Source organism: Streptomyces sp. NPDC059092, from assembly GCF_042756365.1.
Classification (GTDB): domain Bacteria; phylum Actinomycetota; class Actinomycetes; order Streptomycetales; family Streptomycetaceae; genus Streptomyces.
The window spans coordinates 1-54,949 of record NZ_JBHZEJ010000058.1 but is presented as its reverse complement, the minus strand read 5'-3'; the positions used below and the strand labels follow the sequence as shown (position 1 = coordinate 54,949).

48 protein-coding genes and 1 pseudogene are annotated in these 54,949 nt (G+C 72.7%); 33 read left to right on the top strand and 16 right to left on the bottom strand.

The features are described from left to right. Positions 1-308: 308 nt before the first annotated feature. Both ACFXPL_RS27615 and ACFXPL_RS27610 read right to left on the bottom strand, forming a co-directional pair. Positions 309-566 carry a WhiB family transcriptional regulator gene (locus tag ACFXPL_RS27615; RefSeq protein ID WP_004937597.1) on the bottom strand — a complete coding sequence of 86 codons (258 nt, stop codon included), beginning with the start codon at positions 564-566 and terminating at the stop codon, positions 309-311. Between the two features lie 316 nt (positions 567-882). Then, positions 883-1,851 carry a diacylglycerol/lipid kinase family protein gene (locus ACFXPL_RS27610; RefSeq protein WP_384924592.1) on the bottom strand — a complete coding sequence of 323 codons (969 nt, stop codon included), beginning with the start codon at positions 1,849-1,851 and terminating at the stop codon, positions 883-885. 44 nt (positions 1,852-1,895) lie between these two features. On the opposite strand from ACFXPL_RS27610, the gene ACFXPL_RS27605 reads away from it, so the two are divergent. Then, on the top strand, positions 1,896-2,378 hold the full coding sequence (locus ACFXPL_RS27605; protein WP_384924590.1) for a hypothetical protein: 483 nt from the start codon (positions 1,896-1,898) through the stop codon (positions 2,376-2,378). 230 nt (positions 2,379-2,608) lie between these two features. On the opposite strand, the gene ACFXPL_RS27600 is transcribed toward ACFXPL_RS27605, so the two are convergent. From ACFXPL_RS27600 to ACFXPL_RS27590, 3 genes are all read right to left on the bottom strand, one after another. Further along, the gene (locus ACFXPL_RS27600; protein ID WP_384924588.1) at positions 2,609-3,790 is read right to left on the bottom strand and encodes a SigB/SigF/SigG family RNA polymerase sigma factor; all 1,182 of its coding nucleotides are present in this window, start codon (positions 3,788-3,790) and stop codon (positions 2,609-2,611) included. Next, positions 3,679-4,092 (bottom strand): anti-sigma regulatory factor, encoded by a 414-nt coding sequence (locus ACFXPL_RS27595; protein ID WP_329829332.1) that lies wholly within the window; start codon positions 4,090-4,092, stop codon positions 3,679-3,681. The genes ACFXPL_RS27600 and ACFXPL_RS27595 overlap by 112 nt, the downstream gene beginning before the upstream one ends. Before the next feature lie 241 nt (positions 4,093-4,333). Continuing rightward, positions 4,334-4,594, bottom strand: a complete 261-nt coding sequence (locus ACFXPL_RS27590; RefSeq protein WP_384924586.1) for a UBP-type zinc finger domain-containing protein — start codon at positions 4,592-4,594, stop codon at positions 4,334-4,336. 221 nt (positions 4,595-4,815) lie between these two features. Here ACFXPL_RS27590 and ACFXPL_RS27585 point away from each other — a divergent pair, with 221 nt between their 5' ends. Next, positions 4,816-6,417 carry a Na+/H+ antiporter gene (locus ACFXPL_RS27585; RefSeq protein ID WP_384924584.1) on the top strand — a complete coding sequence of 534 codons (1,602 nt, stop codon included), beginning with the start codon at positions 4,816-4,818 and terminating at the stop codon, positions 6,415-6,417. A gap of 13 nt (positions 6,418-6,430) precedes the next feature. Here ACFXPL_RS27585 and ACFXPL_RS27580 read toward each other — a convergent pair whose 3' ends face one another. After that, positions 6,431-7,342, bottom strand: a complete 912-nt coding sequence (locus ACFXPL_RS27580; protein ID WP_384924604.1) for a 1-aminocyclopropane-1-carboxylate deaminase/D-cysteine desulfhydrase — start codon at positions 7,340-7,342, stop codon at positions 6,431-6,433. Between the two features lie 306 nt (positions 7,343-7,648). Here ACFXPL_RS27580 and ACFXPL_RS27575 point away from each other — a divergent pair, with 306 nt between their 5' ends. The 5 genes from ACFXPL_RS27575 (at position 7,649) to ACFXPL_RS27555 (ending at position 11,874) form a co-directional block, all read left to right on the top strand. Further along, positions 7,649-9,061, top strand: coding sequence for a family 2B encapsulin nanocompartment shell protein (locus ACFXPL_RS27575; protein WP_384924582.1), 1,413 nt, complete (start codon positions 7,649-7,651; stop codon positions 9,059-9,061). Between the two features lie 205 nt (positions 9,062-9,266). Beyond that, on the top strand, positions 9,267-10,316 hold the full coding sequence (locus tag ACFXPL_RS27570; protein ID WP_384924602.1) for a family 2 encapsulin nanocompartment cargo protein polyprenyl transferase: 1,050 nt from the start codon (positions 9,267-9,269) through the stop codon (positions 10,314-10,316). A gap of 151 nt (positions 10,317-10,467) precedes the next feature. Continuing rightward, a complete protein-coding gene (locus ACFXPL_RS27565) occupies positions 10,468-11,112 on the top strand; it encodes a GNAT family N-acetyltransferase (protein ID WP_384924600.1) in 645 nt (214 codons plus the stop codon). A 26-nt stretch (positions 11,113-11,138) separates the two neighbouring features. Then, a complete protein-coding gene (locus tag ACFXPL_RS27560) occupies positions 11,139-11,387 on the top strand; it encodes a hypothetical protein (RefSeq protein WP_384924580.1) in 249 nt (82 codons plus the stop codon). A gap of 43 nt (positions 11,388-11,430) precedes the next feature. Continuing rightward, the gene (locus tag ACFXPL_RS27555) at positions 11,431-11,874 is read left to right on the top strand and encodes a DUF6304 family protein (protein WP_384924578.1); all 444 of its coding nucleotides are present in this window, start codon (positions 11,431-11,433) and stop codon (positions 11,872-11,874) included. A gap of 118 nt (positions 11,875-11,992) precedes the next feature. On the opposite strand, the gene snpA is transcribed toward ACFXPL_RS27555, so the two are convergent. After that, complete coding sequence (gene snpA, locus ACFXPL_RS27550) at positions 11,993-12,649, bottom strand: snapalysin (protein WP_384924576.1); 657 nt, start codon at positions 12,647-12,649, stop codon at positions 11,993-11,995. A 374-nt stretch (positions 12,650-13,023) separates the two neighbouring features. On the opposite strand from snpA, the gene ACFXPL_RS27545 reads away from it, so the two are divergent. The 5 genes and pseudogenes from ACFXPL_RS27545 to ACFXPL_RS27525 form a co-directional block, all read left to right on the top strand. Next, positions 13,024-14,022, top strand: coding sequence for a LysR family transcriptional regulator (locus ACFXPL_RS27545; protein WP_384924574.1), 999 nt, complete (start codon positions 13,024-13,026; stop codon positions 14,020-14,022). 137 nt (positions 14,023-14,159) lie between these two features. Beyond that, the gene (locus tag ACFXPL_RS27540; protein ID WP_384924572.1) at positions 14,160-14,558 is read left to right on the top strand and encodes a RidA family protein; all 399 of its coding nucleotides are present in this window, start codon (positions 14,160-14,162) and stop codon (positions 14,556-14,558) included. A gap of 146 nt (positions 14,559-14,704) precedes the next feature. Next, positions 14,705-16,066 (top strand): protein kinase, encoded by a 1,362-nt coding sequence (locus ACFXPL_RS27535; RefSeq protein ID WP_384924570.1) that lies wholly within the window; start codon positions 14,705-14,707, stop codon positions 16,064-16,066. Between the two features lie 32 nt (positions 16,067-16,098). After that, on the top strand, positions 16,099-16,230 hold the full coding sequence (locus ACFXPL_RS27530) for a hypothetical protein (RefSeq protein ID WP_384924568.1): 132 nt from the start codon (positions 16,099-16,101) through the stop codon (positions 16,228-16,230). A gap of 254 nt (positions 16,231-16,484) precedes the next feature. Next, positions 16,485-16,613, top strand: a pseudogene (locus ACFXPL_RS27525) (site-specific integrase); the annotation flags it as partial. 7 nt (positions 16,614-16,620) lie between these two features. Here ACFXPL_RS27525 and sodN read toward each other — a convergent pair. Continuing rightward, positions 16,621-17,016, bottom strand: coding sequence for a superoxide dismutase, Ni (gene sodN, locus ACFXPL_RS27520; RefSeq protein WP_384924566.1), 396 nt, complete (start codon positions 17,014-17,016; stop codon positions 16,621-16,623). Between the two features lie 149 nt (positions 17,017-17,165). On the opposite strand from sodN, the gene sodX reads away from it, so the two are divergent. Beyond that, a complete protein-coding gene (gene sodX / locus ACFXPL_RS27515; RefSeq protein ID WP_384924564.1) occupies positions 17,166-17,618 on the top strand; it encodes a nickel-type superoxide dismutase maturation protease in 453 nt (150 codons plus the stop codon). On the opposite strand, the gene ACFXPL_RS27510 is transcribed toward sodX, so the two are convergent. Next, a complete protein-coding gene (locus tag ACFXPL_RS27510; RefSeq protein WP_384924562.1) occupies positions 17,522-18,151 on the bottom strand; it encodes a CGNR zinc finger domain-containing protein in 630 nt (209 codons plus the stop codon). The genes sodX and ACFXPL_RS27510 overlap by 97 nt on opposite strands. A gap of 96 nt (positions 18,152-18,247) precedes the next feature. Between ACFXPL_RS27510 and ACFXPL_RS27505 the strand changes: the two genes are divergently transcribed. Then, positions 18,248-19,030: a class I SAM-dependent methyltransferase gene (locus ACFXPL_RS27505; protein ID WP_384924560.1), complete on the top strand. Its 783-nt coding sequence runs from the start codon at positions 18,248-18,250 to the stop codon at positions 19,028-19,030. Positions 19,031-19,191: 161 nt separating this feature from the next. Here the strand turns inward: ACFXPL_RS27505 and ACFXPL_RS27500 are convergent, their stop codons facing one another. Genes ACFXPL_RS27500 through ACFXPL_RS27490 form a run of 3 tightly spaced genes read right to left on the bottom strand, consistent with a single transcriptional unit; the run spans position 19,192 to position 21,899 of the window. Next, on the bottom strand, positions 19,192-19,944 hold the full coding sequence (locus ACFXPL_RS27500) for an amino acid ABC transporter ATP-binding protein (RefSeq protein WP_384924598.1): 753 nt from the start codon (positions 19,942-19,944) through the stop codon (positions 19,192-19,194). A 5-nt stretch (positions 19,945-19,949) separates the two neighbouring features. Further along, positions 19,950-20,903: an amino acid ABC transporter permease gene (locus ACFXPL_RS27495; RefSeq protein ID WP_384924558.1), complete on the bottom strand. Its 954-nt coding sequence runs from the start codon at positions 20,901-20,903 to the stop codon at positions 19,950-19,952. A 36-nt stretch (positions 20,904-20,939) separates the two neighbouring features. Next, positions 20,940-21,899 carry an ABC transporter substrate-binding protein gene (locus tag ACFXPL_RS27490; RefSeq protein ID WP_384924556.1) on the bottom strand — a complete coding sequence of 320 codons (960 nt, stop codon included), beginning with the start codon at positions 21,897-21,899 and terminating at the stop codon, positions 20,940-20,942. 517 nt (positions 21,900-22,416) lie between these two features. Here ACFXPL_RS27490 and ACFXPL_RS27485 point away from each other — a divergent pair. The 4 genes from ACFXPL_RS27485 to ACFXPL_RS27470 all read left to right on the top strand — a co-directional run bounded on the left by ACFXPL_RS27485 (position 22,417) and on the right by ACFXPL_RS27470 (position 27,077). Beyond that, positions 22,417-23,652, top strand: a complete 1,236-nt coding sequence (locus tag ACFXPL_RS27485; RefSeq protein WP_384924596.1) for an NADP-dependent malic enzyme — start codon at positions 22,417-22,419, stop codon at positions 23,650-23,652. A 204-nt stretch (positions 23,653-23,856) separates the two neighbouring features. Further along, a complete protein-coding gene (locus ACFXPL_RS27480; protein WP_384924554.1) occupies positions 23,857-24,435 on the top strand; it encodes a phosphoesterase in 579 nt (192 codons plus the stop codon). Then, positions 24,432-26,018 (top strand): alkaline phosphatase D family protein, encoded by a 1,587-nt coding sequence (locus ACFXPL_RS27475; RefSeq protein WP_384924552.1) that lies wholly within the window; start codon positions 24,432-24,434, stop codon positions 26,016-26,018. Before ACFXPL_RS27480 ends, ACFXPL_RS27475 begins: the two co-directional genes overlap by 4 nt. A gap of 105 nt (positions 26,019-26,123) precedes the next feature. After that, positions 26,124-27,077, top strand: a complete 954-nt coding sequence (locus tag ACFXPL_RS27470) for a zinc-binding dehydrogenase (RefSeq protein ID WP_384924550.1) — start codon at positions 26,124-26,126, stop codon at positions 27,075-27,077. A 46-nt stretch (positions 27,078-27,123) separates the two neighbouring features. Here the strand turns inward: ACFXPL_RS27470 and ACFXPL_RS27465 are convergent, their stop codons facing one another. After that, positions 27,124-28,128 (bottom strand): helix-turn-helix transcriptional regulator, encoded by a 1,005-nt coding sequence (locus tag ACFXPL_RS27465; RefSeq protein WP_384924548.1) that lies wholly within the window; start codon positions 28,126-28,128, stop codon positions 27,124-27,126. 1 nt (position 28,129) lies between these two features. Next, positions 28,130-29,035, bottom strand: coding sequence for a DUF4097 domain-containing protein (locus ACFXPL_RS27460; RefSeq protein ID WP_384924546.1), 906 nt, complete (start codon positions 29,033-29,035; stop codon positions 28,130-28,132). A gap of 149 nt (positions 29,036-29,184) precedes the next feature. Between ACFXPL_RS27460 and ACFXPL_RS27455 the strand changes: the two genes are divergently transcribed. Next, on the top strand, positions 29,185-29,991 hold the full coding sequence (locus ACFXPL_RS27455; RefSeq protein ID WP_384924544.1) for a hypothetical protein: 807 nt from the start codon (positions 29,185-29,187) through the stop codon (positions 29,989-29,991). Between the two features lie 143 nt (positions 29,992-30,134). Here ACFXPL_RS27455 and ACFXPL_RS27450 read toward each other — a convergent pair whose 3' ends face one another. Then, positions 30,135-30,317 carry a DUF6104 family protein gene (locus tag ACFXPL_RS27450; protein ID WP_003961784.1) on the bottom strand — a complete coding sequence of 61 codons (183 nt, stop codon included), beginning with the start codon at positions 30,315-30,317 and terminating at the stop codon, positions 30,135-30,137. Between the two features lie 153 nt (positions 30,318-30,470). Between ACFXPL_RS27450 and ACFXPL_RS27445 the strand changes: the two genes are divergently transcribed. From ACFXPL_RS27445 to fxsT (ACFXPL_RS27410), 8 genes are all read left to right on the top strand, one after another. Further along, a complete protein-coding gene (locus ACFXPL_RS27445) occupies positions 30,471-31,043 on the top strand; it encodes a CU044_2847 family protein (protein ID WP_384924542.1) in 573 nt (190 codons plus the stop codon). Next, positions 31,040-33,148: a trypsin-like peptidase domain-containing protein gene (locus ACFXPL_RS27440; protein WP_384924540.1), complete on the top strand. Its 2,109-nt coding sequence runs from the start codon at positions 31,040-31,042 to the stop codon at positions 33,146-33,148. Before ACFXPL_RS27445 ends, ACFXPL_RS27440 begins: the two co-directional genes overlap by 4 nt. Positions 33,149-33,321: 173 nt before the next feature. After that, positions 33,322-34,398: an AAA family ATPase gene (locus tag ACFXPL_RS27435; protein ID WP_384924538.1), complete on the top strand. Its 1,077-nt coding sequence runs from the start codon at positions 33,322-33,324 to the stop codon at positions 34,396-34,398. A 7-nt stretch (positions 34,399-34,405) separates the two neighbouring features. Further along, a complete protein-coding gene (locus ACFXPL_RS27430; RefSeq protein ID WP_384924536.1) occupies positions 34,406-37,933 on the top strand; it encodes an SAV_2336 N-terminal domain-related protein in 3,528 nt (1,175 codons plus the stop codon). Positions 37,934-37,968: 35 nt separating this feature from the next. After that, entirely contained in the window at positions 37,969-38,292 is a 324-nt protein-coding gene (gene fxsA / locus ACFXPL_RS27425) for an FxSxx-COOH cyclophane-containing RiPP peptide (protein ID WP_384924534.1), read from the top strand. A 157-nt stretch (positions 38,293-38,449) separates the two neighbouring features. Next, positions 38,450-39,769 carry an FxsB family cyclophane-forming radical SAM/SPASM peptide maturase gene (locus ACFXPL_RS27420; RefSeq protein ID WP_384924594.1) on the top strand — a complete coding sequence of 440 codons (1,320 nt, stop codon included), beginning with the start codon at positions 38,450-38,452 and terminating at the stop codon, positions 39,767-39,769. Then, positions 39,766-41,199: an aKG-HExxH-type peptide beta-hydroxylase gene (locus ACFXPL_RS27415; protein WP_384924532.1), complete on the top strand. Its 1,434-nt coding sequence runs from the start codon at positions 39,766-39,768 to the stop codon at positions 41,197-41,199. The genes ACFXPL_RS27420 and ACFXPL_RS27415 overlap by 4 nt, the downstream gene beginning before the upstream one ends. Before the next feature lie 78 nt (positions 41,200-41,277). Further along, on the top strand, positions 41,278-44,310 hold the full coding sequence (fxsT, locus tag ACFXPL_RS27410) for an FxSxx-COOH system tetratricopeptide repeat protein (protein ID WP_384924530.1): 3,033 nt from the start codon (positions 41,278-41,280) through the stop codon (positions 44,308-44,310). Positions 44,311-44,324: 14 nt separating this feature from the next. Here the strand turns inward: fxsT (ACFXPL_RS27410) and ACFXPL_RS27405 are convergent, their stop codons facing one another. After that, entirely contained in the window at positions 44,325-45,314 is a 990-nt protein-coding gene (locus ACFXPL_RS27405; RefSeq protein WP_384924528.1) for a helix-turn-helix transcriptional regulator, read from the bottom strand. Between the two features lie 93 nt (positions 45,315-45,407). Between ACFXPL_RS27405 and ACFXPL_RS27400 the strand changes: the two genes are divergently transcribed. The 6 genes from ACFXPL_RS27400 to fxsT (ACFXPL_RS27375) all read left to right on the top strand — a co-directional run bounded on the left by ACFXPL_RS27400 (position 45,408) and on the right by fxsT (ACFXPL_RS27375) (position 54,924). Further along, positions 45,408-45,806, top strand: a complete 399-nt coding sequence (locus tag ACFXPL_RS27400) for a VOC family protein (protein ID WP_384924526.1) — start codon at positions 45,408-45,410, stop codon at positions 45,804-45,806. Positions 45,807-46,620: 814 nt separating this feature from the next. Continuing rightward, a complete protein-coding gene (locus tag ACFXPL_RS27395; protein ID WP_384924524.1) occupies positions 46,621-47,037 on the top strand; it encodes a CU044_2847 family protein in 417 nt (138 codons plus the stop codon). 68 nt (positions 47,038-47,105) lie between these two features. Next, on the top strand, positions 47,106-48,032 hold the full coding sequence (locus ACFXPL_RS27390) for an AAA family ATPase (RefSeq protein WP_384924522.1): 927 nt from the start codon (positions 47,106-47,108) through the stop codon (positions 48,030-48,032). Between the two features lie 7 nt (positions 48,033-48,039). After that, positions 48,040-49,983: a hypothetical protein gene (locus ACFXPL_RS27385; protein ID WP_384924520.1), complete on the top strand. Its 1,944-nt coding sequence runs from the start codon at positions 48,040-48,042 to the stop codon at positions 49,981-49,983. Continuing rightward, a complete protein-coding gene (locus tag ACFXPL_RS27380) occupies positions 49,973-51,247 on the top strand; it encodes a CHAT domain-containing protein (RefSeq protein ID WP_384924518.1) in 1,275 nt (424 codons plus the stop codon). Before ACFXPL_RS27385 ends, ACFXPL_RS27380 begins: the two co-directional genes overlap by 11 nt. After that, on the top strand, positions 51,244-54,924 hold the full coding sequence (gene fxsT, locus ACFXPL_RS27375; protein ID WP_384924516.1) for an FxSxx-COOH system tetratricopeptide repeat protein: 3,681 nt from the start codon (positions 51,244-51,246) through the stop codon (positions 54,922-54,924). The genes ACFXPL_RS27380 and fxsT (ACFXPL_RS27375) overlap by 4 nt, the downstream gene beginning before the upstream one ends. Positions 54,925-54,949 lie beyond the last annotated feature (25 nt).

The following is a 54,949-nucleotide window of genomic DNA, read 5'->3' as shown; positions in this document are numbered from 1 at the left end:
GCCCGCGCGGGTGCGCGGCACGCCCGTCCTGGGGGAATTTCGGGTGGCGCCGCAGATGTCGCCGCGCGGGCGGCGGCGTACGCGGGGGGCCGCCGGCCGGTACTTACCGGCCTGCGCCCGGGTGCGTACCCGGGCGCGGCGCCCCTGCCCCCGGCACAGCATCGAGCCCCGGACCGTTCTACGGTCCGGGGCTCGGTTCGAAGCTCACTGTGCGATGCGCATCGGGGGGTACTGCGCGCTGCGGTTCGGGGGCGGGGCTATGCGTACACGCTGTACGCTCCGCCGGCTGAGGCTGTTACAGGGGTGGTTCAGGCGGTCGCGTTACGCGCCCGGTTACGAGCGGCGCGACGCTTCATCGCGCGGCGCTCGTCCTCGCTGAGTCCACCCCAGACGCCGGAGTCCTGGCCGGACTCCAGCGCCCACTGCAGGCACTGCTCCATGACGGGGCAGCGACGGCAGACGGCCTTGGCTTCCTCGATCTGCAGCAGCGCAGGACCGGTGTTGCCGATGGGGAAGAACAGCTCGGGGTCTTCCTCGCGGCAAACGGCGTTGTGACGCCAGTCCATGGCTGCTACCTCTCTTGGTATTACGTGCAGGTTGCTTGTGAATGTGAACGCTTTCACGAATCCCTCGACAAGGGAAGGGTCGACCGCCAGCGGAACTGCCGGTGTCCTTGCTTCGAGGAGGGGTTCTGGTGCTCAGGGAGGCCGGTGTTGCGGGCCGTCCCGAGCGCCATGTAGAGATTCGCAAACCTCGGCGGCGGATACAACCCCTTCTGGAAAGTTTTTTTTGATTCCTCGGTGTCGACTAGGTCACAGCCGTACTTCCATGGGGTGGATGCCAGCCTAAACGTTCGAGTGAAAGGAGTTTGGGCCCTTCCACTCACACAATCACACGCAGTGCACGGCGAACGCCTGTGAACGTCACGCTCGTACGCACTCCAAGATGGTCGCCGTCCATCTGGAAGGGCAGGGGCGCCTTGGAATGCAAGGTGAAGTCGGTCAGGTCGTGCAGGGACACCGCATGGCGCCCGTGGGGGCCCTTGTCCGGGGTCGAAGTGAGCAGTTGCGTCCCATATACGGCCGCCGCCGAGGTCGACATCCTGGTCAGTCCGAGGACGTCGAGCGCCAAGTCGAAGGACGCCGTGGGGGAGGAGTACAGCGGGCGATTCCCCAGGTAAGTGTAGGGAGCGGTGTTGCAGATTATCGACAGGACGAGATCTTCGACCGGATCCTCACCGGGTCGCTCCAAGGTGATCATTCCGTGGCGGCGGTGCGGCTCGTCCAGGAACTGACGTATCACCTGTCGCACATAGAGCGCGTGCGTCGAACGCTTTCCGCGTTCCCGGTGCTGTTCGACCCGGCCGACGACTCCCGCGTCGAATCCGAACCCCGCGTTGAAGGTGAACCAGCGCGGCGGTGCGGCCTCGTCCTCCGAGCCCGGCGTCCCGGCCGCCAGTCCCAGACCGACCGTACGTTCGCTCTTCTCCTCCAGCGCCTGAAGAATCGCGCCGGTCGCCTCCACCGCGTCATTGGGCAGCCCGAGCGCGCGGGCGAAGACATTGGTCGAGCCGCCGGGGACCACCGCGAGCCGTGGCAGCCGCTCCGGGTCCGGGCCGTTGTGCAGCAGACCGTTCACGACCTCGTTGACGGTGCCGTCCCCGCCCAGGGCCACGACCAGCTCGATGTCGTCGGAGTCGGCGGCCCGCCGGCCCAGGTCGCGGGCATGCCCGCGGTACTCCGTCGTCACCGCCTCCAGCTTCATCTCGCTGGCCAGCGCGTGGATGAGTACGTCACGGGTGCGGGCACTGGTGGTGGTTGCTGCCGGGTTGACCACGAGGAGTGCGCGCATGCCCAGCAGATTACCGGCCGAGGCGCGACGGGTCGTCCTCGGGCATGACGGGGCGGGGGGCCCGGCCCGGATCCGGCGGCCGATACCCTGCGAGGGTGAGCACAGCGACGCAGCCCGACCCCGAGCCGATCCCGCGCCCCACCCGGCTGACCGCCGCCGCCGCGGTCAGCGGACTGGAGGCCCTGGCACTGATCGCCGGCGGGGTGTACCTGCTGGTCATGGGGTTGCTCGGCCGCCCTGACTCTCCGCAACAGGCCGAGATGGGCGGAGTGACCCTGATCGCGCTCGGGGCCATCCCGCTGCTGGCCGCCCGGGGGCTGCTGCTGCGCCGCGGCTGGAGCCGGGGGCCCGCGCTGATCACGCAGATCCTCGCGCTGCCGGTCGCCTACACCCTGCTCACCTCGGACGGCGCCGGCATCCCCGCCGGGATCGTACTGGCGGCGGTGGCCGTGACAGGGCTCGTCCTGCTCGTCAACCCGACGACCACCGAGGCCCTCGGGATCCGGGGCCCGGCCAACGACGCGTAACGGCGTCGCCGTGCGGAGGCGTGGACGCGTAGGCACGTAGGGCGGGTGGACGCGTAGGCGCGTGGACGGGTGGGCGTGCAGGCGTAGGCGCGTGGACGGGCAGGCGCTCAGGGGTGTGAATCCGCCGCCCAGGTCCCGCGTCCGTACGACTGCGGGACCTCTCCGTACGGACGGCGTCGACCCTGTCCGTACCGCTACCCCCCGTCCTGGACTCCGCTCCTCGCTCCTCGCTACTCCTCGACGAGCAGCCGCTCGCGCAACTGCGCCAGCGTGCGCGCCAGCAGCCGCGAAACGTGCATCTGTGAGATGCCGACCTCCTGCGCGATCTGCGACTGCGTCATGTTGCCGAAGAACCGGAGCAACAGAATCCGCTTCTCCCGGGGCGGCAGATCCTCCAGCAGCGGCTTGAGCGACTCCCGGTACTCGACGCCCTCCAGTGCCTCGTCCTCCGCGCCCAGCGTGTCCGCCACCGCCGGGGACTCGTCGTCCGTGTCCGGTACGTCCAGGGACAGCGTGGAGTACGCGTTGGCGGACTCCAGGCCCTCCAGGACCTCCTCCTCCGAGATGCCGAGCCGCTCCGCCAGCTCGTGCACCGTCGGCGATCTGCCGTGCTGCTGCGACAGCTCCGCCGTCGCCGTCGTCAGGGCCAGCCGCAGCTCCTGGAGACGGCGCGGCACCCGTACCGCCCAGCCCTTGTCCCGGAAGTGCCGCTTGATCTCCCCGACGACCGTCGGGGTCGCGTACGTCGAGAACTCGACGCCGCGGTCCGGGTCGAAGCGGTCCACCGACTTGATCAGCCCGATGGTCGCGACCTGCGTGAGGTCGTCCAGCGGCTCGCCGCGGTTACGGAACCGCCGCGCGAGATGCTCGACCAGGGGCAGGTGCATCCGGACGAGTTGATTGCGGAGGGCCGCCTTCTGGGGCGAGCCGTCCGGCAGGTCGCGCAGCTCGATGAACATCGCCCGCGCGCCGCTGCGGTCATGTGGGTCGTGGCGCTGCCGCTCACCGCGCGGTTCGCTGCGTGGCTCACTCTGCCGCTCGCTCCGCGGTTCACCCCGCGTCGCGCTCTCCTGCTCGCTGTGCTGCTCGCTCATAAAGGCCGCCCGCTCTGCCTGCGCCCGCTCTGTCCGCGCCTGTTCCGCCGCGGCCGTCTGGCCCTCGGGCCCGTCCTCCGGATGGGGACGCGCCTGCTGCTCGGGGATCCCCGCGGGGGCGAGCACCGGCTCCGCCGGAGCCTCGTGCCCTCCCCGCGGCTCTGGTGGGATGCGCCCCTCGTCACGCACCGGACCGTCCCCGCTCCTCACGCGGGCCCGGGTCCCGCGCCGCGCTGTTTGTAGAGGCTGATGGTGACCGTACGGTCCTCGGCGACCGTCGACTCGACCTTGCCGGCCAGTGCGGAGAGCACGGTCCACGCGAACGTGTCGCGCTCGGGGGCGCGTCCGTCGGTCGTGGGGGCCGAGACGGTCACTTCGAGCGAGTCCTCGACAAGGCGGAAGACACAACTGAGAACGGAGCCCGGTACGGCCTGCTGGAGCAGGATCGCGCAGGCTTCGTCCACCGCGATGCGGAGGTCCTCGATCTCGTCGAGGGTGAAGTCCAAGCGCGCCGCGAGGCCGGCCGTGGCCGTACGCAGCACGGACAGGTAGGCACCCGCAGCGGGCAGCCGGACTTCCACGAAGTCCTGGGTCCCGGGCTCGCCTGCGATCTGGGACACCCTCACCTCCAAGGTGGCACAAGCTCTTCAGGGCTCCGGACAGGACATGTCGCGGAGCCTTGCTGGTACGTGTCATTACGTAGCCGGTCTGGGTGGCGACGCTATCGCGATCCATAGTGCCGTGTCGCCGGGACCCCTATCCGATACCGTCACTCATGGTAAGCATATGACCACGGAAAGTGGCTAGGGGTCTGCGGCATCCAATTCAGAACAACCGGCGGAGGGTTGACGTACCCAGTCGTCACACGATCGAACCGTCCACGAAGCACCAGCGCCAGCTCTCCCCCGGCTCGAAACTTCGCATCACGGCGTGCCCCGTCCGCTGGAAGTGGAGTGTGGCGTGCTGGTGCGGCGACGAATCACAGCACCCGACGTTCCCGCACTCCAGACAGAGCCGCAGTTGTACGGGGTGGCTGCCGACGGCCAGACACTCGGCGCAGGTGTCACCCCTCGGCGCGGGCTCGGGGCGGGGAAGTTCCGTGATGTGGCTGCACTGGCTCATGATGGCGAGATTACGACGTGCGCGCGCACACGGACGAACGCACGCACACAGCACGCACACGGACGTACGCACACACACGTCCCTACGCACACGGACTTACCGACACACGGACTTACCGACACGCGGACTTACCGACACACGCAGACTCACGGACACATACAGACTCACGGACGCGGACGTACCGACACGGACGTACGCGCACGACGGAAAGACGGAGCCGGATGGATGTTCTGCCGCTGATCGCGCTGGTGGCGGCCAGCGCGGCGATCGCCGGGGCCGCCCGCAGGACGCCGGTCGCCGCGCCCCTGCTGCTGGTGGCGGCCGGGCTGGTCGCCGCGTACGTGCCCGGCGTCCCGGACTACACACTGGATCCGCACATCGTGCTCCCGCTGATCCTGCCGCCCCTGCTCTACACCGCCGCGGTGGACAGCTCGTACCTCGACCTGCGGGCCAACATCAGGCCGGTGGCGCTGCTCTCGGTCGGCTACGTCCTCTTCGCGACCCTCGCGGTGGGCTGGCTCACCTACCTCCTCGTCCCCGACCTGCCGCTGACCACGGCGCTGGTCCTGGGCGCGGTCGTCGCGCCGCCCGACGCGGTGGCGGCCACCGCCATCGCCCGCAAACTGGGGCTGCCGAGCCGTATCACCACCATCCTTCAGGGTGAGTCGCTGCTCAACGACGCGACCGCCATCACCGCCTTCAAGGTGGCGCTGGCCGCGGCGGTCGGCGCCGGCGCGAGCTGGGCGGGCGGGGCGGGGGAGTTCGCGCTCGCGTCGCTCGGCGGTGTCGGTGTCGGACTCGTCCTGATGGTCCCACTGCACTGGCTGCGCACCCACCTCACCGAGGCGCTGCTCCAGAACACACTCTCGCTGCTCATCCCCTTCGTCGCCTACGCGGCTGCCGAACAGGTCGGCGCGTCCGGTGTGCTGGCCGTCGTGGTGGTGGCGCTCTACCTCGGCCACCGCTCCTGGCAGGTGGACTTCGCCACGCGGCTCCAGGAGGCCGCGGTGTGGAAGATGGTCGCGTTCGTGCTGGAGTCGGCGGTCTTCGCGCTCATCGGACTCCAGTTGCCCTTCGTCCTCCGGGGACTCGGGGAGTACGGGGTCGGCGAGGCGGTGCTCTACGCCCTGTGGGTCTTCGTGGCCGTGGTCCTCGTCCGGTTCGTCTGGGTCTATCCGGCGACCTTCGTGCCGCGGCTGCTCTTCCCCCGGATCAGGGAGCGCGAGCCCGACACGACCTGGACCGCGCCGCTGATCGTCGGCTGGGCGGGGATGCGCGGGGTGGTGTCGCTGGCCATCGCCTTCTCGATCCCGCTGACGGCCCACGGCGGCGCGCCCTTCCCGGGCCGCAACCTCGTACTGTTCCTGACCTTCACGACGGTCATCGGCACCCTCGTCGTACAGGGGCTCACCCTGCCGCCGCTCATCCGGCTGCTGAAGGTGCAGGGCCGCGACCGGCAGACCGAGACGCTCGCGGAGGCGCAGGCGCAGAGCGAGGCGTCGACGGCGGCGGAACAGCGGCTGGACGAGCTGCTGGCCGACGAGCGCAACGCCCTGCCCGAGCCGCTCGCCGACCGGCTCCGTACGGTGCTTGAGCGCCGCCGCAACGCGGTGTGGGAGCGGCTCGGGGCCGTCAACGAGATCACCGGGGAGTCGGCGGACGACACCTACCGGCGGCTGTCCACGGAGATGATCGAGGCGGAGCGCACCGTCTTCGTGGAACTGCGCGACCGGCGGCGGATCGACGACGAGATGCTGCGGACGCTGCTGCGCCGGCTGGACCTGGAGGAGGCGGCGACGTACCGGGAGGACGGCTCGGACTGAGCGGGGCGGGCCTTCAGCGGGTCTGCCGGGGAGCGGACGGTTCGGGGCCGCCGGTGATGACGGCCGCCACCGCCGTGCCCGGCGGGAAGGCGCCCTCCGCCGCCAGCGTGGTGACCCCGTACAGCATTTTGGCGACATAGAGACGTTCCACGGCGAATCCGTGCCGGTCCTCGAAGTCCCGGGCGAAGGCCTCCAGCTCGGGAGGGACACGGGCGAAGCCGCCGAAGTGGAAACGGTCGTCGAGGCGCCAGTCACCGGCCGGCCCCGTGAACGCGGCGTGCTGGAGCCCCCGTATCTCCCCGTCCAGGAAGCCGCCTCTGAGCACCGGGAAGCCGAGCGCCCGCTGTCCAGGGCCCAGCCCGGCCGCGAGCCCCGCGAGCGTGCCGCCGGTGCCGCAGGCGACCGCGGTGGTGGAGGCCGCGCCACGCAGCTCCCGGCCCAGCTCGGCGCAGCCGCGCGCGGCGAGCGCGTTGCTGCCGCCCTCCGGTACGACGTACACGCGGCCGGGGTCGAGTCCCGCCCGCGCCACCAGCGCGGCGACGACGCCGGGCTCCGCCTTCCCGCGGTACTCGGCGCGTTCGACGAAGAGCAGCCGCATCCCGTCGGCGGCGCACCGGGCGAGCGACGGGTTGAGGGGCCGGTCCGCCAGCTCCTCGCCGCGTACGACACCGACGGTGGCGAAGCCGAGGAGCCGGCCGGCGGCGGCGGTCGCGCGCAGGTGGTTGGAGTACGCGCCGCCGAAGGTCAGCAGCGTGCGCCGGCCCGAGGCGGCGGCGGCCCGCAGATTGGGCGCCAGTTTTCGCCACTTGTTGCCCGGCAGCTCGGGGTGGATCAGATCGTCGCGCTTGAGGAGCAGCCGTACGCCCCGGCGCGTGAAGCGCTCGTCCTCGGCTGGATGGAGCGGCGAGGGGAGGCGCGGGCGCAGGGCGGCGAGGTCGGGCGGTCCGGGAGGTGCGTGTGGTCCGGCCGGTACGTGGGGTCCGGGAGGCCCGGGAGGTGCGTGTGGGGTCACGTTCCCATTGTCGGCCGCGGGCCGTTTCCGGGACGCCGCGCGGCCCGGGGGCGTCGGTGCGTGCGTCGTCGGGTGCGCCGTCGGGATGAACTTCCGCGTGTTGTGCCCCGTATCGCGCGGTTCAGTCCCACTCGTTTGTGTAATGGCGCACGCACGCCACGTGATGGAACCATTCTTCTCGCAGGTCGTACATGATCGAAAGTTTGAGAGGAAGACTTCATGTCGGTTTCGGTTGGTGACGAGGCCCGCGCGGTGCAACCGCCGCCCCAGCAGAGTCTGGGGACGGATGCCGCCCGGAACCTGGCGACCACCACCAAGTCGGCACCGCAGATGCAGGAGATCACCTCGCGGTGGCTGCTGCGGATGCTGCCGTGGGTCCAGGTGCAGGGCGGCACCTACCGGGTGAACCGCCGGCTCAGCTACGCGGTCGGCGACGGGCGGGTGACGTTCGTGCAGACGGGCGACCGCGTCGCGGTCATCCCGGCCGAGCTGGGCGAGCTGCCCGCGCTGCGCGAGTACGGCGACGAGGGGGTGCTGGCCGAGCTGGCACGCCGCTGCGAGCAGCGGCAGTTCGACGCCGGACAGGTGCTGGCGTCCTCCGGTGAGGCGGCGGACGAGGTCTTTCTGCTGGCGCACGGCCGCGTGGAGAAGACGGGCACGGGGCCCTACGGGGACGAGACGGTGCTCGAAGTGCTCGCCGACGGCGCGTACTTCGGTGAGCAGGCCCTGGTGGACGGGGAGGCCACCTGGGCATTCACCGCGCGCGCCGCGACGGCGTGTACGGTGCTGGTGCTGACCAGGCGGGACGTACGGAACCTCGCGGAGCGCGAGACCTCCCTGCGGCAGCACCTGGAGGCGCTGCACTCCGTACCGGAACAGCGGACCAACAAGTACGGCGAGGCCGCCATCGAGCTGTCCGCCGGGCATGTCGGGGAAGCGGTCGTCCCGCACACGTTCGTGGACTACGAGGGGGCGCCGCGCGAGTACGAGCTGAGCGTCGCGCAGACCGTGCTGAAGGTCCACAGCCGGGTCGCCGACCTCTACAACCAGCCGATGAACCAGACCGAGCAGCAGTTGCGGCTCACGGTCGAGGCGCTCAGGGAGCGCCAGGAGCACGAGCTGATCAACAACCGCGAGTTCGGCCTGCTCAACAACTGCGACTACGGGCAGCGGCTCCAGCCGCACGACGGCGGGCCCAGCCCGGACGACATGGACGAGCTGCTGTCGCGCCGTCGCGGGTCGAAGCTGTTCCTGGCGCACCCGCGGGCCATCGCGGCCTTCGGCCGTGAGTGCAACAAGCGCGGGCTCTACCCGGACAGTGTGGAGGTCGCGGGCCACCATGTGCCCGCCTGGCGCGGGGTACCGATCTTCCCGTGCGACAAGATCCCCGTCTCGGATGCCAGGACGACCTCGATCATCTGCATGCGTACGGGCGAGACCGAGCAGGGGGTCGTCGGCCTCCAGCAGAGCGGTATCCCGGACGAGATCGAGCCGAGCATGTCGGTCCGCTTCATGGGCATCGACGAGCAGGCGATCATCTCCTACCTGGTCACGGCGTACTACTCGGCGGCCATCCTCGTGCCGGACGCCCTCGGCGTGCTGGAGAACGTGGAAGTGGGCCGCTGGCGGTGACGCGGCGTGACGTGACGTGACGTGAGATCGCGTGACGTGCGACGCGTGACGCGAGGTTCGGGGCCCGGGCGGGCCGACCGTCGCCCCGCCCGGGTCCTGGGCCCCGTACCGCCGCAGGCACATGACCGGAGCGAGCGCCACTGACGCCGTGAGGCCGCGGTGCCGCGGAACCGTAAAGCCGTTCAGAGGAAGTTGACGCGTGACCATGACCAGCACCGGTGCCGCCACCGAGGGCCACGAGGCCGTGGCCCTCCTGGAGCGCACCCGCACCGCGGTCGATCCCGCACTGCGCTCGGCCGTCGAGTCGTTGCCCGCCTCCATACGCGGGGTCGCGCTCTACCACTTCGGCTGGGCGGGCGCCGACGGGACCCCGGTGCCCATGGGTACGGGGCAGACCGGCAAGGCGATCAGACCCGCGCTCGTCCTCGCCGCCGCCCGCTCGCTCGGCGGGGACCCGCGCCATGCCGTACGGGCGGCCGTCGCCGTCGAGCTGGCCCACAACTTCACGCTCCTCCACGACGACGTGATCGACGAGGACCCCGTACGGCGCCATCGGGCCACCGCCTGGACGGTCTTCGGTACGGCGGACGCCATCGTCACGGGCGACGCCATGCACGCCCTCGCGTTACGGCTCCTCGCGGAGGATCCGCACCCGGCGTCGGCCGCCGCCTCGGCGCGGCTCGCGGCCTGTGTGATCGAGCTGTGCGCGGGCCAGCAGGCGGACTGCGCCTTCGAGTCCCGCGACCCGCACGAGGTCTCCCTCGACGAGTGTGTCGACATGGCGACCGCCAAGACCGGCGTTCTCCTGGGCGCGTCGTGCGCCCTGGGCGCCCTCTACGCGGGCGCTGGGCCGGAACAGGCCGAGGCAGTGGACGCCTTCGGCCGGGAGGCGGGGCTCGCCTTCCAGCTCATCGACGACCTGATCGGCATCTGGGGCGACCCCGGCCGTACGGGCAAGCCGGTCGGCGCCGATCTGGCCGCCCACAAGAAGTCGCTGCCGGTCGTCGCGGCGCTGGCCTCCGGCACGCCGGCCGCCGAGGAGCTGGCGGAGCTGTACCGGCGCCCGCTGGACGCCGAGGGCGTACGGCGCGCCGCCGACGCCGTCGAACGGGCCGGCGGCCGGGACTGGGCGCAGCAGGAGGCGGCCGAGCGGATGTCCCGCGCCGTCCAGCAGCTCTCCCGGGCGGTGCCCGACCTGGCGGCGGCGGGCGATCTGCTCTCGCTCGCGGAGTTCGTCACCCGCCGAAACCGCTGAGTCCGGTGCTGCCGCTGACCACCGACATTGCTGAAAGTACCCGGTCTCTTACGCGATGCGTGCAGCCCAACTCTAGTATCGGGGCGGCAAGTTGACGTCTCTTCTGGAGGACCGGAACGTGAGCGTGGACAACGTGGGCGGCATGGGCGGCATGGGCACGACGGAGGACGCGGGCAGCGCGGAAGGCGCGGGCAGTGGCAGAGCCGGCGGGATCAGACGGGCCACGGAGGCGGACCGGCCGACGCTGATCCGGCTGCTGGAGGACGCCTTCGAGGCCGACCCGGTCACGCGCTGGGTGTTCCCCGAGGCGGACGACCGGGGGAAGCTGAGCGGCCTCTTCTTCGGCGTGTTCGCCGATGTCGCACTGGCCGAGGGCTGGGTGGACCTTCTGGAGGACGGGTCGGGCATGGCGCTCTGGCTCCACGTGGAGGCGGGGCCGCCCGAGGAGGAGGACGAGACGCCGGCGCTGATGCGGGAGGTGTCCGACCCGGACAACGAGCGGACCGAGCTGGTCGGCCGGCTGACGGGCGCCGTCCACCCGCACGACCGCGCGCACGCGTACCTGCTGATGATCGCCGTGTCCCCGGACCGCCAGGGCCGCGGGCTGGGCCGCGAGCTGATCGGATCCGTGCTGGAACGGTGCGACCGGGACGGTGTGCCCGCGTATCTGGAGGCGAGCAGCGCACGCAGCAAGCGCCTCTACGAACGGCTCGGATTCGACTTCACGGGCACCACCGTCGACCTGCCGGACGGGCCGCACATGTGGCCGATGTGGCGCGAGCCCCGGACCCGCTGAGCCTCCCGCGGCCGTACGCCGAAGATGTGGCCGGAAAGACGCGGCGGCTCGCGGGGGAGAGCGGCGGCTCCGGCACCCGTCCCACCGGCGGCCTCAACGTCGCGCCCCAACGTCCCCTTGGAATGCGCAAGTTGACGATCCCCACGTATGCGCTGGTCGTGGGCCCGGGGATGGAGATGTCCGGGAAGAATTCCGCCATCGCCGAGTTCACGCGCGCGTCCGCGCGGACCATCGAAAACGGAGTACTCGTCAGGAACTACGCAAGCAAGCGGTGACCCGTGCTGCGGCGGAAGATCCGCTACCGCTACAGTCCGCGCCATGACAGCGGAGTCGACGGATTCATGGGCGGGTTGGTACCGGGACCGCCAGGGGGCGGAAGCGATCACCCTGACCGCGGGTGGACAGCAAGTGCGTACGCAGATCAGGGGAGTTGAGTACGAAGGGGTGGATTTCGCCGTACTGGAAGCGGTGGGAGCGGGCGGGGCGCTGTCCTCCTGTGTCATGGAGTGGGACATCCCCCTGCCCGTCAGCTCGGACGGCACGGTCGAACAGGCCACCCTGAGCTGTCTGCTCGCGCTCGGTGAGCGGGACGAGGAGGGGCCGGGCGGCCGGGCGGAGCTGAGCCTGACCCTGCACTGCGGCGGCGCGGCGTACGCGTCGGGGATAGCCGGCAGCGGCTTCGAGGAGGCGCTCGGCCGGATCAGGCGCCAGCTCCCGACGAACACGGAGCTGTCGGACCGCCCGCTGGTGGGGGCGTCCTGAACCGCTGAGTTCCCGGGCCGAAAACGGAAGTGGCCGCACGGGAGGCGGGAACACGGAAGGGGCGTCCCGTGGGGGGTGGATGCGGGGACGCCCCTTCGCGCGCGGTGCGGGGGAGAGGTCAGGAGATCTTGGCCAGCGCGGCGGCGAGGCCGTTCGCCCAGAGGGTGTTGACCCGGGAGCGCTCCGCCGCGTTCGGCTGGGCGTTCTGGCAGGAGGTGCCGGGGCCGCCGCCCGACATCAGCTCGGTGCACGGGCCCGTGTAGTGGTCGGGGAGGCCGAGGACGTGCCCGGTCTCGTGGGCGGTGACCCGCGTCGAGTTGTACTGCTGGTTCTGCGCGTAGTCCAGGAAGATGTAGCCGGACCCGTGACCGTTGGTGCTCGCGTACGAGCCGCGCGAGTCGTTGCCCTCACGGTAGGTGAAGTCGACGCCGCTGGTGCCCGCCTGGAGCTTCACGTTGGAGACGGCGCTGTTCCAGATCGACGTGCTCGCGGCTATCTGGCTGGCGAAGCGCGGCGCGGCCGAGGCGTTGTAGACGACGGTGACGGCCTGGATGCCGGGGTTCGCGGCGCGCTTCTCGGCGACGGACTTCACGACGGCGTCGAAGAACGCCTTGTTGTTCGCCGCCTCCTCCTTCGAGCCCTCGTACGCGGCGTACGAGGCGGTCGGCGCGGCCTCGGTGTCCGCGGCGGACGCGGCGGGGGTGAGGGCGAAGGCGGTCGCGAAGGCGATACCGACGGTGAGAGCTGCGGAAAGTGCGGGCTTGGGGTGTCGCATGTGGGGGGCTCCTGCTTCCTGCTCGTCCGGTGAACGGATTCGGGTACCGCAGAGTCTCGATGAGTTCGCCCCGGCGCGGATGATGTCAGCCGCCGATAGCACCAACGCATCACCCGGCCCGTCACCCGGCCCGTCACCCGGCCCGTCACCGGCGCATCACCCGGAGCGTCCGCACCGCCGTACCTGCCGCCGTCCGTACCGGGTCCGTACCGCGTCCGTACCGCAGTCCCTACCGTGTCGGCGCCGCAGTCAGCACCGCGTCCCGCGACGGATCACCCCGCGTAGAATTCCGGCGGTATTTCTTCGAATCAGGCGCCAATTACTGCGTTTTGACCATCTGGTGCGGCTCATGCGGCCGCTCTACTCTCTGGGGCATGGAGCTGGAGGTGAGACACCTGCGCGCCTTGTGCGCCATCGCCGACACCGGCAGCCTGCACAAAGCGGCCCGCCAGTTGGGGATGAGCCAGCCGTCCCTCACCACACAACTGCGGCGGATAGAGAACGCGTTGGGAGCCGAGCTGTTCTCCCGCGAACGCACCGGCTGCCGGCCGACCCCGCTCGGCCATTCCGTCCTGAGCCGCGCCCGGCCGCTCGTCTCCGGCATGGCCACCCTCGTCGCCGAGGCACGCGCTGCGGCCGACCGCAGTACCGGACCCCGGCTGCGCGTCGGCTCCACGGCCAGCCGCGCCCTCGCGGGCTGGCTGCGCCGGCTCCGGCACCGGCTGCCCGGCACGGACATCTCCCTCCACATGGACGTCTCGCCGAGCGCGCTGCTGCGGATGGTCGCGGCCGGCCAGCTCGACGTGGCCTTCGTGCACGAGGTGGAAGGCTGCCCGCTGGCCGTCCCCGACGGGCTCGCCCACCGCGTACTCGTCGAACGCGAGCCGCAGTTCGTCTCCATGGCCAGGGACCACCCGGCGGCGGCACGCCAGGTCGTGGAGCTGGCCGATCTCGCCGGGGACCGCTGGATGGTCGATCCGACGGTGGACGGCGAATGGGACGGACTGCGCCGGGTGTTGGGCGCCGCCGGTCTCAACCCCCTGGTCCTGCAGGGCGATTACCTCACCGCCGCCTCACTGATCGCGGTCGGCGAGGCGGTCGCCCCCTGCCAGCCGACCTCGGGCCCGCGCGACGACATGGTGATCCGCCCCCTGCGGGACGACCCGCTGGCGGTACGGCTGCTGCTCTTCACGCGGTTCCCACCCGCGGACGGCACCCTCGGCGGCACCGGCGCCCTCGGCGAACGCGCCCTCGAAGCGGCGGTGTTCGCGGACCTGGAGGCGGCCTACCGGGAGGCGGCGCTACGGGCGGTGGACTACCGGCGCTGGCTCACCCGCCACAAGAGCCCCCTGCTCCACGCCCCGGCGGCCTGACCTCCGTACCGGCGCCGGCCGTCGAGGGAGCGGAAACCGTTCGACGGTACGAATACGGCCGATCAGCTGAGCAGGCCGGGCCGTTCAGCCGTATCCCCAGGTGGACACCCCAGGGGCGACTTGAGGAGCGAATTGAGATGGCCCACCGCATGACCGTGCCCGGCCTCTTCCCGCCGCCGGACTACGCCCACGCGGCGGTCGTGGAGACGGACCGCCGCCTGGCCTTCCTGGCCGGCGCCGTCCCGCTCGACAGCGACGGCAAACTGGTCGGCCCCGACGACTTCGTCGCCCAGACGGAACAGGTCCTCGCCAACCTGGAGAGCGCCCTGGCGGCCCTCGGCTGCGGCCTCCGCGACGTCGTGTCCACCACGGTCTCCGTGGCGACCTCGGACCCGGCGGACCTCAGCCGCGTCTGGGAGGTGGTCCGCGCGGGCGGCCTGACCTTGGGCCCGCACGCGTCGACACTGCTCGGAGTGGCGTGCCTGGGGTACACGGGCCAGCTCGTGGAGATCACGGCGGTGGCGGAGATCCCCTGAGCGCGGCCACGGGCCGGGGCCGGGTCCCGCTCCTCGGCACGACCCTCCGTACCGGCGTGATCAAGGGTCGTATACTCACTGGCCCACCTGGCCGCTCGTCACCTTCCGACGGCTTCGCTACGGGTGGGACGGGGAGGGGACACGGCATGGCGGGCGTGACCGGGCCGATCCGGACGGGCGTGACGCTCGCGGGCGGGCGTTACCGCATCGAGGAGCAGGTGGGGCAGGGCGGTATGGCCGCCGTGCACAAGGCGTACGACACGGTGCTCAACCGCACCGTCGCCGTCAAGAGCATGCTCGCCGCGCTCGCGCACGACGAGCAGTGCCGCGCACGGTTCCGGCGCGAGGCCCAGGCGGTGGCCGGGCTCAGCCACCCGTGCGTGGTCGCGGTGCACGACACGGGGGAGGAGCGGTTCGAGGACGGGCGGACGGCCCCGTACCTCGTCATGGAATTCGTCCGCGGGGAGACCTTGAGCGCGCTGCTCGCCCGGTCCTCGGCGGCCGGTGGGGGCCTGCCCCTGGACCGTGCCCTGGAACTGGCGGCCGAGGTGCTGTCCGCGCTGACAGCCAGTCACACGGCCGGCATCGTGCACCGTGACATCAAGCCCTCCAACGTGATCGTGACCGAAGCCGGCGCGGTCAAGGTGATGGACTTCGGCATCGCCCGCGCCCTCGACGTCTCCGGTCCGGAGAGGACGGCGCTGACCGCCACGGGTATGGTGCCCGGGACGCCTCACTACATGTCCCCCGAGCAGTTCGAGGGCCGACGGCCGGTCGACGGCAGATCCGATCTGTACGCGGTTGGGGTCGTCCTGTTCCAACTGATCAGCGGTGAGCGGCCCTTCGACGGGGACTCGTTCATCTCCCTCGGCTATCTGCACGTCACCATGGCGGCGCCGACCCTTGCGTCCGTCGGGGTCCCGGTACCGGCCGGGGTCGAGGCACTGGTGGCCCGCGCGCTGGAGAAGAACCCGGACGACCGCTTCCAGGACGCGCACGAGATGCGCGCGCGGATCGAGTACCTGCGGGAACACGTCCATGGCGCGGTGACGATCACGGACGCCGCACGGTCCGCGCCCCGCCCGCCCGCCGCGATGGCCTTCCAGCGCCCGATTCCGGCTCCCCCACCCCCGCCACTGCCGCCGCCCGCCACGGCGCACGCTCACGTGCCGGGTCCTGGCCGGCCCCCGGGCCATGACGTCCGGGCAGTTCCCGACCCGGCGCGGGCGCACGCGGACAACCAGGTACGCGCGGGCAGACTGCGCCGGGCGTACGCCTTGCTCGTACCCGCATTGATGCTTCAGGCGTTCCCCGGGTCCCTCTCCGTGATTCCGCTGATCTGCTGCGGGCTCGGCGTCTGGCTGTCCGCCAGGGGCGGCTCGTCTCCGGTGGGGCAGCGGAGAAGCGTGTCGCTCGCCGTCTTCCAGGCGACGGCGTTCATCCCGCTGCTGGGACACGTACTGCTCGGCCTGGTGTCCGCCGTCCAGTTGTTCAAGGTGGTGCCGTGAGGCATGCGCGTCGGTCCGACGGGAAAACCATCGTGACCAGTGACACGCAGGAGCCGGCAGCGCCGACGCCCCAGGCCCGCAACACGCCCGCCCGGGTGGGTTTCTGGCCGGCCGCCCTGGGCGCCGGCCTGATCGTGGCGGTCCTCCTGACGCCGATGTTCTGACTGCTGTACGGCAGTTACTACACCTTCGCCCTGCTCGTGTTCGGGGCGGTCGCCGTCCCGGCCGGACACCTGGGCCGCCGCCGCGGCGAACACCTGGGCGGCCGTGACCGCCTGGCCCCGCTCGGCATCGTGACCGGCCGGCTGCCGGCGGGGTTGTGGCCCGCGGTCCCGGAGCGAGCCGGAGTCGTGGTGAGGGGCGGCCGGGCGGGATCCGCGACGACGCGGTCGGCGTGGTCGGCGTGGTCGGAGAAGGCTACGCGCACCTGTGGCCGGGGAAAGAAGACCGCACCCGGACCGTCATGGACGCCGTTCTCGGCGGCCTGCGGACCGGGTGCGGACCTGGAGACACTGCAACCAAGGAAATCGCAGGTCAAACGGCATGATCGAAGATCAAGCCTTCTTCGTCTCCCAGAAGATCTTGTCGATCTGGGCGATGTAGTCCAGGGCCTTCTGGCCCGTCGCCGGGTCGGTGGACCCCTTGGCGGTCGAGAGGGCCTTGAGGGTGTCGTTGACGAGCTGGTGCAGCTCCGGGTACTTCTCGAAGTGCGGGGGCTTGAAGTAGTCGCTCCACAGCACCGAGACATGGTGCTTGGCGAGCTCGGCGCGCTGTTCCTTGATGACGGTGGCGCGAGCCTGGAAGTGGGCGTCGTCGTTGCCGGCCATCTTTTCCTGGACGGCCTTGACGGACTCGGCCTCGATGCGGGCCTGGGCGGGGTCGTACACGCCGCAGGGGAGGTCGCAGTGGGCGCTGACCGTCACCTTGGGGGCAAACAGGCGGGAAAGCATGGTGCTGTCCTTCCTCGTGATCGTCTTCTCAGGTGGGACATTACTCCGTGAGAAGAGGTATTTCGCGAGTGCCCCCTAGGGCTTAGGACAAAAGTCCGGGTCGGTACGGGACCGGCGGCGGAACGTACGGTGGGACCGGGAGGTGCCGTATGACGGAACTGGGGCAGGAACCGGGGCTGGGGCCCGAGCCGGTGCCGGGGCGGGAGCCCCGGGTGCCGTGGGGGATCGCGGAGGTGACCGGGCCTTCCATGTATCCGACGCTCAGACACGGGGATCAGCTTCTGGTCCAGTACGGCGCCCCGGTCAGGGCCGGGGACGTGGCCGTGCTGAAACATCCGCTCCAGCAGGATCTGCTCATCGTGAAGCGGCTGGCCGAGCGGCGCGACGGCGGATGGTGGGTGCTCGGGGACAATCCGGGCGCCGAGGGGGACAGCCGGGTGTTCGGGTCGGTGCCCGAGGAGCTGCTGCTGGGGCGGGTGCGGGCGCGGTACCGGCCGCTGGGCGGTCAGCGTTCGGCGCGTGCGGTGGTGTCCTGGCTGGTCCGCGGGGTGCGTCCGGTGCTCGCCGAGCGCTCGTTCTCCAGGCGTTTGCGGGCCCGGTAGGCGGCGACGTTGGCGCGGGTCGCGCAGCGGTCCGAGCAGTAGCGGCGCGAGCGGTTGGTGGAGGTGTCGAGGTACGCGTTGCGGCACGGCGCCGCCTGGCAGAGGCCGAGCCGGTCGACGCCGTGCTCCGTGAGGTGGAAGGCGAGGCCCATGGCGGCGGTCGCCGCGTACCCCGCCGTCGCGTTCGACGGGTGCTCGGCGAGGTGCATGTGCCAGCGGGGTCTGCCCTCGTCGTCCAGGACGTCGTGCCCGGAGATCTGCGGGCTCACCGGGAACTCCAGCAGCAGCGAGTTGAGCAGGTCGACCGCCTGGGTGGCCTCGCCGGAGTCGGCCGCGGTGAACACGGCCCGCAGCCGCGCCCGTACGGAACGGAAGCGCGTCACGTCGGCGTCGGCGGCGCGACGCGCGGCCTGCGAGTTGGGTCCGAAGAGGGAGCGCACGGCCTCGACCGAGGTGAGGGTGTCCGTGCCGCGGGCCGGTTCCTCGGTGTTCACCAGGCGTACGGCATAGTCCGAGTAAGAGGCCAGTTCCACTTGTAGTCCTTACGGAAGCGGTCTAGGGTCTGAATGAGCGAAGGGTGTAATGGCTCGTACTGCTTCTAGGGTATTACCGACTGTGGGGAGGGTGTCATGACGGAGACGGAGACCAGTGGGGGTGGAAGGGCCGCCGCGACCGACTGGCGGGCCTGGCAGGAGAGCTGGGACCGCCAGCAGGAGTGGTACCTCCCGGACCGGGAGGAGCGCTTCCGGGTCATGCTGGACATGGTCGAGGCCACGGTGGGCCCCGAACCGCGGGTGCTGGACCTCGCCTGCGGTACGGGAAGTATCACGGACAGACTGCTGAATCGGTTCCCCCGAGCTGTCAGTACCGGGGTCGATCTCGATCCCGCCCTGCTCACCATCGCCCGCGGCTCCTTCGCCGGGGACGACCGGGTCACCTTCGTGACCGCCGACCTCAAGGACCCCGCCTGGACGGGGCTGCTGCCGTACCGCGCGTACGACGCCGTCCTGACCGCCACCGCCCTGCACTGGCTCGACCAGGCGCCGCTGGCCGGGCTGTACGGGCAGCTCGCCGGGGTTGTGAGGGAGGGCGGCGTCTTCATGAACGCCGACCATATGCGGGACGCGTCCACGCCCCGGATCAACGAGGCCGAGCGCGCCCACCGGCACCTCGCCATGGACCGGGCCAAGGCCGCGGGCGCCGTCGACTGGCCGGGCTGGTGGGAGCTGGCGGGCCGGGACCCCGCCCTCGCGGAGCCGACCGCCGAGCGCTTCCGGATCTTCGGCGAGCACGGGGAGGGAGACGTCCCGTCGGTGGAGTGGCACGCGCGCACCCTGCGCGAGGCCGGCTTCGGGGAGGCCCGCGCCGTCTGGTCCTCGCCGTCCGACTCGCTCGTCCTCGCGCTGAAATAGCGGGAATCGCCGGCCGTCCTGGTTGATCTCGATGGTGAACAGAGTGAACAGGGACAGAGTGAACAGGGACAGGGGGAAGAGGGACAGGGGGAAGAGGATGGGCGGAGGGTGCACCGGGTTCTGCTCCGGCGCACCCTCTCCGTGTCAGAGGACCTTCTCCATCAGAGGACCTTCGACAGGAACGACTTCGTCCGCTCGTGCTGCGGACTGGTCAGTACGTCGCGCGGGTGGCCCGCCTCGACCACCACGCCGTCGTCCATGAAGACCAGCGCGTCCCCGACCTCACGGGCGAAGCCCATCTCGTGCGTCACCACGATCATCGTCATGCCGTCCGCCGCGAGATCGCGCATGACGTCCAGGACGTCACCCACCAGCTCCGGGTCGAGCGCCGAGGTCGGCTCGTCGAAGAGCATCAGCTTCGGCTCCATCGCCAGCGCGCGGGCGATCGCCACCCGCTGCTGCTGACCGCCGGAGAGCTGCGAGGGGTAGCTGGCCGCCTTGTCGGCGAGACCGACCCGGTCCAGCAGCCGCTCGGCGCGGGCGCGGGCGACGGCCTTCGCCTCGCCCCGTACCTGGACCGGCGCCTCCATGACGTTCTCGATCGCCGTCATGTGCGGGAAGAGGTTGAAGCGCTGGAAGACCATGCCGATGTCCCGGCGCTTCCTGGAGACCTCGTTGTCCTTCAGCTCGTACAGCTTGTCGCCCTTCTGGCGGTAGCCGACCAGCTCACCGTCGACGTACAGCCGGCCGGCGTTGATCTTCTCCAGGTGGTTGATGCACCGCAGGAAGGTCGACTTCCCCGAGCCCGACGGGCCGATCAGGCAGAACACCTCGCGCGGCGCCACCTCCAGGTCGATGCCCTTGAGGATGTGCGCGGCGCCGAAGGACTTGTGTACGGCCTGGGCCTGCACCATGGCGTTCATGAGACCGCCTTAGGGGTTCGACGGAAGGTGGACAGGGCGGAGAGGTTCTTGACGACCTTCTGCCACGGCGTGAGCGGCAGCGAGCGGCTGGAGCCGCGCGCGTAGTACCGCTCCAGGTAGAACTGGCCGATGCTGAAGACCGTGGTCAGGATCAGGTACCAGGAGGCCGCGAGGAACAGCATCTCCGCCGCGGCGCCCGAGGTCTGCCCGATGTCCAGCGCCGCTCTCAGCAGATCGGGATACTGCACCGCCGAGACCAGCGACGTGGTCTTCAGCATGTTGATGACCTCGTTGCCCGTCGGCGGCACGATGACCCGCATCGCCTGCGGGATCACGACCCGCCGCAGCGTCTTGCCCTGGCTCATGCCCAGCGCGTGCGACGCCTCGCTCTGGCCCTCGTCGACGGAGAGCAGGCCGGCCCGGCAGATCTCCGCCATGTACGCGGCCTCGTTCAGGCCGAGCCCCAGCAGCGCCGTCAGGAACGGCGTCATGAACGAGGACCAGTAGTCCTTGTAGATCGGGCCGAGGTTGATGTACTGGAAGACCAGGCCCAGGTTGAACCAGACCAGCAGCTGTACGTAGACCGGCGTGCCCCGGAAGAACCAGATGTAGAACCACGCGACGGAGGACGTCACCGGGTTCTTCGACAGGCGCATCACCGAGAGGATCACGCCCAGCACCACACCCATCGCCATCGCGAGGACGGTGAGCAGCAGGGTGTGCCAGACGCCGGAGATGATCCGGCCGTCGAAGAAGAAGTCGGGGATCGCCCCCCAGTTCACCTTGCCCTGCGAGAAGGCGTAGACGAGGCTCGCGAGCAGGGCGACGGCGACCGTGCCGGCCACGTACCGCCCGTAGTGCCGGACCGGGATGGCCTTGATGGCCTCGGGGGCGGCGGACGGCGGGCCCGAGGGGCCGGTGGGACCCGCCTTTTCGATGTCGATAGTCACAGATGTATGCCTCTCAGCGCCCAGCCCGCCGCCCGGTCACGAGCCGCCGTTGAGCTTGGCCTCGGTGACGGCGCCGGACTCCGCGCCCCACTTCGAGAGGGCCTTCGCGTAGTCACCGTTCTTGATGATCGCGTTCATGGCCGCCTGGAGGGCGCTGGAGAGCTGCTTGTTGTCCTTGGAGACCGCGATGCCGTACGGAGCGGCCTCGACCGGCTCGCCGACCAGCTGGAAGTCGTTGCCGCCGCCCGAGGTCTTCACCGCGTACGCGGCGATCGGGGAGTCGGAGGAGCCGGCGTCGGCGCCGCCGCCGCGCAGCCGGGTCTGGGCCTGCTGGTCGTTGTCGAACGCCTCAAGGGTCAGCTTCTTGCCGGCCGGGCAGTTCCCCGCCTGCTGCTTGGCGAGGTCCTCGGAGACGGTGCCGCGCTGCACGACGACCTTCTTGCCGCAGAGGTCGTCCCAGGTCTTGATCCCCTGGTCCTTGCCCTTCGGCGTGTAGATGGACACCCCGGCGGTGAAGTAGTCGACGAAGTCGACGCCCTCGCCGACCTTCTTGCCGTCCTCGACACCGTCCTGCCGGTCCTTGGTGTCGGTCATCGCGGACATGGCGATGTCGTACCGCTTGGCGCGCAGGCCGGTGACCAGGGTGTCGAAGGTGGCGTTCTCGAATTCGAACTTCACGCCGAGCTGCTTGCCGAGCGCGGCGGCGATGTCCGGGTCGATACCGGCGATCGCGCCGTTCGTGTCCTTGAATTCCACCGGCGCGTACGCGATGTCGGAGCCGACCTTGACGACGCCCTTGCTCTGGATCTCCTTCGGCAGCTTGTCGAAGAGGGGGCCCTTGGTGGCAGCGGAGGAAGAGGAGCCGCCCGTGTCGGAACCGCTCTTCGTCTGGTCGCCGCAGGCGGTCAGCAGCAGGGTGCCCGCGACCGCGATCGCGCCAACCGCGGCCATCCGGGACTTCGCGGTGGTCGTACGACAGATGGTGCTTGCGGTCATGATCAGGGTCCTCCGGCGGATGAGGGAGCTGCCAATGGCCGAGCACGCGTCTTCGAGTGTCGCGACCTAGTGTGATGAGTGGCATCTTGCCATTCGGACGGTCCCCTCAAGAGCGCCGGGCATGTCAAAATCGGGTAACGGGAGATCCCCGGTACATCGACAAGGCAGCCCACCACAGCCGGACCTTCTGTCGGTACACCTTCTTGCGGCCGTAGAATCTCCGGTCCGTATCCCTTACCGAGCGTGATTCATGCTGCTTTCCGGAAGTGTCGGCATTATGCGGCATTGGTCGGCATAAAAGGCTATGAGTCATCTCACCGTGGGGGACCGCGCGCGGGACACCGCTGCGGCGCGCGTGTGCGACGCGCCCGCTCCGTACGTACACAGGCAGGTACGTCAGCAGATACGTACGTACCTACCTGCCTGTGCACGCAGGTACGGATGCGGTGCCCACCCCACTCCTCCTCATCCGGGGAGTGGACACCCTCAACCGATGAAGACACAAGGGGTCACCTACATGGCAGCGGAGATCGTCAATCATCGAGACGGCGGCGTCAGCGGCGTCGGAAGCGCGGACGGCGCGGAGGGTTCCCCGGAGGAGCCCTTCGATCCGGCCTTCGCGCTGCACCGCGGCGGCAAGATGGCCATCCAGGCCACGGTGCCGGTGCGCGACAGGGACGACCTGTCCCTCGCCTATACACCGGGCGTGGCGAAGGTCTGCAGCGCGATCGCCGAGCGGCCCGAGCTGGTGCACGACTACACCTGGAAATCGCAGGTCGTCGCGGTCGTCACGGACGGCACCGCGGTGCTCGGACTCGGCGACATCGGACCGGAGGCCTCGCTCCCCGTGATGGAGGGCAAGGCGATCCTGTTCAAGCAGTTCGGCGGGGTGGACGCGGTGCCGCTGGCGCTCGGCACCACCGACACCGACGAGATCATCGAGACCGTCGTCCGGCTCGCGCCCTCCTTCGGCGGGATCAACCTGGAGGACATCTCGGCGCCGCGCTGCTTCGAGATCGAGCGCCGGCTCCAGGAACGGCTCGACATCCCCGTCTTCCACGACGACCAGCACGGCACCGCCGTCGTCACCCTCGCCGCCCTGCGCAACGCGGCGAAGCTGACCGGCCGCACCCTCGGCGACCTGCGCGCCGTCATCTCCGGCGCGGGCGCGGCGGGCGTCGCCATCGCCAAGTTCCTGCTGGAGGCGGGCATCGGTGACGTCGCCGTGGCCGACCGCAAGGGCGTTGTCAGCGCCGACCGCGCCGACCTGACGGACGTCAAGCGCGAACTGGCCGCCCTGACCAACCGCGCCGGGCTCTCCGGCTCGCTGGAGGCCGCGCTCGCCGGCGCCGACGTCTTCATCGGCGTCTCCGGCGGTACGGTCCCCGAGCCGGCGATCGCCTCGATGGCGCCCGGCGCGTTCGTCTTCGCGATGGCCAACCCGAACCCCGAGGTGCACCCGGACATCGCGCACCGGTACGCGGCGGTCGTGGCGACGGGACGCAGCGACTACCCGAACCAGATCAACAACGTGCTCGCCTTCCCCGGGATCTTCGCGGGCGCGCTCCAGGTGCGGGCCTCCCGGATCACCGAGGCGATGAAGATCGCGGCGGCGGACGCGCTGGCGGACGTCGTCGGCGACGAGCTGGCCGCCGACTACGTCATCCCGTCGCCGTTCGACGAGCGGGTGGCACCGGCGGTGACGGCGGCGGTGGCCGCGGCGGCCCGCGCGGAGGGCGTCGCGCGCCGCTGACCCCGCGCCTCCATGAAGAGGTGAGCGCCGGACGGGCCGACCGCGGTCCGTCCGGCGTTCGTGCTTCGGGCCCCGTCCGGCGTTCGTGCGCCCGGAAGTTCGGCAGGCGGCCTTTACCGGTTCATGTAGGGCTGCTGGGATGCCTGGCGTCAACGGGACGAGTGAGACCGCTCGTCCACGCCACGACGACACCAGGAGGCGCGTGTGAACCTGCTTGCGAACGGGGACGCCGAGAGCGGGCCGGGAGGGAACGCCGAACCGGTGGAGTCGGTCGACGGCTGGTCCGTCACCCAGGGGGCGCCCGCACTCGTCGCGTACGCCTACGGGAACGGCTACCCGACCCCGGGCGATCCCGGCCCCGCCCGCCGCGGCAGCCGGTTCTTCTCCGGCGGGAACAGCCCGCGCACCGCGCTCGTCCAGGACGTGCCGCTGCCCGCGCGGGGCGCCACAGGACGGGCCGCCGTGGACGCGGGGCGGGTGCGGTACGCCCTGTCCGGCTGGCTCGGCGGATACGCGGCGCAGGAGGACGGGGCCAGGCTCTCGGTGGAGTTCCGCGACGGCCGGGGCACCCCGGTCGCGCTCTCCGTGCTCGGCCCGGTCACCGCCGCCGAACGGGGCGGCCGTACCGCCCTCGTGGAGCGGACCGCCGGGGCCGCCGTACCGCCCGGCGCCCGCTCCGCGCGGGTGCTGCTGGTCCTCACCAGGACCGGTTCCGGAAACTCCAACGACGGTTACGCCGACGCGATCTCACTGACCCTCCACGCCGAAGGGGTGCGGCCGTGAACACCACGACAGGACTGAACCGGCGCGATCTGCTCAAGGCCGCCGGCGCCGCCGGAGCGCTCGGCACCGTCTGGCCGCTGAGCGCGGGACTCTCCCCCGCACAGGCCCGCGAGGCCGCGGCGGCGCTCGGCTCCACGTACGACGCCGCGCCGTTCACCCTCGGTGTCGCCTCCGGCGACCCGCGGCCGACGAGCGTCGTGCTGTGGACCCGGCTGGCCCCCGAGCCCTTCGCCGAGCCGGGCGAGCAGCCGCTGCCCGAGGTCGCCGAGGTGCGGTGGGTCGTCGCCGAGGACCGCGCGCTGCGCCGGGTCGTCGCCCGGGGCACGGTCCCGGCTTCCGCGACGCTCGCGCACAGCGTGCACGTACCGGTGACCGGGCTGCGCCCCGGCCGTACGTACTGGTACGCGTTCAGCGCGCTGGGCCGTACCAGCCGCACCGGCAGGACCAGGACCGCGCCGGCCGGACGCGTCGGCTCCGTACGCTTCGCCACCGCCAACTGCCAGAACTACCCGCAGGGTTACTACGCCGCCCTGCGCGGGATCGCCCGCGAGCGGCTCGACTTCGTCATCCACCTCGGCGACTACATCTACGAGTACGGGCCCGAGGGCGGCGACTCCGTACGCGACAACAACGGCCCGATGATCCAGACGCTCGCCGACTACCGCAAACGCCACGCCCTCTACAAGGGCGACCCCTCGCTGCGCGCCGCGCACGCCGCCCACCCCTGGTTCCTGACCTGGGACGACCACGAGGTCGCCAACGACTACAGCGGTACGGGCGGCGGCGCGCCGTTCCTCCAGCGCCGGGCCGCCGCCTACCAGGCGTGGTACGAGCATCTGCCGCACCGGGACGCGGGCGACGGCGACGGCGCCTCGTCCGCCCTGCCGGACCCGGAGATCCACCGGGTGCGCCGCTGGGGCGATCTGCTGGAGCTGGCTGTGCTGGACCTGCGCCAGTACCGCTCCGCGCAGAACCTCGCCGACGGCACGATCCTCGGCGCGGAGCAGAAGGCGTGGCTCAAGCGGACGGTCGACCGGGCGCCGGACTCCTGGCACATCTGGGCCAACTCGATCATGCTCAGCCAGCTGCGCGGCTCGCCCGGCGGCCGGTACATGTTCACCGACCAGTGGGACGGCTTCCTCGCCGAGCGTAAGGAGGTCCTGGAGCATGTCCGTACGAGCGGTCTTGAGGACCTGGTCGTGCTCACCGGGGACTGGCACTCGGCCTTCGTCGACGACATCCGGCCGGACTACGACAACCCCGAATCACCCGTCATCGGCACGGAGTTCACGGCGCACTCGGTGACCTCCAGCGCGTACGACGCGCAGTGGAACGCCGCCAACGGCCCGCTCATGGGCCGGGCCAACCCGCATCTCCAGTACTTCGAGGGGAACCGTTACGGGTACGACGTGTACGAGGTGACCCCGGAGCGCTTCAGCACGCACATGCGGGTGATCGAGGACCGCCGCGACCCCGCCTCGCCCGTCTCCACGCTGACCACCTTCCACGTCGACCGGGGCACGGTGGGCGCGTACGAGGACCCGGCGACGAAGGACTCTCCCGCGCAGTACCGCAGGGACTGAGCGGGAGGGGGCGGGGCGCGGGCGGTGCGGGGGGTGGGCGTGTGTCGTGCGTGTCACCGGTACGCCGGGTCCCGTCCGCCGCCCCGTCGCCCTATCGTCGGGGCCATGTTTGCCGCCTACGCAGCCCACACGGACTTCGCCCACCCCCTCGACGGCCTGGAGCTGGGCGAACGCCCGGCCCCCGGGCCACGCCCCGGCTGGACCACCGTCACGGTGAAGGCCGCCTCCCTCAACCACCACGACCTGTGGTCGCTGCGGGGGGTGGGCCTCTCCCAGGACAAGCTGCCGATGATCCTCGGCTGCGACGCCGCGGGACTGGACGAGGACGGCAACGAGGTCGTCGTCCACTCCGTCATCGGCGGGGGCGACCACGGCACCGAGCCGCGCTCGATCCTCACCGAGCACCACCAGGGCACGTTCGCCGAGCGCGTCACCGTACCGGTCTCCAACGTCCTGCCCAAGCCCCCCGAGCTGTCCTTCGAGGAGGCCGCCTGTCTGCCCACGGCCTGGCTGACCGCGTACCGCATGCTCTTCACCAACGCCGGTGTACGGCCCGGGGATTCGGTCCTGGTCCAGGGCGCGGGCGGCGGGGTCGCCACGGCGGCGATCGTCCTGGGGGGCGCGGCGGGGCTCCGGGTGTACGCGACGAGCCGTGACGCGGCGAAGCGGGCGCGTGCGGTGGAGCTGGGCGCGGTGGCGGCCTACGAGCCGGGCGCGCGGCTGCCGCACCGCGTGGACGCCGTCATCGAGACGGTCGGCGCGGCCACCTGGTCGCACTCCGTCAAGTGCCTGCGGCGCGGCGGCACCCTGGTGATCTCGGGCGCGACCAGCGGCGACCGCCCCGACCACGCCGAGCTGACCCGGATCTTCTTCCTGGAACTGCGGGTCGTGGGCTCGACGATGGGCTCGCGGGCCGAGCTGGAGGACCTGCTCTCGTTCTGCGCGCTGAAGGGGGTGCGGCCGGTCATCGACGAGGTGCTGCCGCTGGACCGGGCGCGCGAGGGCTTCGAGAAGATGGCGGCGGGGGGCCTGTTCGGGAAGGTGGTCCTGACGGTCTGAGCCTCCCGCCGCGTCCGCGTCCGTCATGAGCGCCCCGCCCGGCCCGTCACTCCTCCGGAGCGCGCAGCAGCGTGCCGATGCGGTCCATCGCCGTCGACAGGTGGCGGCGGGTCTCGTCGAGTTGGGTGGCCGTGACGCCGTGGTCGCGGGCCGCGTCGCGGATCTCGTCGCGGAAGCGGTCCAGCAGCCGGTCCAGGTCCCGGGCCGGGTCGCCGGACTCCGGGGTGTCCTTCGCCCACTCCTGGGCGTCCTGCGTCCGGGTGTCCCGCGTCTGGGTGTCCCGCGTCCCTGTCTCGTCCGGCTTGGTGTACGGGGGCCACGCGGACCCGGTCAGGCCGCCGAGCTGGCCGGCCAGTTCGGACAGGCCCTCCCGCAGGCCCGTCGGCCAGTCGCCCCGCACGAAGTGGTGCTGCACCTGGTCCTGGACCTGCTTCGCCACGCGCCGCATCTCCTCCCGCGCGTTCTCCTGGGCCTCCTTGGCCTGGCGGCGGGCCTGCTGGGCGTCCTCGCGGGCCCGGCGGGACTCGTCCTTCGCGCGGCGGGCCTGCTCCTTCCACTCCTGCTTCGCGCGCTTCAGCTCCTCCTTCGCCACGCGCCAGGACTCGCTGTCCCCGAAGGAGGCGTCCCCGTCGCTCTTCGGGTGGGACCGGGCGCCGGCGGACGTACGGGCCTGGGAGGCCGCCGCCCGCATCTCGCTGCGGAGCTGGCCCGCCGCGCCCCGTACGTCCTCGCGGATCTCCGCGGCCAGTTCGGAGACCGACTCGCGGATCTCCAGCTCCAGATCGGCCAGTTCGCCGCCGCGCCCGGCCAGTTCGGCGCGGCCCGCCTCGGTGATCGAGTAGACCTTGCGGCCACCCTCGGTGGCGTGCGTGACCAGACCCTCGGCCTCCAGTTTGGCCAGCCGCGGGTAGACCGTGCCGGCGGAGGGCGCGTACAGGCCCTGGAAGCGCTCCTCCAGCAGCCGGATCACCTCGTATCCGTGGCGCGGCGCCTCGTCCAGCAGCTTGAGCAGGTAGAGGCGGAGTCGGCCGTGGGCGAAGACCGGGGGCATGTCAGAGCTCCTTCGTCAGGGAGGGCGCCGCGTCGGCCGGGGCGGGGCCGTGCGGTCCTTCGTGGGGGCCGTCCTCCGACGGTGGTTTTCTGAGCAGCGCGATCGAGCCGGACACCGTGTTCGCCTTGAGGGTCCCCGCGCCCGCGCCCAGGGTGCCGGTGATCCGGTGGGCGCCCCACTGGCCGCTGATCCGAAGATCGTCGAACGCGTTGGTCACGGAACCGCTCGCCGTGTGCGCCTCGACCTGCGCGTCCGAGGGGTGCGGCAGCCGGATCGCGACCTCGCCCGAGACGGTGTTGAGGCCGATGTCGGTGGGCTCGCCCGCCGGGTCGAGGTCGATGACCATGTCGCCGCTGACCGAGTCGGCCCGTACGCGCGACCCGGAGCCCTCGACGACCGTCAGGCTGCCCGACACGGAGTGGTAGTGGAGGCTGCCCGTGACCGCCTGGGCCTCCAGGTCGCCCGAGACCGTCTCGGCGCGTACCTCGCCGGACAGTCCGACGAGCGTGGTGTCCCCGCTGACCCCGCGGACCGCCGTACGCCCCCGGACCCCGGTGATCACGGTCTCGGCGCCGACGACGCCCACCTCCACCGCCGTCCCGGTGGGGACGGCGAGCGAGACGACGGCGCTGCGCCGCCTGCCCTTGGGGTCGAGCCAGTTCAGGAGGTTCTTCCAGGAGAGGTCCTCGTAGGCGACCGTCAGGGTCGAGCCGTCCAGGGTCACGGTCAGCGGCGGGCCCTCCACGCGGGAGATCTCCAGCCGGGTGCCGCCCCGCCGGTGCGGCAGGGCCTCGTCCGTGCCGACCACGTTCACCGTGCCGTTGACGAGACGCACGTCCAGCGTGGTCACCGGGTCGTCGAAGGTGAGCTGTTCGGACTCGGTGACCTGCCACGTCGACTCTGCCATGGTGCTGACCTCCCGAGGCGCCGCTTGACGCAACATATCGCGTCTCTTGAAGAACACGATATATCGCGGTTACGGGAAGTCAAGGCCGGACGGCGGAACGGGCCGGGCCCAGCGCCCGTATCGGCACAAAGTGCCCTAGCGTAAGGGCCATGAACGCGACATCCGCAGGTGCGCTGCTGCTCTGCCGGGCCGAACCGGCGGCGGTACGGCCCGCCGCCCATCTGCTCCGCGAGAAGCTGCTGCTGGCCCCCGCCGGCCGGGGCTGGAGCCTGCTCGTCCCGGAGGGAAAGCCCTGGCTGGACGGTATGGAACCGGTCGACCGGGTGGTCGCGGGGTGGGCCACCGCGCTCGCCGTCGGCGCGAACTGGCCGGTGCTCGCGCTCTGGTGGGACCCGGAGCGGGCGGGCTACATCCTGGCCGCGGGCTTCCGCCGTACGGTCGGCTACACCTGGCTCGCGGACGGCACCGCGGCCGGCGAGGACGAGGCGATGCGGACCTTCGCGGCCCGGCTCGGCCTCGACCCCGTACTGGACCTCCAGGCGCTGGAGCCGCTGACCCTGGGCGACCCGGACGCCGACTCCCGGTCCCGGCTGCTCGCGCTCTCCGCGTTCCTCACCCGCACCGGCCTCACCCTCCCGGCGGGGCTCACCCCGGGCGAACCGGCCGACCGGCTCCGCGAGGTGGCCCGTATCCAGCCGGGGGTCGAACAGATCGAATGGGCGGGCTGGCGCGACGCGGTACGGGCCGAGCTGGACGAGGTCGAGGACGGGCCGCTCGGGCCCTGGCTGCACGGGCCGCGGGCGCGGCTGCTCGGCGCCGCACAGCTCGCGGCGGGCGCCCCGCTGGCGGTGTGGGCGGTACGCCGGCGCAGCGCGGGCTGGGCCTTCGCGGGGGCGCTGCTGATCGCACAGGGAGTGCTGGGACTGGCGTACGACCGGCTCCGTACCGGCGAGTGATCCGGCGGGCGGGGCGAGTGGTCCGGCGGGCGGGGCGAGTGGTCCGGCCGGGGGAGTGATCCGGCGGGCGGCCGGTCATCGGTCACCGGCCGGACGAGTGGACCTCCGCCGGCCGGACGTCCATCCGCCCGTCCGTTGCCCGACTATTCGTCCTCGTCCTCGTCGTCCAGCCGGGCCAGCCAGGTCGCCAGCCGCTCGACCGGCACCTCGAAGTCGGGGTTGAGGTCGACGAAGGTGCGCAACTGCTCGGCCAGCCACTCGAAAGTGACCTCCTCCTCGCCGCGCCGCTTCTCCAGTTCCTCGATCCCGCGGTCCGTGAAGTACATGCCCATCAGCCTAATGCCTGGTGGTCCTGGCAGGTCATCGGCGGGGAGGGGGCGGAGAACCGTTCGGGTGCGAACAGCCGTCCTCACCCGTGTGCCTCGCGTCAGCGGCGTACTGCCGCTAATCTGCGGGGAATTGGGGGAAATGGGGATGTCATGGGTGACGGAGAGGCCAGTGTCGCGCGCATCGAGATGCCGGACGGCACACCCGTATGGGCCCGGATCTCCGGTGCCGAGGAGCTGAGCCGCCCTCCCGGGGGGCTGACGTACTCGGACACCGGGTTCGCCGACCAGGTGCAGGCCCGGGTCGAGAGCCTGCAAGCCGTCGTGACCAGCGTCGCGCGTTCGCTCGCCGAGCCGCTGCGCGCGGTCAGGCCCGACGAGGTCAGTATCGAGTTCGGGATCGAACTCACCGCGAAGGCGGGGAAGGTGGTCGGGCTGCTCGCCGACGGGGAGGCCAAGGGAGGGATCAAGGTCACGCTCACGTGGAGCGGCGGCGGACCGCCCGCCGACCTGTCCGCGCCGCCGCTGGTGCCGCCGCAGGCCCAGCGGCCCCCCGTACCACCACCGCCTCCGGAGCCTCCGGCGGTCCCGCCCGTCGCGCCGCCGCGGACGCCACCGCCGCGGACGCCGCCGCAGGCTCCACCGTGGACGCCGCCCAGGGGCGCGTCACCCGGCGCACCGGCGCACCCCGACGGGTTCACGCCCCCGGCCGGGAGCGGCGCATGATCGACGGGCTCGGCAGGGTCGAGCCGGGCGGGCCGGCCGATGGAGGGACCACTCGCAGTGCGCTGCGCGACCTCGTCATGGCGGCGACCGTGCGCATCCATGGCCCGGACCACGGGTATGTCCCTGAGGGGCCGGGCGGAAGCTTTCTGGGGAGCGGCTTCTTCATCGCCCCGAGCTGGGTTCTCACATGCGCTCACGTGGCGTTGCAGGGGGAGGGGCGGGACGTGACAGTGATCTTCGAAACCGGCCCCCGCAGCGGCGAGACCTCCGTGCCCGGCACGGTGGTCGCCGCGCTGCCCGAGCCGGCGCCCGGCGAGTCCGGTCCGCCGGGAGCGCGCGGTGGCGGCTGGCCCGCCCCCGATCTCGCGCTCGTCCAGCTCCGCCGGCCCGTCGAGCACGCCTGCGTGTACGTCACGGAGCGCCCCGCGGCGTTCTTCGGCGGCGGCTCGGTGCTCTACTCCGGCTGGACGGAGGTCGGCGGCCGGCTCAAGCGGCTCAGCGGGCAGTTGTCGGTCCAGGGGACGGTCGGCGGCTGGTCGGACCCGGAGGACGAGCAGGTGCGGCTCGGCGGGGACGTGCTGCCGCCGGGGGTGTCCGGCGGGCCCGCGGTGGACCTGGCGCGCGGCGAGGTGGTCGGCGTACTGAAGTCCCAGCTCGTCGGCGGCATGGGCGGTACGTCCATCGGCATCGAGAGGCTGCGCTCGCTGCCCGTGCCCGCCGCGATGGCCGGGGCCGAGGCCGACGACGACTACCAGGCGGTCTTCCACGCCCACGACCGGTACCACGCGGACCGGCAGTTGACCCGGGCGGGCACCGGCTGGACCTGGGCCGACGTGCAGAACTCGCTGGGCGCGGGGACCGACCGCGCGCTCAGCCCGCAGCAGCGGATCCTGCTCCTCGGCAAGCTGGCCGAGCTGCCGCCGCCGGTCTCCACGCACAGCCTGCTCGACCTGCTGGTCCGGCTCCCGGGCGTGGACCGCGTGGAGCGCTATCCGGCGCCGCGCAGCTGGCGGGACGGGCTCGGCGCGCTGTACGAGACGAGGGGCGGCGGCGCCGCGCTCGAACTCGTCCTGCGCTACTGCATGAGCGCCATCGCGGCCGAGCGCCCGTACGTCACGGGGGCCACCGCGGCGGCCGAGGAGGCGCTCTGGGACTGGGTGAAGTTCGTCGCGGACGACCAGCTCTCCCGGAACTTCCGCAACGAGATCGCGCTGCTCTGGTCCGCGGCCCGGCACCGTACGGACCGCGCCCAGCGGCGCGCGGCCCCGGCGTACGGGGAGCGGCCCCGCGCCGGCGAGCGCTCCTTCGTCCTGCTGGAGCTGGAGCCGCGCGGCTGGGAACGGGACAGCTACGACTGGCGCGTCGGGGTCGCCCGGCACAGCGGGGAGGTGCTGCCCGTCGCCGAGGACAGCCGCGGCACCTCCGGCACCGCGCTGCCCGCCCGGCTGACCGGATCGCTGACGGAGGCGTTCCGCCGGTGCGACGAGCCGGACAGTCCGGCCGTGCTCCAGGTCGCCGTCGTCCGGCAGCAGCTCGGTCTGGAGGTCGAGGCGTGGCGGCTGGCGTCGGACGAGCCGCCGCTCGGCGCGCTGCGCCCCGTGGTGGTGCGCTGCTCCGACCGGGAGCCGCCGCTCTCCGAGGAGGAGGCCAGGGAGCACCGCTCCCGCTGGAGCCGTACCGCGGGGGCCGCGGTACGGGCCGAGGTCGTCGACTGCGAGGACGGATTACGGGTACCCGTACCGCAGGAGGAGCGGCTGCGCTCCCTGGCGTACGAGACGGTGCCCGTGCTCTGCCGTTACGCGGCCCGGCCGGACGGCGAGACCGCGGCCGGTCTGGGCAGGGTCGTGGGCGGCGGCTTCCATGTGGCGCTGCTGCGGCGCGGCGCGAGCCGGCCCGAGTCGGTCTGCGCGGAGTTCCACCGGCGAGCCGTGCACACCGTGGCCGAGGCGGCCGGCGCGGAGCAGTTGCCGCGGATCCTGATGGAGCTGCGGCAGGGCGTGCACGCGGGCCGTACGGAGATGTTCTGGTCGGACGGCGTGGCCCTGTTCTACGACGATCCGCACCATCCGCTGCCCGGGTCCGGCCAGTTGCTGGAGGCGCCATGACGCATCTGCCGCCGGAGGCGCCATGAGACATCCGGGGGCGCCGTGAAAGACGGGGAACAGCGTCCGGATCCCGGCTCCTGGAAGACCCTTACGGGGTACGGCCCGGATCGCTACGGTGAAGCACCTTCGGCGGCTGCCGCCCCCGGCGGACGAGTGAGGACGAGGACATCACCATGAGTGAACCCAGCGAGTGGCTCATCTACCGAGGGGCCGGCGAACCGCACGACGGCATCCGCCAACTGCCCCCGCCGCCGCCCTGGCGGGACTTCGCGGGCCGTGGTGGCTCCTCGCCGGAGAACGGGGCCGACGACGGCGCGAGCGGCGGCAGTGGCAGCGGTGACGGCGACGGCTCCGCCGACCGCCGGCTCGGCGGGTACCGGCACGAGGCGGAGCTGCACCGCCCCGGCGCCGAGGAACTGGAGATGATCAACGCGGCGCTCTACCTGCGCCGCCCGCTGCTCGTCACCGGCAGCCCCGGCGCGGGCAAGTCCACCCTGGCCCACTCCGTCGCGCACGAACTGGGGCTCGGCCGGGTCCTGCGCTGGCCCATCGTCAGCCGGTCCACGCTGCTGGAGGGGCTCTACCACTACGACGCGATCGCCCGCCTCCAGGACGTCCAGCTCGCCGCGCAGAGCGCCGCGGCCGGCACCGGGGTGACGGCGGGTCAGGATCCCTCGGCTGACATCGGCAGCTACATCAGGCTCGGCCCGCTCGGCACGGCGCTGCTCCCCTCCGCACAGCCGCGCGTCCTGCTCATCGACGAGCTGGACAAGAGCGACATCGACCTGCCGAACGACCTGCTCAATGTGTTGGAGGAGGGCGAGTTCGGCATTCCGGAGCTGGAGCGGATCGCCGACCGGCTGCCCGACGGGGAGGCCGAGGTCCTGACCGACGACGGCAGGAAGGTACGGATCAGGGGCGGCCGGGTGCAGTGCCGCGCCTTCCCCTTCGTCGTTCTGACCAGCAACGGGGAGCGCGACTTCCCGGCGCCCCTGATGCGCCGCTGCATCCATCTGGAGCTGGGCCGGCCCGACCACCAGCGCCTCGCCACCTTCGTACGGGCCCACCTCGGCGACGAGGCGGCGCGCGCGGGCGACGATCTCATCGCGCACTTCCTGGAGCGCTCGCGCAGTGAACTGATCGCCACCGACCAGCTGCTGAACGCGATCTACCTCACCGACACCGCCGCGCCCGCCGGCCGTGACCGCCTCGCCGACCTGCTCATCCAGCGACTCGACCGGCCGAGGTGATGCGCTGATGCCCGACGGTACGGGGCGCCACGGCCCGGCGAGCGAGCCGGATCCGGGACGCGGGTACGGACCCGCCACCGGAGCGGAATCTCCGGATCCGGTTCCGCTTCCCGGCGTTCCGGGCGTGGGCTCTTCGGATGCGCGGGGCGCGGGCGGAGGGGCGTCCGGCGCGGGGGAGCGGCCCCCGTACGACAGTTCGCGCCTCGCCGCGCTCGTCGCGCGGCTGCGTGGCGCCGGTCTCGACCCCGACGCCGAGCAGCTCTGCGACGCCCTCTGGCTCGCCCAGCAGACCCGCCGCGACCGTGCCGCGCCGTCCGTCGCCGGGCACGGCGACGACCCCCGCGCCGGCCTGCGGGAACAGCGGTGGGGAGCGGGGGCGGACCTCCGGGGCGAGTCCGGTCCCGGCGGTACGGAGGGAATGGCTCCGGCCGACGGCGACGACCCGCCGGAACACCCGCCCGGCCCCTTGGCCGAAGACCCGCGCATCGCCCTCCACCCCGTACCGCGCCCCGACGGAGCGCGCTCCTCCGGGACGGGGCCGGGAGGCGCCGCCGCCGCGCTCACCCTGGGCGTACCGGCCGCCCCCGCGCTCCCCGCGCCCCTCGAACTCCAGCGCGCCCTTCGTCCGCTTCAGCGGTACCGGCCCGCCGCGCCTCCGCTGCGCCGTACCCTTGACGAGGTGGCGACCGTAGAGCTGAGTGCCCGAGCCGGCGGGCTGATCATTCCGGTGTTCCGTGGGGTGTCGCGCGGGGACGCGATTCTGCAGCTCGTGATGGACGCCTCGTCGTCGATGCGTGTCTGGGAACGGCTCTTCGCCGAACTCCAGCAGATCTTCGGCCAGTTGGGTGCCTTCCGCGATGTGCAGACCCGCTATCTGCACCAAGGGCCCGACGGTGCGCCGGCCGTCAGCAGAAGCCCCGACCCGGCGGCGGCGCCGCTCAGCTCGGCCGACCGGCTCAGCGACCCCACCGGCCGCCGCGTCACCGTCGTCGTCAGCGACTGCGCGGGCCCCCTCTGGCACAGCGGGCGCGCCCACCGGCTGCTGCACCAGCTCGGCCGCCAAGCGCCCACCGCCGTCCTCCAGCCGCTGCCCCAGCGCATGTGGAACCGGACCAGGCTGCCCGTCACCTACGGGGTCCTCTCCCGGGGCGAGGGGCCGGCCGGCGCCGCCGTGCTGAAGGTCGGTGGTGACGCCGCCACCGCGCCCGCCGCCCGGCCCGGCGCCCTCGCCGTCCCCGTACTGCCGCCCGTCGCGGGCGCGCTCGGCGCCTGGGCGCGGCTGCTCTCCGGCACCGGTGCGGGCCGGATCTCCGGCGCGGTCGGCTGGGTGCGCGTCGACCAGCCGCCGGCGCCCGCGCCGCGCCCCGGCGACCGGATGTCCTCGCTGCAACTCGTCAGCCGCTTCCGCTCGGCCGCCTCCCCGGTCGCCGGACAGCTCGCCGTCTACCTCGCGGCGGCCCCGCTCTGCCTGCCGGTGATGCAGCTCGTCCAGCGCACGATGCTGCCCGACTCGGGCCCCTCCGAACTCGCCGAGGTGCTGCTCAGCGGGCTGCTCTCGCGCAGCAAGGGCGACGGCCCCGACGACGGGCCCTGGTACGAGTTCACCCCCGGCGTCCAGGAGGCCCTGCTCGGCCCGCTGGGCCGGGACGAGGCCGTCCTCGTACTGAAGCACTGCTCCGAGTACATAGAGCAGCGCTTCGGCCGGGGCGGCCCCAACTTCCCCGCGCTGGCCCTCGCGCAGCTCGGCAACGAACGCCACGGCCCGCTCCACCCGGGCGGCGATCCGGACGAGGACGCCGAGTTCGGCGGGGAGTTCGGCGGCGCGTTCGGCCCCGAAGCGGACGGCGGCGGGCCCGGCGACGCCGGACCACGTGTCCCGCACCCCTTCGCCGAGGTCGCCGCCCGCGTACTGGAGCAGTTCATGCCGCTGCCCGAGCAGTTCGCGGCGTACGGACTCAACGGAGCCGGGCCCGGCACCGCGACGCAGCCGGTCAACGCCGCCGTCGAGAGCGCCCGCGAACTGACCGCGCAGTTCGAGTCGGACAGCATGGTCCAGTACCTGATCGACGCCGTGCAGCTCCTGCGCGGCGCCACCGAACGCGAGGGCCCCGGCGGCTCCGACCCCGAGCTGTGGGCCGAGTTCGCCCGCTGCCTGCTGCGGCTCTGGGAGGTCCAGGGCGGCGGCGAACTGCTCGGCGAGGCGGAGCGTGCGGCCGAACGGGCCGCAGCCCACCCCCGGGCCGTCCGCGAACGGGCCGTCCTGGCCAAGGTGTTGCACGCCGCGGCCGACGACCGGCGGCGGCGCGGCGACCGGCGCGGCGCCCTGGAACTGCTGCGCCGCGCCGACCGCGAGTACACCGTCGCCTGCGCGGCGCCCGGACTCGACCCCGGCGAGGCGCTGCGGCTCACGCTCGACCGGGTGCGCGCCCTGGAGGCGCAGTGGCGGCTCGGCGGCGACAGCGCGCTGCTCCAGGGGGCGATCGGCATGCTGGAGGCGTTCGCCGACGTCTGGCCCGACCAGGAGAACCGGCCGACCGGGCTCCCGCTCGCGCACGGCAGGACCCTGCTGCGGCTCTCCGGCGCGACCGCCGACCCCGAACAGGCCCAGGTGTACGCCGCCCAGGCGGCCCGCTCGCTGCGCAAGGCGCTCGCCCCGGGCGGCCACACCGTCTCCACCCAGGCCCGGATCCTGCTCGACCTGGTGGACGCGCTGCTCCGCTCCGACGAGGGCCTGGAGGAGGCCGCGACCCTCGTCGACCAGTCGCTGGCGACCGTACGGGACGAGCGGCTGCTCGCCTCGCTCAGGATCCGCGCGGGACGGGTCAGGGTGGCCCGCTACGAACGCTCCGAGGACCCGGACGACCTCGACGAGGCCGCCGACTTCTTCGCCCGCGCCGCCCGCTCCACCGCCCGCGACTCCCGGGCCCACGCCGACCTGCTCGCCGAGTGGGGCGCCACGCTGCTGCGCCGCGCGGGGCTGCCGGACGGGGCGCCGCACACCGGCGCGGCGGTCCGGGTGCTGCGCGACTGCCGTACGGAGACCGCCGGCGGCACCGCGCGCCAGGCGGAACGGCTGCTGATGCTGGGCCAGGCGCTGATGCTGCGCCACCGGATCAACGACGACCGGGTGGATCTGCGCGAGGCGGAACACCTCTTCGGGCTCGCCGCGCAGGAGGCCCGCGACCCGCTGACGGCCGCGCGCTGCTGGCTGGAGCTGGGCCGCTCCCACTTCGACGCCTACCGCACGCTGCACCGCCCGGCCCGGCTGGACGACGCGGCCGAGGCGTTCCGGGACGCGGCGGACGCGGCCAGGACCGCCGAGGAGGAGATGGAGAATCCGCGACACCGGTTGGAAGCCGTCGCGTTGCGTGCTGCGGCCGGCCACTGGCGGGGTAAGACCTATGAGGAGGCGGGTCGGCCCCGGGCAGCGCGTGAGGCGTACCGGTCGGCCCGCACGGAGTGGCGCAAGCTGCCGGACGGCGGCGGCGAGACGGCCCGTTCGACCGCGGACCGGCTGGCCGAGCTGGAACGCTGAGCGGTGCGCGCCGTAGGACGTGACGGGGAGGCGTGATGATCGACGCGGCGCACGGCGGGGAGTTGGCCGACGGGGGGCACGGGTACGAGGGGCACGGGTGCGAGGTGTACGGGGGCGAGGTGTGCGCGGCCGGTCCCGACGCCGTACCGGACGGGGCGGGCGCGGCCGGTACGGCGGGCTCGTCCGGTGTGGGCTCGTCCGGTGTGGATACGGCCGGTGAGCTGCCGGATCTGCTGGGCCTCGATCTGGCGGCCCTGCGGACCCTCGACCACCCGGTGCTCGCCGAGGTGATGGCGGATCTGCGGGGCAGGGCCGCGCAGCCCCGCGAAATGCTCTGGGGGTTCAACAACGCGTTCTGAGACCGGCGTTACGGGGCAGGACCCTCTGGGCGGAGAGTTCGGACCCGCCGGCGCCCGGGACCGGGCCGCCCGACGACGCCGTACGGCATGGGGGTGCGCAGTGGTGTCTCGACGGGGGGCGCCGCGCGGCGCCGAGCCCGACCGGGGCCCCGGCCCCGTGTGCGGCGCCGAGCCCGCCGGGCGCCCCGCCCGGGCCCCCGGGGCCGTGCCCTTCGCGCAGTTCATCGTGAAGGTCCACGGCCGCTGCAACCTCGCCTGCCGCTACTGCTACCTCTACGCGGGCCCCGACCGCACCTGGCGCACCCGCCCCGCCGCCGCGTCCCCCGGGACCCTGGACCGCGCCGCGGACCGGATCGCGGAACACGCCCGCGCCCACGCGCTGCGCGAACTGGCCCTCGTGCTGCACGGCGGGGAGCCGCTGCTCGTCGGTGCCGCACGGCTCGGGGCCTTCGCCGACGCCGTACGCGACCGGGCGGGCCCCTCCCGTACGGTCCACGCCACCGTCCAGACCAACGGCACCCTGCTCACCGAGCGGGCGATCACCACCCTCGCCGGGCACTCCGTACGGATCGGCATCAGCCTCGACGGCGGGCTGGCCGCGCACAACGCGGCGCGCACCGACCACGCGGGGCGCCCGTCCTTCGCCGCCGCCGCGCGCGGCGCCCGGCTGCTCGCCGCGCACCGCCCGGAGGCGTACGCGGGCCTCCTCACCGTCGTGGACCCGTCCACCGACCCGGTCGAGCTGTACGAATCGCTGCTGGAGCTGCGCCCGCCCGCGATCGATCTGCTGCTGCCGCACGGCAACTGGACCAGCCCCCCGCCCGGACTGCCCGGCGGGGTCCCGGACCCGCTGTCCGTGGGGCCCGTCCTGGCCGGCCGCCCCACCCCGTACGGCGACTGGCTGACCGCCGTCTTCGACCGCTGGTGGCGGGCGGGCCGGCGGGAGACGCGGGTGCGGCTCTTCGAGGAGTGTCTGGCGCTGCTGCTGGGGCTGCCGGGCGCGACGGAATCCCTGGGACTCGACCCGGTCAACGCCGTCGTCGTGGAGACGGACGGTGCGATCGAACAGGTCGACTCGCTCAAGTCCGCCTACGACACGGCCGCCGCCACCGGGCTCGACATCCGCGCCCACTCCTTCGACGACGCGCTGCGCCACCCGGGGGTCGCCGCCCGGCAGGCAGGCGCCGCCGCGCTCGCCGCCGCGTGCCGGGCCTGCCCGCTGCTCGCGGTCTGCGGCGGCGGCCACTACGCCCACCGCTACCGCGCGGGACACGGCTTCACCCAGCGCTCCGTCTACTGCGCCGACCTGGACAAGCTGATCCGCCATGTCGCCGCCCGCCTCACCGAGGCCGCCTCGGCCGCGCCGCCCTCGTCCGCCCCACGCACCGTCGCGCTTACCGCCGCAGCCCCGCACTCGGCCGTGGCGCCCGCCCCCGCGCCGCCTTCCGCCGCGCCGCCCGCCGGGGCCGTCCGGTGAGCGCCGCCGTCCCCGAGGGGGCCCTGCGCGAACTCGGCCGCACCGAAGGCGGTGCCGAGGCGCTGGGGCTGCTCGTCCGCGACCAGCACACCCGCCGGCTCGTCCTGCTGCGGGCCCTGCTCGACGCGGCGGCCGACGCCCCCGCCGCGCTCTGCCCGCCCGCCGCGCTCGCCCGGCTGCGCGACGACTGGGCGCTGCTGGAGGCCGCCGAACGGACCGGCCGTACGGCCGTACGGACCGTGCTGCTCTACCCGCTGGCCGGCCCCTGGGCGCAGCGCTGCCTGCACGGCCTGATCGCCACCGGCCCGGCCGCCACCGCCGGACCCGCTCCCGAACTCGCCGCTGATCTGGCCCACTTCAGCGCGCTCGCCGCCACCGCCGCCATCCGCGCCCGGCTGCCCTTCCGCAGCCGGCTCACCGCCCGTGGGGGCCTGCTCGTGCTGCCCACACTGGGCGCCCTGCGCACCGGCCGGGACGAGCCCGTACCCGTCGCCGTCGCCCTGGACGGCGACCGGTTGACGTTACGGCAGGTGGACGCCGCGCCCGTCACGGTACGCCTGACCACCGACGGAGCTGCCGGCTCCGACGGCACCGCCGGCGGAGCCGGCAGCGGCGACCCGCGGTGGCTGCCCGTCCTCGCGCTGCCTCCCGTACGGCCAGGGGCCGCCCCCGTACCGCTGGACGACATCGACCCGTACCGCACCGCGGGCACCGGGGTGGTGCGGCACGGGCTGTCCGCCGCCACCCGGCTCGACGCGCGCCACCGCACGGCGTGGGCGCGGTCCTGGGCCGGGGCGGAGCCACTGCTGCGGACCGGCGGCCCGCACCGCGCCGAGGAGACCGCCACCCTGCTGCACTGCCTCGTACCGCTCGCGCCGCCGCCGGGATCCACCCCCGGCGGCGACGGCTCCGCGCAGTGCAGCGGCACCCGCCGCGAGGCGTTCGGCGCGGTCCTCACCAGCCGCCCCGCCACCCCCGCCTTCTTCGCGGCGACCCTCGTGCACGAACTCCAGCACACCAAACTCGCCGCACTCGCCGCCCTCACCCCGCTCCACCACGAGGACGGCGCGCCCCGGCACTTCGCGCCCTGGCGCTCCGACCCCCGCCCCTTCGACGGGCTGCTCCAGGGCGCGTACTCGCACATCGCGCTCGCCGACTACTGGCAGCGCCTCGCCCTCGGCGCCGACCGCCTCGCCGCCCGCGACCAGGCGTGGGCCGAGCACGCGCGCACCAGCGAACAGGTCGGCGCCGTCCTGCCCGTACTGGCCGGTTCCGGGGCGCTCACCCAGGAGGGCCGCGTCCTCGTCAACGAGATGATCTCGATGTACCACCGGCTCGCCGACAGCCCGCCGCCACCGGGCCACCGCGCGCGGGCGGCCTCCTACGTCCGCACGGCACGGATGATCTGGCGCCAAAGGAACGCAACGTGAGGCGGCGCGCACCAGGATGGATCCAGGCCGGTCCGGGGTATGTTAAAAGGGCGTATGACGATGCAGGGAGACGGTCGAATGCCCGGAGCGCGCAGGTCAGTTGGAGCAACCGGACCCCGCGCGGTCACGATCAGTTTCGCCGGGTACAACCGCCCCTGGGCGGCCTGGATCGCAGACCGTCTCGAACGGCGCGGACTGACCGTCTCCTACCAGCGGTGGGACCCCCCGGACAACATGACGCTGACGGAGTGTCTGCGCGACCTCCTGCTCGCCCCCGGGCCGGTCCTCGTGGTCGTCAGCCAGTGGTACTTCCAGCTCGGCCCGCGCGGCCACGACGAGTGGAACACCGCGCTGCGCGACGTCGTCGCCGCCGAACGTGACCGGTTCTTCGGCGTCTCCGTCACCAACGAGGCGGAGAAACTGCCCAGCGCCGCCGCCGTCTTCGCCGCCGTCGGCCTGGACACCGTCGGCGAGCAGGAGGCCGAGCGGCGGCTGCTCACCCAGCTCGGACTGGCCACCGACGGGCCGCGCGAACGCGAGCCCGAGGGGCCCCGGCGCGGCCCCCGCTACCCCGGCGAGTCGCCCGACGTCTGGGACGGCGTGCCCCGCCGCAACACCCGCTTCACCGGCCGCGAGCCACTGCTCGACGCAGCCCACCACGCGCTCCAACAGGCCGCCAGGGGCGCCGGGGTGGTCACCCTGCACGGCATGTCCGGCGTCGGCAAGACCCAGCTCGCCGCCGAGTACGCGCACCGCTTCGGCGCGGAGTACGACGTGGTGTGGTGGGTCTCCGCCGACAAGCGCGTCACCTGCCGCCAGCGACTGGCCGCCCTCGCCCCGGCGCTGGGTCTGTCCACGGGTGTGGAGTACGGCGAGCGGCTGCGTGCCGCGCGGGACGCGCTGCGCCGCGGTGACCCGTACAGCCGCTGGCTGCTCATTCTGGACGGTGCCGACGAACCGGACCAGATCTGGGACCTGGTACCGACCGGGCCCGGCCATGTGCTGATCACGGCGCGGAATCCGGAGTGGGGCGAGCACAACAGCAGCCTGCTGGAGGTTCCTGTCTACGACCGTACGGAGTCGGTGGCGTTCGTCCGCCGCCGTGCCCCCCGCCTCACCTACGACGAGGCGGGGCAGCTCGCGCAGGCCCTGGAGGACCTGCCGCTGCTGCTCGACCAGACCGCCGGCTGGCTCAACGACTCCGACATGTCCGTCGAGGCGTACATCGACCTGCTCAAGGACGGCGTCGACCAGGACGTCGTCCGGATCTCCAGCGACTTCCCGCTCGCCTTCCAGACCGGCTGGTCGATACTGCTCAACAAACTCCGCGAGACCGTCCCCGAATCGGTCGACCTGCTCCGCCTGTGCACGTTCTTCGCGCCGGGCGCCATCCCCGTACGGCTGGTGCGCGACCTGCCCCCGGACACCCTCCCGGAGAAGCTGCGCGGACTGGTCGACGACCCGGTGCGCTGGGCGCGCGCCATCAACAAGCTGCGGCAGTACGCCGTCGTACGGGCCGCCGGGGTCGGTGAGCGCGAGGTCCACGACGCGGTCAACGAGACCTCGCTCGCGGGCGCGGCGGGCGACTCGCTCTACATGCACCGCATGGTCCACCAGATCGTCCACCAGGACATGCCCACGCAGGACCACGCGGAGTTCATCGAGGTGGTCCGCCGCGCGCTCGTCGAGGCGGACCCCGGGCGCCCGACCGACACCCGCCTGTGGCCCCGGTACGCGGAGATCACCCCGCACCTCAAGTGGGCCGACGTGCTGAAGAGCACCGACCCCGCGATGCACACCCTGGTCCTCAACTGCCTGCGCTACATGTACCTTTCGGGCGAGTACCGGGCGGGCATCAACCTCGGCAGGCGCGCCCTGGAGGCCTGGCGGCGGCTCCTCGGCGAGACCCACCCGAGGATCTGGGACCTCAGCTACCACTACGCCAACCTGCTGCGCGCCGTCGGCGACTACGCCGGTACGGAGGCCATCGAGCGCGCCGCCGTGGAACACCTGCGCGAGGAACGCGGCGAACAGGACCTGGAACACCTGCGGGCGGCCGGCGGACTCGCCGCCGACCTGCGCGGCCTCGGCCGCTACGACGAGGCGTACGAGATCTCCCGCGGGCTCCTCACCTCCTTCCGCGAACTCCTGGGCGAACAGGACTCCCGTACCCTCAACGCGCAGAACAACCTGGCCGTCTCGCTGCGGCTGCTCGGCCGGTACGAGGAGTCCCTCGAACTGAACCGGCGCACCCTGGAAGCCCGCCGCCAACTGCTCCGCCCCCGCCACAACTGGACCCTCTCCTCGGAAATCAACTACGCGACGGACCTCAGACTCCTCGGCCGCTACGGCGAGGCCGAATCGCTCCAGTCGCAGAGCGCCCGCATCCAGCGGACGGTCCTCGGCAGGGACAACCCGCAGACCCTGCGCGCCGAGTTCAACCTGGCCCTGTGCCTGTACCGCTCGGGCGAGCGGGGCCGGGCCGGGGCGCTGTTCACCCAGGTCCTGGAGAGCTGCGAACGGGTCCTCGGCGAACAGGACCCGCTGACCATGATGGTCGCGGCAGGCCAGAGCTGCTTCGCCCGCGAGCACGGCGACATCGACCGCGCCAGGGACATAAGCGAGCGCGTCATCGACGGCTATGTGACGATGCTGGGCGAGGGCCATCCGTTTGTCGCGGGCACCCGCTCCAACCACGCGCTGATCCTGCGCAACGTCGGCGAGCGGGACCAGGCCCTCGACGTCACCGAGAACGCGCTCGCGGACATGTCCGGTGCCGTCGGCGAGACCCACCCCTGGACCCTCGGGTGCGCCATCAACACGGCCGCGCTGCGCAACATCACCGGCGACGCTTCGAGCGCGGCGGCGCTCAGCCACGACACCGTCGTCCGGGCCACCGAGACCCTCGGCCGCACCCACCCGCTGACCCTCTCGGTCCGGGTCGCGTACGCCGCCGACCTGCGCGGGCTGCGGGACGCGCAGCGCGCCGAGAAGGTCGAACAGGAGGCGCTGGACGACCTGGTGGCCACGCTGGGCGCGCAGCACGTCCACACGGTCGCGGCCCGCTCCCGCAACCGCCCCTACTGGGACTTCGAGCCGCCCCTGACCTGACGGGGGGAGCGGCCTCAGGGGTGAGCCCGCCGGGCGGAGGCCGCGAGCCGTTCGGCGAAATCCTCGACGAGGCCGCGCAGCTCCTCAGGGCGGTCGACGACGAAGGGCAGGTCCAGCGAGGCGAGTACGGCCGGCAGCCAGTCGAGCCGTTCCACCCGCAGCTCGACACGGCACCAGGACCCGGCCCCCGCGGGCGCCCCGTCCGGGGCCGGCGGCTCCGTCACGATCGCGAGGCCCACGGGCAGCCGGGCACGGACCCGCTCGGCCGCCCCCTGGACCCGCAGGGCCACCTCATACCGGTACGGAGCCGTCGCGAGCCCTGTCAGCACGCGCTCCGCCGGATCGATCCCGACCGGCGGCTCGAACGTGCCGGGCAGCACTCTCACCCCGGCCATGCGGTCCAGCCGGAAGGTCCGGTCCTCACCGGACGAAAGATCCGAGGCCGTGACGTACCACCTGCCCGAGTGGGCGACGACCCCGTACGGGTGCAGGGTGCGCTCGCCGCGCCGGCCGTCACCGGCGGTGTACCGGACCGAGACGGGCCGGTGATGGTGCACCGCGTCGGCGATCGGGAGCAGGACCGCGGGGTCCGGGGCGGCAGCCCTGCCGGGCGCGCCCGTGAAGGCCAGGGAGCCGAGCACGGCGTCCAGCCTGCGGCTCAGCCGCTCGGGCAGCACGCGCCGGATCTTCGCCGTCGCCGTCTCACCCGCCGTGTCCGCCGTCAGCCCCGACCGCCGCCCCGCGACCAGGCCGAGCAGCACGGCGAGCGCCTCGTCGTCGCTCAGCATGAGCGGAGGCATGCGGTAACCGGGGCCGAGCCGGTAGCCCCCGTACCGCCCGCGCACCGACTCGACGGGCACGTCGAGGTCGATGAGCTGCTGCGCGTAGCGCCGTACGGTCCGTTCGTCGACGTCCAGCCGGCCGGCGAGTTCGGACACGGTCCGGATGCCACCCGACTGCAGAAGCTCCAGCAGGGTGAGGACGCGGGCAAGGGGGCGGGGCATACCTGAAAGTGTCCCGCACATACCGGGCGGGTTCCGCCCGGTATTGGTCATAGGGTGCGGTGACCGGCACAGAACGGCCAGAGGAGAAAAACCATGAACTTCGTCTCGATCCGTGTCATCACGGACGACGTCGCCCGCCTCGTCGACTTCTACGAGCGCGCCACCGGAGTGTCGGCCACCTGGGCCAACGACGACTTCGCCGAACTCGGCACCGCGTCAGCCACCCTCGCCATCGGCAGCACCCGCACGGTCCCCCTCTTCGCCCCCGGCTCCGCCCGCCCGGCCGACAACCACAGCGTCATCCTCGAATTCCTCGTCGACGACGTGGACGGCGTGTACGAGAACCTGCGCGGCTTCGTGGAGGACTTCGTCAACGAGCCCACCACGATGCCCTGGGGCAACCGCGCACTCCTGTTCCGCGACCCCGACGGCAACCTCGTCAACTTCTTCACGCCGGTCACGCCGGCCGCCATCGAGAAGTTCGGCCGCTGAGAACGGCGGGGCCACCCGGCCGGGTGGATGGCGGTGGACGAGGGGGCGCACGGCCGAGCGCGGGAGTATTACATGAAAGCCTTGGAACTTGCGAGTGCGAGTGGCGACCGCATGACCTATTGCCGTGTTCTGCGGGGCATGTCGGTGCAAGCGGCAAATCTCGGTCACGGCACACCGGCGGTGCGGCTCGCCAACGCCGCCGCGGAAGCGTCCCCCGAGTCCACCCCCCCGTATGAAGGCCTTCGTGGCCGGGCAGCAAGCGCACGCGTACGCGCTGGCGGGCGAGCGGAATTCACTCGGTGATGTGAAGGGAAGCGTCGAATCCCTTCACGATCATTTTCGCTTGCGGGACTCCATCGACCGACAGAGATCTGGGGTTATTTTCAGCTCTCTGCTTGCTGAAAGACAGCTGGAAACTGGCCATCTCGAAGCAGCCTGTGCCACGTGGGCGAAGGTACTGGACACGCACCCTGGGATCCATTCAGGCAGGGTTGACGGGCATGAAGGGAAAATCCCTTCCCTCCTTGCCCCCTTCCGCAGAAACGCGATGGCGCGTCACGTCTACGAACGCTCCCGCGAGATTTCCCTGACATAGCCTGATGCTCCTCCGAGGCCATGTCGCCGAGGTGACAGGTAGCCCCTCAGCGGTCGTGCGCAGCCGCAGCGCGGTGGCGGCGCGCGGTCGCGGCCTCCGGTACGGCTTCGGTGCGGCCCGCGATTGAGCCGGGCCGTACCGGGGAAAGTGCGGAGACACCGTCAACCGCGATGTGGACCAGCGCGCTTGGGGGACCAACGGGGCAAGGGGGAACGGGGAATGACCGTCATCGTGGGACCTGTGGCACCGGGGGAGGATGGGCCGATACCCGTCCTGGTGGGCCCGGTCGGGCAACCGGTCGGCCCGGCCGGTGAGTTCGACTCCGTCTACGCGGACGAGGAGACCCGGGCCGGCGCCGCGGGCCGTGTCCTGAGGGTGGCCGCGGACCGTTACGGCGACGGGCTCGACCTGGCCCGGCGCTGTGCCTCACAGGCCATGCGGAGACTGGGTGACCTGGGGGAGGGGGCGCGGCCCGACGAGATCGAGTTACAGGTCTCGATCACCCTGGACGCGGGCGCGGGTCTGCCTGCCGTGGTCAAGGCGGGCGCGGAGGCGCACCTCCAGTTCACGTTCCGCTGGCAGCCGGGGGAACCCGGCGATCCGCAGGCCGGCGCCACGGCGGGGGCCGCCCGGTGACCGTGACACCCGCACCGGAGCCCACGTCCGAGCCCGGGCCTGCGGCGCCCGCGTCCCCGGTCGCATCCGTGCCGCCGATCCCGATCCTCCCGTACAGCCGTGTCGTCGGCCAGGACGACCTCAAGCTGGCGCTGGAGCTGAACTTCGTCGCGCCGAGCATCGGCGGCGTCCTCGTCACCGGTCAGCGCGGCACCGCCAAGTCCACCGCCGTCCGCGCCTTCGCGCTGATGACGCGCGGCGAACTGCCCGTCACCCTGCCGATCAACGCGACCGACGACCGGGTCCTCGGCGGCTGGGAACTCGACGCGCTGATGCGAGGCGAGGCCAAGGAGCAGTCAGGGCTGCTCGAAGAGGCCCACGAGAAAGGGCTGTTGTACGTCGACGAGGTCAACCTGCTGGACGACCACCTGGTCAACATCATCCTGGACGTCGTCTCCACCGGTGTGCTCTCCGTCCAGCGCGAGGGCATCGCAGCGGCCCGGCACCTCTCCTTCGGGCTCGTCGGCACGATGAACCCCGAGGAGGGCGGGCTGCGCCCCCAACTCCTCGACCGGTTCGGCCTGATGGTGACCGCGGCCGAGCTGGACACCGAGGCCAGACACCGGATGATCATGACGGTGCTGACCTTCGAGGAGGAGCTGACCAGGAGCGGGTCCCCCTGGCTGGCCGAGGCCGAGCAGGAGGGCGCCGCGCTCCGCGCCACCCTGCTGGCGGCCAGGAGAGCACTGCCCGGCGTCGAGGTCCCCGAAGCGGTCGGCAGGCTCTGCGCCGAGTGCGCGGGGCGGCTCTCCGCCGTGGGGCACCGGGGCGAACTCGTCACCGCGCAGGCCGCCCGCGCCTTCGCCGCGCTGGAGGGCGCCGTACGGACCGAACCCCGGCACGTCCGGAGGGTCCTGCCGTTCGCACTGCGCCACCGGCGGCCCGAGTCCACACACGCCGGCAGTTTCGCGTGGGGGCCCGACGACGACGCTCGCGTCGACGACCTCTTCGGCTGAGCCGGCCATGACCGTACCCGTATCCGGCCCGGTCCCCGCTCCCTTACCGGACCCGGCCGGGCTGGAGCACCGGCTGCTGACCGCGCTCGTCTGCGCCGCCGTCGAACCCGGACTGTCCGGCGTGCTCCTCTTCGACCTGCCGCCCGAACTCGTCACCCCCGTCGCGGACCTGTTCGCCCACCTCCTCGGCCTGGCCGCCGCCGAACCGGCTCCGTCGGCCACCGTACGCACCGTCCTCGGCGCGGCCACCCGGGACGAGGACCTGTGGATACGGCCCCGGCTGCGGCGCGGACCCGACGGCATCGCCTTCTCCCTCACGCCGGGACCGCTCACCGAGCCCGCCCCAGGCCCCGCACTCGCCGTCGTGCCCGACCTCGCCCGGCTCGGGGTGACCGGGATGCGGGCCGTGGTGCAGTTGCTCGGCGCCGACGTGGCCACCGTCGAGCACTCCGGGCTGCGCCACCTCTGGCGCCCGCGCGCCCGCTGGCTGGCCGCCATCCGGGCCGAAGACACCGAGCGCGTCTCGCCGCACCTCCTCGACCGTTTCCCCGTCCGGCTCTCCGTCGCCGGGCTCCGTACGCCTCCGGCCGCGGAGCCGTGCGTTCCGCCAGATCCCCTCGGCCCACTGGGCCCGCTCCCTGACGCTTGGCGAACGGCACTGGAGTCGTCCGCCGCAGGACACCCGCGCCACCCGTCCCTCAGCGTTTCCGACGCGCTCGCCTCTCGCGTCCTGGAACTCCTCGGCCCCGACACCGGCCACCGCCGCGCCCTCGCGCTCGCCCGCATCGCCCGCGCCCTGACCAGGCTCGACGGTGCCACCGAGGTCACCGCCGACCGCGCCGACCAGGCCGCGCGGCTGATCGGGCTGCCGTCGCGCGCCCCCGAACCTCCCGAAGCCACCGGCCCCGAGCCCGCCCCGTCCCCTTCGCCGGGCCCCGCCCTCGGCGACCGCCGTGCCCCGCGCCACGGCGAGAGGGGTCCCGACGGACCCCGCCCCGCCCTGCCGGGCCGGCCGGTGCTCGCACCCGAGCACGCCGAGCGGATCGGCCCGGCCGCCGCCCCGGCCGCGGCGGCGCACCGTACCCCGTACCCGGAGGACGAGGCCGTGCCCCTGGCCGAGTTCGCCTCCCTGCGCACTCCCTGGCGGCGCACCGCGGGACCAGGCGCCGCGCGGGGCCCGGTCATCGGGGTGCGGCGCTCGCACGACCTGTGGGACCTCGCCTTCGTCCGTACGGCGATGGAGGCGGCGAAATACCAGGCGGTACGCGGCCGTCCCGAACGGCTGGCCGTCGCCCCCGCCGATCTGCGCGGCTACGTACGCGCCCCCGAGCCGGAGCGGATGCTGACCCTCGTCCTCGACCACACCTGCCGGGCCGACTGGAACTGGCACGCCGCCCTCGAACCCTTTCTCCAATGGGCCTACATCCACCGGGCGTCCGCCCAGGTGATCGAGGTGGGCGGCGCCACGACGGTGAACGAACTGCGCGCCGAGTCCTTCACCGCCCGCAGCGTCCTCGATCCCCGGATCACCGCCGCCCTCGCCCGGCCGCCCGGCCGTGCCACCCCCCTCGCCCACGGCCTCGAAAAGGCCGGCCAGGCCTTGCGCCGCGCTTTCCAGCACCATCGGGCCGGGCTGGTGGAGGCATGGCTCGTCGTGGTCACCGACGGCCGGGGCAATGTGCCGCTGGACGCGAGCCGCCGCGACCGCCACAACCCGGGAGCCGTCGGCCGTAAGGGAGTCGACGACGCGCTCACCGTCGCGGGGCGCATCAGCGCCATGGACCGTACGCGGCTGCGCTGCGTGGTCGTCGATCCGGCGGGCCGGCCCTACGCCGATCTGCCCTTCCTCCTCGCGGACGCCCTCGGCGGCACCGTCATCCAGGGGCGCCCGGTCGACGTACCACCGGCCGACGGGCGTCCCGCGGCGGCGGAGGCCGACGGTGGGTGGTGAACCGCACCGGCTCGCCCGCTGGCTCTCCGAAGCCACCGGCCGCCGGCCCAGGACCACGCCCGTCCCCGCACACGCGGAGACCGGCGAACCCGAAGCGCTCGGCGCGGCCCCGGTCGACCCGGGCGCGCGGCTGCCGGACGGCATGGCCGTGATCAGGGTCGTACGGGGGCGGCACCCGGGCGGCCGGGAGGCGTTCGGGTTCAGCGCGCGCTGCGAGGGCGTCGCCCCGCTCCCGTACACCACGGGGCCCACCCAGCTCCGTCCCGCCGCGGTCGGCCTCGGCAACGCGCGGGCCGGGGAGGCGCCGTCCGAACTCCTGCGCGCCATCCGCCGCTGGTCGGGCAACCAGCGCGGGCTCGCCGACTGGATCAACCGGGCGCGCGCCGAGCACGGCGCCGATCTGCATGTACTGATCTGGGACGACACCGGTTACGAGCTGCCCTGGGAAACCCTGTGGCTGCCCGCCGAGCCGGACCGGGAGCTGGCGGGCGGGCTGCTGGGCGCCCTGGTGGTGATGTCCCGCTGGACGACCCTCCACGAGGTCCACCGCGAACTGCCGCACGCCCCCGGCGACTGCGCGGGCCGCGTGCTCGGCTACTACCACCGGAACATGCACCACGACATCGCCGCCTTCCGGCCCTACTCCCACCAGCCCCACCTCAGGATGAGCGGCTTCCTCGACGCGCTGGACCGGCACACCGGCGAGCGCACCGGACTCGTCTACATGGCCTGCCACGGCACCTACGACGAGCGGGTCAGCGCGCTCTCGCTCGCCGAGGTGACCTGGGCCGAACTGGACGAACGCACCATGGCCGTGCTCGGCAGGGACCAAGCGCTGGTCTGCCTCAACGCCTGCCACTCGGCGCGCTTCGTGCAGAACGACGGCGGCGGCGAGGAGGCACTGCGCGGCTTCGCCGAACTCTTCCTCCGCAAGGGCGCGGCGGGCATCATCGTCACCGCGGGCGAGGTCGGGGACCCGACGGCCCGCGCTCTCATCAGCCGACTGGTCGAGGAGGCGATGGCGAGCCCGCGGCAGCCCGTCAGCCACGCGCTGCGCGCCTTCAGGGCCCGCGCGGTGGCCGACTTCGGCCCCCTGTCGGACATCCCCCGAGCCCGTCATGATGACGGGGAGGTCGACCGCGAGGGCCAGAAGCGGGTGCTGCGGCTGCTCTACAGCTTCATGTTCCAGTACTACGGGCACCCCCTCACCATGCTCCTGCTCACAGACCGGCCCACGGACCGGACGGAAAGGGGCGCGCCGTGAACGCTGCGGAACCGCCCCTGCTGATCGAGCCCGTCGTCGGCCGGCCGCGCGAGGCCGAGGCAGGCCGCACCTATCTCGTCACGGTCGACCTCCGGGGCCCTCTCGCTCCCGACGGCACGGACGGCCCGGAGTGCGCATGGCCTTACCGGGAGGAGGAACTGACCTTCACCGTCGGGCTCGACGGCGCGCCCCACTTCGTCTGCGAGGTGCTGGACGACCCGAGCGTCGTCCTGCACCGCTTCGGCGGTACGTACGGGCCCGCGCGCTTCGTCGTCACGGCGGGCAGCCTGACCGGGCCCGCCGGGCTCTGGCTGACCATCAGTAACCAGTGGGGGATGCCCGTACGCAAGGCCGAACTGCCCTGCCGGATCCGGGAACCGGGCACCGGCGCGGAAGCGCGGGCACCCGTCGTGGGGTACGTGCCCGGTGCGTCGGGAGACGACGACGGGTACGGCGACGCTGAGTACGACGACGGGTACGGCGACAGGTACGGGGGCGGTGAGTACGGCGGCCAGGGGTACGGCGGCGGGCCGCCCCGCGTCGCCGCTCCGCGACTGACAGGGCGCACTCCCCGCCCGGCCGATGGCCAGGACCCTGCTCCACCGCACCCGGCCGCCGACCGCCCCGTGCCGGTCGTGCTGGTGGGCCGCGACCGGTCCTGGGGCGTCTGGATCGCGGACACGCTGGAGCGGCACGGGGTGCGCGCGGCCCCGTACCCCTGGGACCCGGCGGACGAGACCCCGCTCGACCGGTGCCTGCGTGATCTCACGCCCGACCGGGGCCCGGTCCTGCTCGTCCTGAGCCCCGCCTTCTTCCGCCGGAGCCCGCGCGACGGCGCCGAGTGGAACGCCGCGCTGAGCGGCCTGCTCGCCCGCCACCCGGGACGCCTCCGCGCGGTCTCCGTCACCGCCCCCGGGGAGCTGCCGCGAGCGGCGGACCCGCTCGCCCCCGTCGTCCTCGCGGCGTTGGACTCGGCGGAGGCCACCCGCCGGCTGCTCGCCCTCTTCGCCCCGGAGACACACGAGACAGCAGAGATACACGAGACAGCAGAGGCACAGGAGGCAACAGAGGCAACAGAGGCAACGGAGACACACGAGGCAACGGAGACACGGGAGACGCTCGGCACACAGGACGCCCCGGACAGGACGCCGGAGCGCGTGGCCTCGCCCGCCGGCGCGCGCTACCCGGGCGAGAGCCCCGCCGTCTGGGGCGGCGTGCCCCGCCGCAACACCCGCTTCACGGGCCGTGAACCGCTGCTCGACGCCGTCCACCACGCGCTCCACGAGGCCACCGGGGCCGTCACTCTGTCCGGCATGTCAGGGGTGGGCAAGACCCAGCTGGCCGTCGAGTACGCGCACCGCTTCGCCGGAGAGTACGACGTGGTGTGGTGGGTCTCCGCCGACAAGCGCGTCACCTGCCGCCTGGGCCTCGCCGCCCTCGCCCCGGCGCTGGGTCTGTCCACGGGTGTGGAGTACGGCGAGCGGCTGCGTGCCGCTCGGGACGCGCTGCGCCGCGGTGACCCGTACAGCCGCTGGCTGCTCATCCTGGACGGTGCCGACGAACCGGACCAGATCTGGGACCTGGTACCGACCGGGCCCGGCCATGTGCTGATCACGGCGCGCAACCCTGAGTGGGGCGAGCACAACAGCAGCCTGCTGGAGGTTCCTGTCTACGACCGTACGGAGTCGGTGGCGTTCGTCCGCCGCCGTGCCCCGCGCCTCACCTACGACGAGGCGGGCCGGCTCGCGCAGGCCCTGGAGGACCTGCCGCTGCTGCTCGACCAGACCGCCGGCTGGCTGCGTGAATCCGACCTGTCCGTCGAGGATTACATCGCGCTGCTGGAGGGCGGCATCGACCAGGACGTCGTCAGCATCTCGGCCGACTTCCCCGTCGCGTTCCAGACCGGCTGGTCGATACTGCTCGACAAACTCCGCGAGACCGTCCCCGAATCGGTCGAGCTGCTCCGCCTGTGCACGTTCTTCGCGCCGGGCGCCATCCCCGTACGGCTGGTGCGCGACCTGCCCCCGGACACCCTCCCGGAGAAGCTGCGCGGACTGGTCGACGACCCGGTGCGCTGGGCGCGCGCCATCAACAAGCTGCGGCAGTACGCCGTCGTACGCCCTGTCGGCACCGGGCGGTCCGGCAACGTGGACGACACTCTCTCCCTGCACCGCATGGTCCACCAGGTCGTCCACCTCGGCATGTCGCAGCGGGAGCACACGGAGCTGATCGACGTGGCGCGCCGTACGCTCACCACGGCGAACCCCGGGGGACCGGCGCAGACCGCCCACTGGCCCCGTTACGCGGAGATCACCCCGCACCTCAAGTGGGCCGACGTGCTCAGGAGCACCGACCCCGCGATGCACACCCTGGTCCTCGACTGCTTGCGCTACCTGTATCTCTCGGGCGAGTACGGCGAGGGCATCGCTCTCGGCCGGCGCACCCTGGAGTCCTGGCGGCAGCTCCTCGGCGCGGCCCACCCCAGGATCTGGGACCTCAGCCACCACTACGCCAACCTGCTGCGCGCCGCCGGTGACTACGCCGGTACGGAGGCCATCGACCGCGCGGCCGTCGACCACCTGCGGGAGGAGCGCGGCGCCCAGGATCTTGAGCACCTGCGGGCGTCGGGCGGACTCGCCGCCGATCTGCGCGGCCTCGCCCGGTACGGGGAGGCGCGGGAGATCTCCCACTGGATCCTCGCCTCCTACCGGGAACTCCTCGGGCCCGAGGACGCCCGTACCCTCAACGCGCAGAACAACCTGGCCGTCTCGCTGCAACTCCTCGGCCGGTACGAGGAGTCCCTGGAGCTGAACCGGCGCACCCTGGAGACCCGCCGCGAAGTGCTGGGGCCGGCCCATCCCTCCAGCCTCTACTCCGAGATCAACCACGCCGTCGATCTGCGGCTGCTCGGCCGCTACCAGGAGGCGGAGGCCCTTCAGTCACGGAGCCTGCGCCGGCACCGGCAGGAGTTGGGGCCCGACCATCCGCAGACCCTGCGCGCCGGCCACCATCTCGCGCTGTGCCGCTACCTCGCGGGCCCCGCCGGTGCCAGACCGCTGTTCGGGCAGATGCTGGAGCGCTGCGAACGCGTGCTCGGCGACCATGATCCGCTCACTCAGATGATCGCGACGAGCTGTGCCTGGCTGGAGCGCGAGACGGGCGACCCCGCCCACGCGCTCGTCCGCCACACGCAGGTGGAGGAGCGCTACGCCGCCATGCTGGGGCCCACTCATCCCTTCACCGTCGGGGTACGCGGCAACAGAGGGGTGACGCTGCTGGCGCTCGGAGAACGGCGGTCGGGCCGCGCCGAGATCGAGCACGCGTACACCGGGATGCGCGGCGCGGTCGGAGACGATCACCCCTGGACGCTGGGATGCGCGCTCAACGCGGCGGCGGCCCGGCTGCTCACGGAGGACCAGGACGGAGGCGTCGGGCTGAGCGGGAACACCGTCGCGACGGCGCTACGGGTCCTCGGCCGCCGTCATCCGCTCACTCTCGCCTGTCAGGTGGGGCACGCGGCGGGCCTCCGGGCGACCGGGCACCACGGGGAGGCCGCGCGGACGGAGGAGGAGGCGCTGGAGGGGCTGACCGCCACGCTGGGCCGACTCCACCCGACGACGGTACGGGCGCGCAGCCGGGCCCGTACGCACTGGGATTTCGAGCCGCAGATCATCTGAGGCGGGGCCGTCGCGGACGCCGGTC

Bases quoted from the DNA above. Each gene is read 5' to 3' on its own strand.
- ACFXPL_RS27615 (WP_004937597.1), bottom strand. From the start codon at position 566: ATGGACTGGCGTCACAACGCCGTTTGCCGCGAGGAAGACCCCGAGCTG.
- ACFXPL_RS27610 (WP_384924592.1), bottom strand. From the start codon at position 1,851: ATGCGCGCACTCCTCGTGGTCAACCCGGCAGCAACCACCACCAGTGCC.
- ACFXPL_RS27605 (WP_384924590.1), top strand. From the start codon at position 1,896: ATGACGGGGCGGGGGGCCCGGCCCGGATCCGGCGGCCGATACCCTGCG.
- ACFXPL_RS27590 (WP_384924586.1), bottom strand. From the start codon at position 4,594: ATGAGCCAGTGCAGCCACATCACGGAACTTCCCCGCCCCGAGCCCGCG.
- ACFXPL_RS27585 (WP_384924584.1), top strand. From the start codon at position 4,816: ATGGATGTTCTGCCGCTGATCGCGCTGGTGGCGGCCAGCGCGGCGATC.
- ACFXPL_RS27575 (WP_384924582.1), top strand. From the start codon at position 7,649: ATGTCGGTTTCGGTTGGTGACGAGGCCCGCGCGGTGCAACCGCCGCCC.
- ACFXPL_RS27570 (WP_384924602.1), top strand. From the start codon at position 9,267: ATGACCAGCACCGGTGCCGCCACCGAGGGCCACGAGGCCGTGGCCCTC.
- ACFXPL_RS27565 (WP_384924600.1), top strand. From the start codon at position 10,468: ATGGGCACGACGGAGGACGCGGGCAGCGCGGAAGGCGCGGGCAGTGGC.
- ACFXPL_RS27555 (WP_384924578.1), top strand. From the start codon at position 11,431: ATGACAGCGGAGTCGACGGATTCATGGGCGGGTTGGTACCGGGACCGC.
- snpA (WP_384924576.1), bottom strand. From the start codon at position 12,649: ATGCGACACCCCAAGCCCGCACTTTCCGCAGCTCTCACCGTCGGTATC.
- ACFXPL_RS27545 (WP_384924574.1), top strand. From the start codon at position 13,024: ATGGAGCTGGAGGTGAGACACCTGCGCGCCTTGTGCGCCATCGCCGAC.
- ACFXPL_RS27540 (WP_384924572.1), top strand. From the start codon at position 14,160: ATGGCCCACCGCATGACCGTGCCCGGCCTCTTCCCGCCGCCGGACTAC.
- ACFXPL_RS27535 (WP_384924570.1), top strand. From the start codon at position 14,705: ATGGCGGGCGTGACCGGGCCGATCCGGACGGGCGTGACGCTCGCGGGC.
- sodN (WP_384924566.1), bottom strand. From the start codon at position 17,016: ATGCTTTCCCGCCTGTTTGCCCCCAAGGTGACGGTCAGCGCCCACTGC.
- sodX (WP_384924564.1), top strand. From the start codon at position 17,166: ATGACGGAACTGGGGCAGGAACCGGGGCTGGGGCCCGAGCCGGTGCCG.
- ACFXPL_RS27505 (WP_384924560.1), top strand. From the start codon at position 18,248: ATGACGGAGACGGAGACCAGTGGGGGTGGAAGGGCCGCCGCGACCGAC.
- ACFXPL_RS27500 (WP_384924598.1), bottom strand. From the start codon at position 19,944: ATGGTGCAGGCCCAGGCCGTACACAAGTCCTTCGGCGCCGCGCACATC.
- ACFXPL_RS27490 (WP_384924556.1), bottom strand. From the start codon at position 21,899: ATGACCGCAAGCACCATCTGTCGTACGACCACCGCGAAGTCCCGGATG.
- ACFXPL_RS27485 (WP_384924596.1), top strand. From the start codon at position 22,417: ATGGCAGCGGAGATCGTCAATCATCGAGACGGCGGCGTCAGCGGCGTC.
- ACFXPL_RS27470 (WP_384924550.1), top strand. From the start codon at position 26,124: ATGTTTGCCGCCTACGCAGCCCACACGGACTTCGCCCACCCCCTCGAC.
- ACFXPL_RS27465 (WP_384924548.1), bottom strand. From the start codon at position 28,128: ATGCCCCCGGTCTTCGCCCACGGCCGACTCCGCCTCTACCTGCTCAAG.
- ACFXPL_RS27460 (WP_384924546.1), bottom strand. From the start codon at position 29,035: ATGGCAGAGTCGACGTGGCAGGTCACCGAGTCCGAACAGCTCACCTTC.
- ACFXPL_RS27455 (WP_384924544.1), top strand. From the start codon at position 29,185: ATGAACGCGACATCCGCAGGTGCGCTGCTGCTCTGCCGGGCCGAACCG.
- ACFXPL_RS27450 (WP_003961784.1), bottom strand. From the start codon at position 30,317: ATGTACTTCACGGACCGCGGGATCGAGGAACTGGAGAAGCGGCGCGGC.
- ACFXPL_RS27445 (WP_384924542.1), top strand. From the start codon at position 30,471: ATGGGTGACGGAGAGGCCAGTGTCGCGCGCATCGAGATGCCGGACGGC.
- ACFXPL_RS27440 (WP_384924540.1), top strand. From the start codon at position 31,040: ATGATCGACGGGCTCGGCAGGGTCGAGCCGGGCGGGCCGGCCGATGGA.
- ACFXPL_RS27435 (WP_384924538.1), top strand. From the start codon at position 33,322: ATGAGTGAACCCAGCGAGTGGCTCATCTACCGAGGGGCCGGCGAACCG.
- ACFXPL_RS27430 (WP_384924536.1), top strand. From the start codon at position 34,406: ATGCCCGACGGTACGGGGCGCCACGGCCCGGCGAGCGAGCCGGATCCG.
- fxsA (WP_384924534.1), top strand. From the start codon at position 37,969: ATGATCGACGCGGCGCACGGCGGGGAGTTGGCCGACGGGGGGCACGGG.
- fxsT (WP_384924530.1), top strand. From the start codon at position 41,278: ATGCCCGGAGCGCGCAGGTCAGTTGGAGCAACCGGACCCCGCGCGGTC.
- ACFXPL_RS27405 (WP_384924528.1), bottom strand. From the start codon at position 45,314: ATGCCCCGCCCCCTTGCCCGCGTCCTCACCCTGCTGGAGCTTCTGCAG.
- ACFXPL_RS27400 (WP_384924526.1), top strand. From the start codon at position 45,408: ATGAACTTCGTCTCGATCCGTGTCATCACGGACGACGTCGCCCGCCTC.
- ACFXPL_RS27395 (WP_384924524.1), top strand. From the start codon at position 46,621: ATGACCGTCATCGTGGGACCTGTGGCACCGGGGGAGGATGGGCCGATA.
- ACFXPL_RS27385 (WP_384924520.1), top strand. From the start codon at position 48,040: ATGACCGTACCCGTATCCGGCCCGGTCCCCGCTCCCTTACCGGACCCG.